Origin of the sequence: Pseudomonas sp. St29 (assembly GCF_001547915.1) — a bacterium.
In the GTDB taxonomy this organism is placed as follows: domain Bacteria; phylum Pseudomonadota; class Gammaproteobacteria; order Pseudomonadales; family Pseudomonadaceae; genus Aquipseudomonas.
The window spans coordinates 756938-812967 of record NZ_AP014628.1 but is presented as its reverse complement, the minus strand read 5'-3'; the positions used below and the strand labels follow the sequence as shown (position 1 = coordinate 812967).

General features: G+C 64.7%; 51 protein-coding genes and 2 pseudogenes (2 of these 53 running past the window's edge). 30 read left to right on the top strand and 23 right to left on the bottom strand.

Features of this window, described 5'->3' with window-relative positions:
* From PST29_RS03605 to PST29_RS03595, 3 genes are all read left to right on the top strand, one after another.
* Nucleotides 1-505 carry the 3' portion of an SDR family oxidoreductase gene (locus tag PST29_RS03605; RefSeq protein ID WP_060842391.1) on the top strand. 179 nt of this gene lie to the left of the window's left edge, so 505 of the gene's 684 nt are visible here — the last part of the coding sequence; the start codon falls outside the window, past its left edge; its stop codon occupies nt 503-505.
* 204 nt (nt 506-709) lie between these two features.
* Entirely contained in the window at nt 710-2068 is a 1359-nt protein-coding gene (locus PST29_RS03600; RefSeq protein WP_060837389.1) for an 8-oxoguanine deaminase, read from the top strand.
* 111 nt (nt 2069-2179) lie between these two features.
* Nucleotides 2180-3187, top strand: a complete 1008-nt coding sequence (locus tag PST29_RS03595; protein ID WP_060842390.1) for a formylglycine-generating enzyme family protein — start codon at nt 2180-2182, stop codon at nt 3185-3187.
* Here the strand turns inward: PST29_RS03595 and PST29_RS03590 are convergent.
* On the bottom strand, nt 3184-4272 hold the full coding sequence (locus tag PST29_RS03590) for a calcium:proton antiporter (protein ID WP_060837387.1): 1089 nt from the start codon (nt 4270-4272) through the stop codon (nt 3184-3186). The two genes, PST29_RS03595 and PST29_RS03590, sit on opposite strands and share 4 nt — an antisense overlap.
* A 322-nt stretch (nt 4273-4594) precedes the next feature.
* Between PST29_RS03590 and PST29_RS03585 the strand changes: the two genes are divergently transcribed.
* The 3 genes from PST29_RS03585 (at nt 4595) to PST29_RS03575 (ending at nt 7840) form a co-directional block, all read left to right on the top strand.
* Nucleotides 4595-5677, top strand: coding sequence for a BMP family ABC transporter substrate-binding protein (locus PST29_RS03585; RefSeq protein WP_060837386.1), 1083 nt, complete (start codon nt 4595-4597; stop codon nt 5675-5677).
* A gap of 65 nt (nt 5678-5742) precedes the next feature.
* A complete protein-coding gene (locus PST29_RS03580) occupies nt 5743-6708 on the top strand; it encodes a 2-oxoglutarate and iron-dependent oxygenase domain-containing protein (RefSeq protein WP_060842389.1) in 966 nt (321 codons plus the stop codon).
* Nucleotides 6709-6886: 178 nt separating this feature from the next.
* Nucleotides 6887-7840, top strand: coding sequence for an adenosine deaminase (locus PST29_RS03575; RefSeq protein WP_016966700.1), 954 nt, complete (start codon nt 6887-6889; stop codon nt 7838-7840).
* A gap of 75 nt (nt 7841-7915) precedes the next feature.
* Here the strand turns inward: PST29_RS03575 and PST29_RS03570 are convergent, their stop codons facing one another.
* Together PST29_RS03570 and PST29_RS03565 are read right to left on the bottom strand one after the other, a co-directional pair.
* Entirely contained in the window at nt 7916-9292 is a 1377-nt protein-coding gene (locus PST29_RS03570) for an MFS transporter (protein WP_060842388.1), read from the bottom strand.
* Between the two features lie 125 nt (nt 9293-9417).
* Nucleotides 9418-10326: a LysR family transcriptional regulator gene (locus tag PST29_RS03565; RefSeq protein WP_060837383.1), complete on the bottom strand. Its 909-nt coding sequence runs from the start codon at nt 10324-10326 to the stop codon at nt 9418-9420.
* 118 nt (nt 10327-10444) lie between these two features.
* On the opposite strand from PST29_RS03565, the gene PST29_RS03560 reads away from it, so the two are divergent.
* The 3 genes and pseudogenes from PST29_RS03560 to PST29_RS32210 all read left to right on the top strand — a co-directional run bounded on the left by PST29_RS03560 (nt 10445) and on the right by PST29_RS32210 (nt 12103).
* Nucleotides 10445-10738 carry a putative quinol monooxygenase gene (locus PST29_RS03560; RefSeq protein ID WP_060837382.1) on the top strand — a complete coding sequence of 98 codons (294 nt, stop codon included), beginning with the start codon at nt 10445-10447 and terminating at the stop codon, nt 10736-10738.
* Nucleotides 10739-10769: 31 nt separating this feature from the next.
* Nucleotides 10770-11782: pseudogene (locus tag PST29_RS03555) on the top strand (zinc-binding alcohol dehydrogenase family protein).
* Nucleotides 11783-11926: 144 nt separating this feature from the next.
* Nucleotides 11927-12103 (top strand): hypothetical protein, encoded by a 177-nt coding sequence (locus PST29_RS32210; protein WP_164990742.1) that lies wholly within the window; start codon nt 11927-11929, stop codon nt 12101-12103.
* Nucleotide 12104: 1 nt separating this feature from the next.
* On the opposite strand, the gene PST29_RS03550 is transcribed toward PST29_RS32210, so the two are convergent.
* Together PST29_RS03550 and PST29_RS03545 are read right to left on the bottom strand one after the other, a co-directional pair.
* A complete protein-coding gene (locus PST29_RS03550) occupies nt 12105-13301 on the bottom strand; it encodes a multidrug effflux MFS transporter (RefSeq protein ID WP_060837381.1) in 1197 nt (398 codons plus the stop codon).
* A gap of 93 nt (nt 13302-13394) precedes the next feature.
* Nucleotides 13395-13592, bottom strand: coding sequence for a heavy-metal-associated domain-containing protein (locus PST29_RS03545; RefSeq protein ID WP_060842387.1), 198 nt, complete (start codon nt 13590-13592; stop codon nt 13395-13397).
* A gap of 145 nt (nt 13593-13737) precedes the next feature.
* Here PST29_RS03545 and PST29_RS03540 point away from each other — a divergent pair, with 145 nt between their 5' ends.
* From PST29_RS03540 to cueR, 3 genes are all read left to right on the top strand, one after another.
* Nucleotides 13738-14121, top strand: a complete 384-nt coding sequence (locus PST29_RS03540) for a hypothetical protein (RefSeq protein ID WP_016966707.1) — start codon at nt 13738-13740, stop codon at nt 14119-14121.
* Between the two features lie 152 nt (nt 14122-14273).
* Nucleotides 14274-16670 carry a heavy metal translocating P-type ATPase gene (locus PST29_RS03535; protein ID WP_060842386.1) on the top strand — a complete coding sequence of 799 codons (2397 nt, stop codon included), beginning with the start codon at nt 14274-14276 and terminating at the stop codon, nt 16668-16670.
* Nucleotides 16667-17071 (top strand): Cu(I)-responsive transcriptional regulator, encoded by a 405-nt coding sequence (cueR, locus tag PST29_RS03530; RefSeq protein WP_060837378.1) that lies wholly within the window; start codon nt 16667-16669, stop codon nt 17069-17071. The genes PST29_RS03535 and cueR overlap by 4 nt, the downstream gene beginning before the upstream one ends.
* 215 nt (nt 17072-17286) lie before the next feature.
* Here the strand turns inward: cueR and PST29_RS03525 are convergent, their stop codons facing one another.
* Entirely contained in the window at nt 17287-18183 is an 897-nt protein-coding gene (locus PST29_RS03525) for a PA4780 family RIO1-like protein kinase (RefSeq protein WP_060837377.1), read from the bottom strand.
* Between the two features lie 433 nt (nt 18184-18616).
* Between PST29_RS03525 and PST29_RS32665 the strand changes: the two are divergent.
* Both PST29_RS32665 and PST29_RS32660 read left to right on the top strand, forming a co-directional pair.
* A pseudogene (locus PST29_RS32665) lies at nt 18617-19705 on the top strand (cache domain-containing protein); the annotation flags it as partial.
* A gap of 90 nt (nt 19706-19795) precedes the next feature.
* Complete coding sequence (locus tag PST29_RS32660) at nt 19796-20563, top strand: methyl-accepting chemotaxis protein (protein ID WP_370059466.1); 768 nt, start codon at nt 19796-19798, stop codon at nt 20561-20563.
* A 74-nt stretch (nt 20564-20637) separates the two neighbouring features.
* Here PST29_RS32660 and PST29_RS03515 read toward each other — a convergent pair whose 3' ends face one another.
* Nucleotides 20638-21915: an acetyl-CoA C-acetyltransferase gene (locus tag PST29_RS03515; RefSeq protein ID WP_060842384.1), complete on the bottom strand. Its 1278-nt coding sequence runs from the start codon at nt 21913-21915 to the stop codon at nt 20638-20640.
* Nucleotides 21916-22048: 133 nt separating this feature from the next.
* Between PST29_RS03515 and PST29_RS03510 the strand changes: the two genes are divergently transcribed.
* Both PST29_RS03510 and PST29_RS03505 read left to right on the top strand, forming a co-directional pair.
* Nucleotides 22049-23401, top strand: coding sequence for a 3-oxoacyl-ACP reductase (locus PST29_RS03510; RefSeq protein ID WP_060842383.1), 1353 nt, complete (start codon nt 22049-22051; stop codon nt 23399-23401).
* 2 nt (nt 23402-23403) lie between these two features.
* Complete coding sequence (locus tag PST29_RS03505; protein WP_060837373.1) at nt 23404-24258, top strand: MaoC family dehydratase; 855 nt, start codon at nt 23404-23406, stop codon at nt 24256-24258.
* A gap of 7 nt (nt 24259-24265) precedes the next feature.
* Here PST29_RS03505 and PST29_RS03500 read toward each other — a convergent pair whose 3' ends face one another.
* Entirely contained in the window at nt 24266-24715 is a 450-nt protein-coding gene (locus PST29_RS03500; RefSeq protein WP_060837372.1) for a DMT family transporter, read from the bottom strand.
* 413 nt (nt 24716-25128) lie between these two features.
* Between PST29_RS03500 and PST29_RS03495 the strand changes: the two genes are divergently transcribed.
* Together PST29_RS03495 and PST29_RS03490 are read left to right on the top strand one after the other, a co-directional pair.
* Nucleotides 25129-26649 (top strand): collagen-like triple helix repeat-containing protein, encoded by a 1521-nt coding sequence (locus PST29_RS03495; RefSeq protein WP_060842382.1) that lies wholly within the window; start codon nt 25129-25131, stop codon nt 26647-26649.
* A gap of 189 nt (nt 26650-26838) precedes the next feature.
* Nucleotides 26839-28515 carry a ShlB/FhaC/HecB family hemolysin secretion/activation protein gene (locus PST29_RS03490; RefSeq protein WP_060837370.1) on the top strand — a complete coding sequence of 559 codons (1677 nt, stop codon included), beginning with the start codon at nt 26839-26841 and terminating at the stop codon, nt 28513-28515.
* A gap of 135 nt (nt 28516-28650) precedes the next feature.
* Here the strand turns inward: PST29_RS03490 and PST29_RS03485 are convergent, their stop codons facing one another.
* From PST29_RS03485 to PST29_RS03475, 3 genes are read right to left on the bottom strand one after another with little or no spacing between them, the layout of a single operon-like run.
* Nucleotides 28651-29064, bottom strand: coding sequence for a response regulator (locus PST29_RS03485; RefSeq protein ID WP_060837369.1), 414 nt, complete (start codon nt 29062-29064; stop codon nt 28651-28653).
* 54 nt (nt 29065-29118) lie between these two features.
* A complete protein-coding gene (locus tag PST29_RS03480) occupies nt 29119-29325 on the bottom strand; it encodes a Flp family type IVb pilin (protein WP_060837368.1) in 207 nt (68 codons plus the stop codon).
* A gap of 57 nt (nt 29326-29382) precedes the next feature.
* Nucleotides 29383-29589, bottom strand: coding sequence for a Flp family type IVb pilin (locus tag PST29_RS03475; protein ID WP_060837367.1), 207 nt, complete (start codon nt 29587-29589; stop codon nt 29383-29385).
* A 330-nt stretch (nt 29590-29919) separates the two neighbouring features.
* Here PST29_RS03475 and cpaB point away from each other — a divergent pair, with 330 nt between their 5' ends.
* The 5 genes from cpaB to PST29_RS03450 are packed head-to-tail and all read left to right on the top strand — an operon-like array spanning nt 29920 to nt 35140.
* Nucleotides 29920-30858 carry a Flp pilus assembly protein CpaB gene (gene cpaB, locus PST29_RS03470; protein WP_060837366.1) on the top strand — a complete coding sequence of 313 codons (939 nt, stop codon included), beginning with the start codon at nt 29920-29922 and terminating at the stop codon, nt 30856-30858.
* A gap of 39 nt (nt 30859-30897) precedes the next feature.
* Nucleotides 30898-32085: an AAA family ATPase gene (locus PST29_RS03465; protein ID WP_060837365.1), complete on the top strand. Its 1188-nt coding sequence runs from the start codon at nt 30898-30900 to the stop codon at nt 32083-32085.
* Complete coding sequence (locus PST29_RS03460; RefSeq protein WP_060837364.1) at nt 32082-33356, top strand: CpaF family protein; 1275 nt, start codon at nt 32082-32084, stop codon at nt 33354-33356. Before PST29_RS03465 ends, PST29_RS03460 begins: the two co-directional genes overlap by 4 nt.
* A 16-nt stretch (nt 33357-33372) precedes the next feature.
* Nucleotides 33373-34254, top strand: coding sequence for a type II secretion system F family protein (locus PST29_RS03455; RefSeq protein ID WP_060837363.1), 882 nt, complete (start codon nt 33373-33375; stop codon nt 34252-34254).
* A gap of 1 nt (nt 34255) precedes the next feature.
* Nucleotides 34256-35140, top strand: coding sequence for a type II secretion system F family protein (locus tag PST29_RS03450; protein ID WP_060837362.1), 885 nt, complete (start codon nt 34256-34258; stop codon nt 35138-35140).
* 72 nt (nt 35141-35212) lie between these two features.
* Here the strand turns inward: PST29_RS03450 and PST29_RS03445 are convergent, their stop codons facing one another.
* Together PST29_RS03445 and PST29_RS03440 are read right to left on the bottom strand one after the other, a co-directional pair.
* On the bottom strand, nt 35213-36004 hold the full coding sequence (locus tag PST29_RS03445; protein WP_060842381.1) for a response regulator transcription factor: 792 nt from the start codon (nt 36002-36004) through the stop codon (nt 35213-35215).
* A gap of 125 nt (nt 36005-36129) precedes the next feature.
* Entirely contained in the window at nt 36130-36600 is a 471-nt protein-coding gene (locus tag PST29_RS03440) for a prepilin peptidase (protein WP_060842380.1), read from the bottom strand.
* Between the two features lie 73 nt (nt 36601-36673).
* Here PST29_RS03440 and PST29_RS03435 point away from each other — a divergent pair, with 73 nt between their 5' ends.
* Nucleotides 36674-37111 (top strand): TadE/TadG family type IV pilus assembly protein, encoded by a 438-nt coding sequence (locus PST29_RS03435; RefSeq protein ID WP_060837359.1) that lies wholly within the window; start codon nt 36674-36676, stop codon nt 37109-37111.
* A complete protein-coding gene (locus tag PST29_RS03430; RefSeq protein ID WP_060842379.1) occupies nt 37108-39873 on the top strand; it encodes a PAS domain-containing sensor histidine kinase in 2766 nt (921 codons plus the stop codon). Before PST29_RS03435 ends, PST29_RS03430 begins: the two co-directional genes overlap by 4 nt.
* Here the strand turns inward: PST29_RS03430 and PST29_RS03425 are convergent.
* The 5 genes from PST29_RS03425 to PST29_RS03405 all read right to left on the bottom strand — a co-directional run bounded on the left by PST29_RS03425 (nt 39858) and on the right by PST29_RS03405 (nt 44309).
* The gene (locus tag PST29_RS03425) at nt 39858-41876 is read right to left on the bottom strand and encodes a pilus assembly protein TadG-related protein (RefSeq protein WP_060842378.1); all 2019 of its coding nucleotides are present in this window, start codon (nt 41874-41876) and stop codon (nt 39858-39860) included. The two genes, PST29_RS03430 and PST29_RS03425, sit on opposite strands and share 16 nt — an antisense overlap.
* A gap of 167 nt (nt 41877-42043) precedes the next feature.
* Nucleotides 42044-42601: a DUF4136 domain-containing protein gene (locus PST29_RS03420; RefSeq protein ID WP_060842377.1), complete on the bottom strand. Its 558-nt coding sequence runs from the start codon at nt 42599-42601 to the stop codon at nt 42044-42046.
* A 36-nt stretch (nt 42602-42637) separates the two neighbouring features.
* Entirely contained in the window at nt 42638-43246 is a 609-nt protein-coding gene (locus PST29_RS03415) for a DUF4136 domain-containing protein (protein ID WP_060842376.1), read from the bottom strand.
* An 11-nt stretch (nt 43247-43257) separates the two neighbouring features.
* Nucleotides 43258-44007, bottom strand: coding sequence for a methyltransferase (locus PST29_RS03410; protein WP_060837354.1), 750 nt, complete (start codon nt 44005-44007; stop codon nt 43258-43260).
* A complete protein-coding gene (locus PST29_RS03405; protein ID WP_016967051.1) occupies nt 44004-44309 on the bottom strand; it encodes a MazG-like family protein in 306 nt (101 codons plus the stop codon). Before PST29_RS03405 ends, PST29_RS03410 begins: the two co-directional genes overlap by 4 nt.
* Nucleotides 44310-44496: 187 nt before the next feature.
* Between PST29_RS03405 and PST29_RS03400 the strand changes: the two genes are divergently transcribed.
* A complete protein-coding gene (locus PST29_RS03400; protein ID WP_060837353.1) occupies nt 44497-44790 on the top strand; it encodes a hypothetical protein in 294 nt (97 codons plus the stop codon).
* Between the two features lie 67 nt (nt 44791-44857).
* Nucleotides 44858-46204: an MATE family efflux transporter gene (locus PST29_RS03395; RefSeq protein ID WP_060837352.1), complete on the top strand. Its 1347-nt coding sequence runs from the start codon at nt 44858-44860 to the stop codon at nt 46202-46204.
* Here PST29_RS03395 and PST29_RS03390 read toward each other — a convergent pair.
* From PST29_RS03390 to PST29_RS03370, 5 genes are all read right to left on the bottom strand, one after another.
* Nucleotides 46198-47073: an alpha/beta hydrolase gene (locus PST29_RS03390; RefSeq protein WP_060842375.1), complete on the bottom strand. Its 876-nt coding sequence runs from the start codon at nt 47071-47073 to the stop codon at nt 46198-46200. The two genes, PST29_RS03395 and PST29_RS03390, sit on opposite strands and share 7 nt — an antisense overlap.
* 115 nt (nt 47074-47188) lie before the next feature.
* Complete coding sequence (speA, locus tag PST29_RS03385; protein ID WP_060837350.1) at nt 47189-49102, bottom strand: arginine decarboxylase; 1914 nt, start codon at nt 49100-49102, stop codon at nt 47189-47191.
* 223 nt (nt 49103-49325) lie between these two features.
* Nucleotides 49326-49697 (bottom strand): translation initiation factor Sui1, encoded by a 372-nt coding sequence (locus tag PST29_RS03380; RefSeq protein ID WP_015634001.1) that lies wholly within the window; start codon nt 49695-49697, stop codon nt 49326-49328.
* Between the two features lie 198 nt (nt 49698-49895).
* Nucleotides 49896-50432 (bottom strand): NUDIX hydrolase, encoded by a 537-nt coding sequence (locus PST29_RS03375; RefSeq protein ID WP_060837349.1) that lies wholly within the window; start codon nt 50430-50432, stop codon nt 49896-49898.
* Between the two features lie 3 nt (nt 50433-50435).
* Nucleotides 50436-51503 carry a DUF2333 family protein gene (locus PST29_RS03370; RefSeq protein WP_060842374.1) on the bottom strand — a complete coding sequence of 356 codons (1068 nt, stop codon included), beginning with the start codon at nt 51501-51503 and terminating at the stop codon, nt 50436-50438.
* Between the two features lie 288 nt (nt 51504-51791).
* Here PST29_RS03370 and gcbA point away from each other — a divergent pair, with 288 nt between their 5' ends.
* The 3 genes from gcbA to aroQ form a co-directional block, all read left to right on the top strand.
* Nucleotides 51792-53462 carry a diguanylate cyclase GcbA gene (gene gcbA / locus PST29_RS03365; protein ID WP_060837347.1) on the top strand — a complete coding sequence of 557 codons (1671 nt, stop codon included), beginning with the start codon at nt 51792-51794 and terminating at the stop codon, nt 53460-53462.
* Nucleotides 53463-53515: 53 nt separating this feature from the next.
* Nucleotides 53516-55477 carry a methyl-accepting chemotaxis protein gene (locus tag PST29_RS03360; RefSeq protein WP_060842373.1) on the top strand — a complete coding sequence of 654 codons (1962 nt, stop codon included), beginning with the start codon at nt 53516-53518 and terminating at the stop codon, nt 55475-55477.
* A 313-nt stretch (nt 55478-55790) separates the two neighbouring features.
* Nucleotides 55791-56030: the 5' portion of a type II 3-dehydroquinate dehydratase gene (aroQ, locus tag PST29_RS03355; RefSeq protein ID WP_060842372.1), read on the top strand. 213 nt of this gene lie beyond the right edge of the window; 240 of the gene's 453 nt are visible here — the first part of the coding sequence; it begins with the start codon at nt 55791-55793; the stop codon falls past the right edge of the window.

Below are 56030 nucleotides of genomic sequence, written 5' to 3'. Positions count from 1 at the left end.
GCAAGCCGTGATCGCCCTCAGCCATAAGCTCAAGGATCAGGTGTTCGACCTGCTGTTCGTCAACGCCGGGGTCAAGGGCCCGGACAACCAGTTGCCGGGCCACGCGACCCTGGCCGAAGTCGGCCAACTGTTCTTCACCAACGCCGTGGCGCCGATCAACCTGGCCCAGCGCTTTGTCGGGCAGATCCGCAAGGACAGCGGCGTGCTGGCGTTCATGAGTTCGGTGCTGGGCAGCGTGACCATGCCGGATGCCCCGGAACTGGCGCTGTACAAGGCCAGCAAGGCGGCGCTGAACTCCATGACCAACAGCTTCGTCACCCAGCTGCAACAGAAGCTGACCGTGCTCTCGCTGCACCCGGGCTGGGTGAAGACCGACATGGGCGGCGAAGGCGCCGACATCGACGTGCAAACCAGCACCCGCGGGCTGATCGCCCAGGTCAATGCCTACACCGGCAAGGGCGGGCATCACTTCGTCAACTACAAGGGCGAAACCATCCCCTGGTAAGCCCGCAACCCCTGCAACCAGTGTCCCAGGCAGTGCTTGCACAGCGCTGCCAAGGCTCTGCAACGGGGGGCAAAAGGCAAGTTTTGTCCCCCGGCAAATCTTTCGCTAGACTGCGCACCTCGCCCCTTGCGGCGACCCTGGATCAGCAGACAGGGCAACACTGAGCTGGCTAACCTGAACCCACTTTCAGAGGAGCCGGCCACCATGCCTGCGACCCGTACCTGGTTAAAAAATCCCCTGGCCATCTTCACCGGCAATGCCCTCGACGCCCGCGGCGGCCTGGTGCTGCAAGACGGTCTGATCGTTGAAGTGCTGGGCCAGGGCCAACAGCCTGCAAGCCCCTGCCAGCAGGTCTTCGATGCCCGTGAGCACGTGTTGCTGCCGGGCCTGATCAACACCCATCATCACTTCTACCAAACCCTGACCCGGGCCTGGGCGCCGGTGGTCAACCAGCCGCTGTTCCCCTGGCTCAAGACCCTGTATCCGGTCTGGGCCCGGCTGACCCCGGAAAAACTCGCCCTGGCCACCAAAGTGGCGCTGGCCGAACTGCTGCTCTCCGGTTGCACCACCGCCGCCGACCATCACTACCTGTTTCCCGACGGCCTGGAAAACGCCATCGACGTGCAAGTCGAAAGCGTGCGTGAACTGGGCATGCGCGCCATGCTCACCCGCGGTTCCATGAGCCTGGGCGAAAAGGACGGCGGCCTGCCACCGCAACAGACCGTGCAGGAAGGCCAGGTGATTCTCGACGACAGTCAGCGCCTGATTCGCCAGTACCACGAGCGTGGCGACGGCGCGCAAATCCAGATCGCCCTGGCGCCGTGCTCGCCGTTCTCGGTGACCCCGGAAATCATGTCGGCCAGCGCCGAACTGGCCAACGGACTCGATGTGCGCCTGCACACTCACCTCGCCGAAACCCTCGACGAAGAAGACTTCTGCCTGCAGCGCTTCGGCCTGCGCACCGTGGATTACCTGGACAGCGTCGGCTGGCTCGGTCCGCGTACCTGGCTGGCCCACGGCATCCACTTCAACCCGGATGAAATCGCCCGCCTGGGCGCTGCCGGCACCGGCATCTGCCATTGCCCGAGTTCGAACATGCGCCTGGCCTCCGGCATCTGCCCCAGCATCGAGCTGACCGACGCCGGCGCGCCCCTGGGCTTGGGCGTGGACGGTTCGGCGTCCAACGATGCGTCGAACATGATCCTCGAAGCGCGGCAGGCGCTGTACATCCAGCGCCTGCGCTACGGCGCCGAGAAGATCACCCCGGAGCGGGTATTGGGCTGGGCGACCCGGGGTTCGGCGAGCCTGCTGGGCCGCACCGACATCGGCGAGCTGGCGGTGGGCAAGCAGGCGGACCTGGCGTTGTTCAAGCTCGATGAGCTGCGTTTCTCGGGCAGCCATGATCCGGTTTCGGCGCTGCTGTTGTGCGGCGCGGATCGGGCGGATCGGGTCATGATCGGCGGCCAGTGGCGGGTGATTGATGGCCAGGTCGAAGGGCTGGACCTGAAAAACCTGATCGCCGATCACAGCCAGGCGGCCCGGCAGTTGATCGCCGGTAGCTGATCGTTGAGTCCAACGGCGAGGGACCCGATCCCTCGCCTGCGCCTTAAGCGGAATCGGATTGAGGAAACATGTTAGTTTCCGCCCTCGAACGAACCGCTATAGGGACATTACGTGAAACCAAAGTACGGACTGGCGCTCTGCGTCGCGCTGCTGATTTCAGGCTGCGAGAAACAGGAGGTTGCTGGCCCGCCCAGCAACGTGCTGTCAGCTGAAAAAGTGGCAGAAATTGCGTCGACCATCAGCCGTAAATACCCGAATCTGTCCCCACAAAACCGCGAGGCCGTACTTAACACAGTGGTCCGCTCGCTGGACAACATGGTGCTGATTGAGGGGGGCGAATTCCAGATGGGCGATTTCGGCTGGCCCCGTGGCTTCGACCCACAGGCCTTGTGCCAATGGCCCTGTGGCGTGGCCCCGGAAAAAATGGAGCGGATCAGCCTCGAGGTCGATGACGACTTCGTTCATCCGGTCAAATTGAGCAGCTATTACCTGTCCTCGTTGCAAACCACCCTGGGCGATTTTGATCTGTTCTTCCTGGCCCAAGGCAAGCCGCCGTTCGACGCAAAACTGCGCGAACTCGCCGAGATGAAGCACCTTTACCAGGCAAACCTGCCCGCCCCGGCGTCTAAAGAATGGCAAGAAGCCAAGGATTACTGCGGCTGGCTGGCAGAGCTCAGCGGCTATCCCGTCGATCTACCCACCGAGGCCCAATGGGAATATGCGGCGCGCAACCGCGGCCAACCGGTGATGTTCGCCACCGACAACGGCAATCTGGATTACGGCCGCAACTTCCCGGCCCCTGACGACAACGAAACCTTCGCCGTGGATAGGTTCGTGCCCAATCCGCTGGGCCTCTACAACCTCACCGGCAACGCCAGTGAATGGGTCAACGATTGGTACGATAAACACTACTATCGCGAGTCTCCCGTGGAGAACCCGCAAGGGCCTGAAACAGGCATTTATCGGGCGCAACGGGGCGCAAACAACGTAAATGCCAACGACCCGACCTTTTCGCCCTCGGCCAGCACCGTGCGTCGTTGGAGCTGGGGGGCACTCGCGGCCTGGAATGCCCCCGGAGTCAGCTTTCGCTGTGCCATCCAGTCAGCGCAGCCGCTTTAAAGACCCAGCAGCGACAGCATGATGAAGGTGGCAAACAGCACGAAGTGAGTCATGCCCTCGATGGCGTTGGTTTCACCGTCATTGAGGTTGATCGCGCTGACGATCAGGGTGATGAACACCATCACCGTCTGCACCGGGGTCATGGCCATCTGGAACGGCTGGCCGGTGTACAGGGCCATGGCCTCCATCACCGGCACCGTGAGGATCACCGTCGACAGGGACGCGCCCAGGGCCACGTTGACCACCGACTGCATGCGGTTGGCCAGGGCCGCGCGCAGGGCGGTGAGAATCTCCGGCGCGGCAGAAATCGCCGCCACCAGGATCGCCGTGATCACCGGCGGCGCGCCCGTGCCTTCCAGGCCCAGGTCCAGGGTCTTGGACATCACCTCGGCCAGGGCGCCGATCACCACCACGCCGAACACCAGGATGCCGATGCTCCAGGCCAGGTTGATGGCCTGGGGTTGTTCCTGGGCCTCTTTACTGCGGCGCTTTTCCGGGTAGCTGTAGCTGAAGAAGTAACTGTGGGGCCCGACCTGCATGCGCAGGAACAGGGTGTAGAGCACCACCATCGCACCGATGGTGAAGGCCGAATAGACCTTCCAGTCGGCCTCGGGGATGAACTCCGGCACCACCATCGACACGCCCATGGCGGTGAGAATCATCACGCTGTAGGTGCGCGCCGAATCGTCGTTGTAGGGCTGCTCGCCGTGCTTGATGCCGCCCATCAGCGCGGCCAGGCCGAGGATGCCGTTGATGTCCAGCATCACCGCCGAATAGATGGTGTCGCGCACCAGGGTCGGCGAGGCTTCGTTGCTCATCATGATGGCCAGGATCACCACCTCCACCAACACAGCGGCCAGGGTCAGGATCATGGTGCCGTAGGGGTCGCCGACCTTTTCCGCCAGCAGTTCGGCGTGATGGGCGACGCGCATCGAGGCGATGACGATAAAGCCGATCAGCACCAACCCGGCCATCAGGGCGATGCCTTGGCCGCTATTGAGCAACAGGTGTTCCAGGGGATAGGCGGCCACGGCCGCCAGCAGCGCAAGCAGCAAAAACTGTTCTTGCTTGAGGGAAGTGAACATTGCAGTCCTTTGACGGAAATAAAAACGAGTACAGGAGATGAGTAAAAGACTACTTCGGGTCACTAACGTTTCGTTACATGTTAGTGCACCAGCCTCAGGCACCGCGCACCGGGTTGGATCTTGAAAGCCCTTCGCCGGCAAGCCGGCTCCAACATTCCAGCCCCGTAGGAGCTGGCTTGCCAGCGAAAAGCGCGCCCCAAAGCCCCCGTAGAAACCGCCTCGCCGGCGCACCGCCATCTTTGTTGTCCTGTTGGTCAGCTATTTGCATTGGCCTGCAGCGTTTGCCGCCCGCCCCCCTCACAACAAGATGGAGCTTCCATTCATGCATACACGCCCGTTGCACAAGCTGCTCTGCGCCCTGGCCGCCGCCATCGGCCTGAGTGCCAGCCTCACCGCCAGCGCCGCCGACCCGCTGAAGGTCGGCTTCGTCTACATCGGCCCCATCGGCGACCACGGCTGGACCTATCAGCATGAGCAGGGACGCAAGGCCCTGGCGGAAAAGTTCGGCGAGCAGATCAAGACCAACTACGTCGAGAACGTGGCCGAAGGCGCCGACGCCGAGCGGGTGATCCGCAACATGGCCAAGGACAACTACGACCTGATCTTCACCACCTCCTTCGGCTACATGAACCCCACCCTGAAAGTCGCCAAGCAGTTCCCCAAGGTGACCTTCGAACACGCCACCGGCTACAAGCAGGACAAGAACCTTGGCACCTACCTGGCGCGCACCTACGAGGGGCGTTACGTCGGCGGCTTTCTCGCGGCGAAGATGACCAAGAGCAAGAAGATCGGCTACGTCGCCTCGTTCCCGATCCCGGAGGTGATCCGCGACATCAACGCCATCCAGCTGGCCCTGAACAAGTACAACCCGGGCACCGAGATCAAGGTGGTGTGGGTCAACTCCTGGTTCGACCCGGGCAAGGAAGCCGACGCCGCCAACGCCCTGATCGACCAGGGCGCCGACGTGATCTTCCAGCACACCGACAGCCCGGCGCCGATCCAGGCCGCAGAACGCCGTGGCGTGTATGCGGTGGGCTACGCCTCGGACATGGCCCACTTCGGCCCCAAGGCGGTGCTGACCTCCATCGTCAACAACTGGGCCCCGCACTACATCCAGGCCACCCAGGGGGTGCTCGATCACAGCTGGAAATCCCAGGACTACTGGGGCGGCCTGAAAGAGGGTACGGTTGAGCTGCCCCTCAGCGACCTGCTGCCGGCCCCGGTGAAAACCGAGGCCGAGCAGATCATCGCCAGCATCAAGAGCGGCGAGTTCCACCCGTTCACCGGCCCGATCAAGGACCAGGCCGGGGTCGAGAAAATCGCCGCGGGGGTCAGCGCCAGCAATGCCGAACTGGCCTCGATGAACTACTACGTCGAAGGCCTGAAGGCAGACCTCCCCAAATAAGCTGGTCGTCGCTGCCGGAACATCCGGCAGCGACGGCGGACCGTCAACCGGATGGGAGCCATTTCATGCATCAACTGCCGATCATCGATATCAGCCCGCTGTATCAGGAGGCCCAGCCAGGCTGGGACAGTGTCGCCAAACAGATCGACCGCGCCTGTCGTGAGTGGGGCTTCTTCTACATCAAGGGTCACCCGATCAGCGCACAACGCATCGAGCAATTGCTGGCCATGGCCAAGCATTTCTTCGCCCTGCCCAGCGCCGAAAAACTCAAGATCGACATCACCCAGAGCCGCCACCACCGCGGCTACGGCGCCATCGCCACCGAGCAACTGGACCCGAGCAAGCCCAGCGACCTCAAGGAAACCTTCGACATGGGCCTGCACCTGCCGGATGACCATCCCGAAGTGCTGGCGGACAAGCCCCTGCGCGGCCCCAATCGCCACCCGCACCTGCCCGGCTGGAAAGACCTGATGGAACAGCACTACCAGGACATGCAGGCCCTGGCCCAGACCCTGCTGCGGGCCATGACCCTGGCCCTGGGCATCGAGCGCGACTTCTTCGACCGCCGCTTCCAGGACCCGGTCAGCGTGCTGCGGCTGATCCACTACCCGCCGCGCCACACCGCCAGCAGCGAAGAACAGCAAGGCGCCGGCGCCCACACCGACTATGGCTGCATCACCCTGCTCTACCAGGACACCGCCGGTGGCTTGCAGGTGCGCAACGTCCAGGGGCAGTGGATCGATGCGCCGCCCATCGAAGGCAGCTTCGTGGTCAACCTCGGCGACATGATGGCGCGCTGGAGCAACGACCGTTACCTGTCGACCCCGCACCGGGTCATCAGCCCGCTGGGGGTGGACCGCTACTCGATGCCGTTCTTTGCCGAACCGCACCCGGACACCCGCATCGAATGCCTGCCCGGCTGCCAGGACGCGGAGCACCCGGCCAAGTACCCGGTGACCACCTGCGCCGAATTCCTGCTGTCGCGCTTTGCCGATACCTACGCCTATCGCCGGGAGCTGGAGCAGGCCTGATCGCCCATTCGGTCAGGTTTTACCGAACAATGGCGCCGCCAGATGTAGAATGGCGGCTTTTTCGGGCCCGGTGAAAACCTGGCGATAGCCGCAACCGCCGCCAGTTCCCCAGAGAAGGGCACGGCCCCGGCAGCGCATCACTCTCGCAGCGCCCGCCTGCACCTGATGAGACAACACCATGTATGACTGGCTGAACGCCTTGCCCAAGGCCGAGTTGCACCTGCACCTGGAAGGTTCCCTGGAACCGGAACTGCTGTTCGCCCTGGCCGAACGCAACAAGATCGCCCTGCCCTGGAGCGACGTCGAAACCCTGCGCAAGGCCTACGCCTTCAACAACCTGCAGGAATTCCTCGACCTGTATTACCAGGGCGCCGATGTGCTGCGCACCTCCCAGGATTTCTACGACCTGACCTGGGCCTACCTGCTGCGCTGCAAAGAGCAGAACGTGATCCACACCGAGCCGTTCTTCGATCCGCAGACCCACACCGACCGCGGTATCCCGTTCGAAGTGGTGCTCAACGGCATCGCCGCCGCCCTCAAGGACGGAGAACAGCAACTGGGCATCACCAGCGGCCTGATCCTCAGCTTCCTGCGCCACTTGAGCGAAGAAGAAGCACAGAAAACCCTCGACCAGGCGCTGCCGTTCCGCGATGCCTTCGTTGCCGTGGGCCTGGACAGTTCGGAAATGGGTCACCCGCCGAGCAAGTTCCAGCGGGTCTTCGACCGCGCCCGCAGCGAAGGCTTCCTGACCGTCGCCCACGCCGGCGAGGAAGGCCCGCCGGAGTACATCTGGGAAGCCCTGGACCTGCTGAAGATCCAGCGCATCGACCACGGCGTACGCGCTTTCGAGGATGAGCGGCTGATGCAGCGCATCATCGACGAGCAGATCCCGCTGACCGTGTGCCCGCTGTCCAACACCAAGCTCTGCGTGTTCGACCACATGTCCCAGCACAACATCCTGCAAATGCTCGAGCGCGGGGTGAAGGTCACGGTCAACTCCGATGACCCGGCCTACTTCGGCGGCTACGTCACCGAGAACTTCCACGCCCTGTACACCGACCTGGGCATGACCCAGGACCAGGCCCGGCGCCTGGCGCAGAACAGCCTGGATGCGCGGCTGGTCAAGCCGTAACGGCCTTCGCCGGCCAGCCGGCTCCTACAGGTTCGTGTAGGAGCCGGCTGGCCGGCGAACAGCTCCCCCTCTCTATCAGCCCCCCGCCTCGCTCAACGCCTCCAGCGTCTTGCCCCGGGTCTCCATCCCGAACAGCCAGACCACTCCCGCCGCGATCACGAAGCACGCCGCCCCCAGGGCAAACACCCCGCCCTGCCCGGTGATGGGAAACACCAGCCCGGTCACCAAGGGCCCCAGCAACGAACCGATCCGGCCAACGGCCGAAGCAAAGCCCGAGCCCGTGGCCCGGGCCGACGTCGGGTACAGCTCGGGCGTGTAGGTGTAGAGCACCGCCCACATGCCGAACAGGAAGAACTGCATCAACAGCCCGGTGCCGATCAGCAGCCCGACGTTGCCGCCAAACACCGCGCTCTGTCCGTAGAAGAACGCCATGACCCCGCCACCGAGCAAGGTCACGATGCACACCGGCTTGCGTCCCCAGCGCTCCACCAGCCAGGCGGCCATGAGAAACCCGGGAATCCCGCCCAGGGAAATCAGCACCGTGTAGTACACCGACTGCGTCACGGCAAAACCGGATGTTTGCAACAAGGCGCTGAGCCAGGACGTCAGCCCGTAGAAACCCAGCAGGGCGAAGAACCACAGGCTCCAGATCATCATCGTGCGTTGCCGGTACAGGGGCGACCAGATCTGTTTCAGCGCGGAGAAAAAGTGCCCCGGCGCACTGTCGAGGCGTGGCAGGCGCACCGGCTCCGGCAACTGCGCCGTGCCCAGGGAAGCCCGGACCTTGTTCTCGATGTCGTCCAGCACGCGGTCCGCATCGGCATGCCGCCCGGCCTGCTCCAGCCAGCGCGGCGACTCGGGAATGAAGAAGCGGATCACCAGCACGAACACCGCCGGAATCGCCAGCACCAGGAAGATGTCGCGCCAGCCGATCAGCGGCAGGAGGAAATACGACAGCACCCCGGAGGCAACGAAACCCAAGGGCCAGAAGCCGTCCATCAAGGCGATGTAGCGTCCACGACGCTGCGCCGGGATCATCTCCGAAAGCATCGATTGGGCGATGGGAAACTCCATGCCCATGCCGATCCCCAGCAGCACCCGGAACAGGGTCAGGCTGTCCACGCTCTGGGCGGTGGAACACAGGTAGCTGGCCAGGCCCCAGAGCACGATGCTCCATTGGAACACCGGCTTGCGCCCGAAGCGGTCGGCGAGCATGCCCGACAGCGACGCGCCGAGCACCATGCCGAAGAAACTGGAGCTGGCCAGCACGCCGGCCTGGGCCGAGCTCAGGCCGAACTCGGTTTTGATCGAGCCGAGGAGGAACGTCATCATCGCCAGGTCCATGGAATCGAAGAAAAACGCCAGGGCGATGATGATGAAGATCACGCGGTGATAACCGCTGATGGGCAATCGTTCCAAGCGCTCGGCGGCGCTGTATCCCTGTATGGCCATGCCCGTTCCCCCGGTTGAATGCTGGACCGTCCGAGTGTGCGGGATCGAGGCCGGGACGGATGGCTGAGGGCGACCTGTTCGCGTCAGGCAGCGACGCCGGGCACGGGGCCGGGGTTGGCCGGCTGCTACGGGCGGCGGGCGCTGATCTCGGCGCAACGCTCCTGAAGCAGGTCGCGCAGCAACTTCACCGGTTTGCTCAGGTGCGCCCGATGGGTGCACAGCAGGTTCAACGACGCGCCTTCGCAGCGCAGCTCCGGCAGCAGGATCTGCAGGCGACCGGCGAGCACATCGCCGGCCACGTCCAGCCAGGACTTGTAGGCAATTCCCTCGCCGGCCACGGCCCAGCGCCGCACCACATCGGCATCGTCGCTCAAGCGGTCGCCACTGACGGTCAGGCTCACCTCGCGCTTGCCGTCAAAAAAACTCCAGAGGTCGTGCGCCCGGCTGTCGAGCATGTACAGCAGGCAGTTGTGCTGGGCCAGGTGCTCCAGCTGGCGCGGTTCGCCGTGCCGCGCCAGGTAGCTGGGAGCGGCGCACAGCACCCGGCGGTTGTCCGGGGCCACCGGCAAGGCCACCAGGCTGGAGTCCTCCGGCTCGCCGTAGCGCAGGGCGATATCCACCGGCTGGCGGAACAGGTCGGCAATCCGGTCCCCTAGCAGCAGGCGCACGCTGAGCTTGGGGTAGGCACGCTGAAACTCGTCGAGCCAGGGCAGCAGCAGGTTGCGGCCAAAGTCCGAAGGCGCGGACAGTTGCAACACGCCGCTGACCTGATCCTGGCCGCTGGCCAACAGGCGCCGTCCTTCATCCAGGTTGCTCAAGGCGGCGCGGGCGTATTCCAGAAAGCCCTCGCCCTCGGCGGTCAGGCGCAGGCTGCGGGTCGAGCGGGCCAGCAGGCGCGCGCCCAGGTGTTCTTCAATGCGCTTGAGGGCGGCGCTGGCCACCGCCGGCGACAGGTCCATGACCCGGGCCGCCGCCGACAGGCTGCCCAGATCGGCGGCACGCACGAACAACTGCAGGTCATCGAATCGCAGCATCGGTGAATTTCCGGATTATCAAAAAAATATTGAAAGAGACTGCTCTTTTAGCCGGTTTTATCTTCAGGAGAAATAGCCAATTATCTGCCCATCGCCTGACTCCCCTGAGGAAAACCCCATGTCCCAAGCCTTTACCGCGATTGCGACGCTGATCGCCAAGCCCCAGCAGCAAGCCGTCCTCAAGCGCGAACTCAGCGCCCTGGTCCCGCCCAGCCGCGAGGAAGCCGGCTGCCAGTACTACGAACTGCATGAGGACGCCGCGCAGCCGGGCACCTTCTACGTACTGGAACGCTGGGACGATGAAGCCGCCCTGGAATTTCACAACCACACGGCGCACTTCCAGCACTTCATCGCCCAGACCCGTGAAGCAATCGAGCACTTCGAGCTCAAGCGCCTGCAATTGCTCGTCTGAGCCCAACTCTCACACTCATCAGGAACTCATCATGAAAGCCATCGCCTACTACGCCTCCCTGCCGATCGACGACCCCAAGTCCCTGCAAGACATCGAACTGCCCGAGCCGGTGGCCGGCCCTCGCGACCTGCTGGTGGAGGTCAAGGCCATCTCGGTCAACCCGGTGGACACCAAAGTGCGCCAGAACGTCCAGCCCGAAGGCGGCGCCGCCAAGGTGCTGGGCTGGGACGTGGCCGGCGTGGTCAAGGCCGTGGGCAGCGAGGTCAGCCTGTTCAAGGTCGGCGACCGGGTGTTCTACGCCGGCTCCATTGCCCGGGCCGGCGGCAACAGCCAATTGCATACGGTGGATGAACGCATCGTCGGCCATATGCCCAAGAGCCTGGGCTTTGCCGAAGCCGCGGCCCTGCCGCTGACCGCGATCACCGCCTGGGAGCTGCTGTTCGAACGCCTGCAGATCAGCCAGGACCGCAGCGACCAGGGCCAGAGCCTGCTGATTGTCGGCGCCGCCGGCGGGGTCGGTTCGATTCTCACCCAACTGGCCCGGCAACTGACCGGCCTCAAGGTGATCGGCAGTGCCTCCCGGGAACAGACCCAGGCCTGGGTCCGCGAGCTGGCGCCCAGCATGTGGTGGATCACCGCCAGCCACTGAGCGCCGAGCTCAAGCGCATCGGCATCCATCAGGTGACCCACGTGGCCAGCCTGACCCAGACCGACGCTCACCTCGATGAATTGGTGGAGGCCCTGGCGCCCCAGGGCAAGCTGGCCCTGATCGACGACCCAAAAAGCCTCGATGTGACCAAGCTCAAGCGCAAGAGCCTGTCGCTGCACTGGGAGTTCATGTACACCCGTTCGCTGTTCGAAACCGCCGACATGCAAGAGCAGCATGTGCTGCTCAACAAGGTCGCCGAGCTGATCGACGCCGGCACCCTGAAGACCACGCTGGGCGAGCATTTCGGCCAGATCAACGCGGCCAACCTGCGGCGTGCCCATGCCGTGCTGGAGAGCGGCACGGCCAAGGGCAAGATCGTTCTGGAAGGTTTCTAAGGCCCTGGCGGACGGTGGCCATCGCGCAGAAAAGCTCGTTGGTCGCCGTCAGTCCGAGAGTTGATTTCGGTCATATTTGTGACCGTATTCGGGTCTACACTGGCAGCCCTTGCACCGCACTCTTTTAGCGTTAGGAGGTCAGCAATGAAGATCCTGATAAAAGAACTGGCACACCCTCAAGGCTCCCAATGGCAGGTACGCCTGGATCAGCACGCGGTGACTTTCCGCAGCGAGGCCGAAGCCCGGGCGTTCACCCAGACCCTGCAGGCCCGCTTGCAAGCTCCCCACCAGATTCCCCAGGTTCAGCGCGCCGTCGGCTGACTCAAGGCTCGGCGGCTCTCAAGGCCCGGGCATTCTGCAAACGCCGGGTCACGACCGCCATGCTCACCGCCAGAACCCCGCACAGGCAGATGACCATGGCCATCGGCATGGCGCTGCCATCGTGCAATACCCCCACCAGATAGGCGGCACCCGCCGCCACGCTGAACTGCAGGCAACCGAGCATCGCCGACGCGCTGCCGGCCCGCGCGCCCTGGCCGTTCATGGCACAGGCCGCAGCGTTGGGAATGATGCAGCCCAGGCTGGCGATGCACACGAACAACGGCAGTAGCAGCGGCCAGAGTGCGCTGGTGTGCAAGGCGCTGATTCCCAACAGGGTCAGGCCCGCCGCCAGGTAGATCCACACCGTGCGCGCCAGCAGAAAGGCCGGCCCGCGCTTGGCCAGCAGGCGCGCATTGATCTGCGCCACCAGGATGAAGCCCCCGGCGTTGATCCCGAAGAACCAGCCAAAGTGCTCCGCCGGCACGCCGTAGAGCTTGATAAAGACAAAGGGCGAACCGGCGATGTAGGAAAACATCCCGGCGATGGCGATGCCGCCGGTCAGGGCGTGACCGAGAAAGACCCGGTCCGCCAGCAGCAGGCCGTACTGGCGCAGCGCTCCGGACAAGGGCAGGCGCGGACGCGTGGCCGGCATGCTTTCCGGCAGGCCCAGGGCCACCGCCAATCCGGACAGGGCGCTGAACACCGTGAGCATGATGAAGATCGACTGCCAGCCATACAGGTTGACCAGCAGGCCGCCGAGCATCGGCGCCAGGATCGGCGCCAGGCCCATCACCAGCATCAGTTGGGAGAACACCTTGGCCGAGCCCACCGCGTCGCACTTGTCGCTGACCACCGCGCGGGAAATCACCATGCCGGCACAGCCGCCCAGGGCCTGGACAAAACGTGCACCGATCAGCCACTCCAGGTTGGGGGCATAGGCGCAGGCCACGGAGGCCAGGGTGAACAGCCCCACGCCAGCCAGCAGGGGCAGGCGCCGGCCAAAACGGTCGGCCACCGGGCCATAGGCCAGCTGGCCGATGGACAGGCCGAGGAAATAGGCTGCCAGGGTCAGTTGGACGTGTTTTTCATCGGTGCCGAAAGCCAGGGCCATCGATGGAAAGGCCGGCAGGTAGAAGTCGATGGCCAAAGGGCCGAAGGCACTCAAGGCACCGAGAATCAGGATTGTGCGCAGGTTCATGGCATCCAGGCGAAGCGTAGGTCAGCGGGCGCACAGTCTAGCCGCGCTTGGACGCCTTGAACATTCCGATAGGTCGCTAACGATTAAAAAGACTCAGGCAACCTTGACCGCATAGCCTTCCTCACTGATCAGGCTGATCACTTCTTCATTGGACAGGCGACTCTCGACACCCACTTCCTTGGCCGCCAGATCGACCCGCACCGTGGCCGCCGGATCCCTGCTTTGCAAGGCTTGAGTGATGGCCCGCACGCAGTGGCCGCAGGACATGCCTTGAACATTGAAAACTTGCATCACGCTTCTCCTGTATTGGGATGCACGCAGTCTTGTCCTTGCCACCGTGGCAAGGTCAAGTTGCGGATTGATCTGCCGGGCTGGAAATCGGCGCCGCGCTCCGCCAAGCTGCACGTCTTACGACATCACAGCAGGAGATTCAGCCATGCGCTGGTCCACTTTCAGCCTCGTCGGCCTCCTTGGTCTGTTCGCGGCAGCGCCGCCGGCCCTGGCCGCAGGAGAAGACTACGGCGTCCTGATCATTTCCCGGGAGCGGCTGGAAGTCGCCACCTCCTGCGAGATCGGTCTGTACCTTCAGGACCAGCTCGCCGGCCGGCTGTTCCAGGAGCAGAGCGCCTCCTTCAACCTGCCACCGGGCAAGGTGTCCGTGCGCCTGAAACTGCTGCCGGGCCAGGCGCCGGGCTGCAACCCCGGCATGCTTGCCCCGGGATCACAGGACATCAGCCTGCGGGCCGGCGATGTACTGAAGTTCCGCATCGCCAGCAACGCCTCGGGCATGTACCTCAAGCCCGCCGCCCTGGAATACTGAAGCCCCGCCTCGCCACACGCCTTGCGCCAGCCCGCGCAAGGCGCGCTGCAACGCCCCCCTGGGACAAAATGAAGCACCCTGGCAATGCCCGCTTGACCTTGCCTGCATGGCAAGGTTGATCCTGTGGGCATCATTTACAGGGAGTGTCAGCCATGCCTGAATCAACCACCTTCGACCTGCCGATTGCCGGCATGACCTGCGCCAGCTGCGCCGGTCGTGTCGAGCGAGCCCTGGGCAAGGTCGCCGGTATCCGTGCAGTGAGCGTCAACCTGGCCACGGAACAGGCCCGGGTCGAAGCCCCCGGGGACAGCCTGCCGGCGCTGCTGCAAGCCGTGGAAAATGCCGGTTACAGCGTGCCGGTGCAATCCGTCGAATTGACCATCGGCGGCATGACCTGCGCGACCTGCGCCGGTCGCGTCGAACGGGCCTTGAACAAGGTTGCCGGGGTGCGCAGCGCCAGCGTCAACCTGGCCACCGAACGCGCCCACGTCGAGCTGCTGGGGCAGGTCGACCCGGGGCTTCTGATCAACGCCGTGACCCAGGCCGGCTACTCCGCCAGCCGGTGGCAAGCCGAGCAGAAACAGGGCGACGAGCAACAGCAGCACCTGCGCCGCGAGCGCTGGAGCCTGGCGCTGGCGATCCTCCTGGCCCTGCCCCTGGTGCTGCCGATGCTGGTACAACCCTTCGGCCTGCACTGGATGCTCCCGGCCTGGGCCCAGTTCGCCCTGGCCACCCCGGTGCAGTTCATCTTCGGCGCACGCTTCTATGTCGCCGCCTGGAAAGCCGTGCGCGCCGGCAGCGGCAACATGGACCTGCTGGTGGCCCTGGGCACCAGTGCCGGTTATGGCCTGAGCCTGTATGAATGGGCCACGGCCGCCACCGGCAGCATGCCGCACCTGTACTTCGAAGCCTCGGCGGTGGTGATCGCCCTGGTGCTGCTGGGCAAGTACCTGGAAAGCCGCGCCAAGCGCCAGACCGCCAGCGCCATCCGCGCCCTGGAAGCCCTGCGCCCCGAGCGGGCGATCCAGGTCATCGACGGGCGCGAGCAGGAAGTCGCCATCAGCGCCCTGCGCCTGAACGACCTGGTGCTGGTCAAGCCCGGCGAGCGCTTCCCGGTGGACGGCGAAGTCATCGAAGGCCAGAGCCATGCCGACGAAGCGCTGATCAGCGGAGAAAGCCTGCCGGTGCCCAAGCAGCCCGGGGACAAGGTCACCGGCGGCGCCATCAACGGCGAAGGTCGCCTGCTGGTACGCACCCTGGCCCTCGGCGCGGAAACCGTGCTGGCTCGGATCATTCGCCTGGTGGAAGACGCCCAGGCCGGCAAGGCACCGATCCAGAAACTGGTGGACAAGGTCAGCCAGGTGTTCGTGCCCACCGTGCTGGTGCTGGCGCTGATCACGCTGTTGGGCTGGTGGCTCTATGGCGCGCCCCTGGAAACCGCAGTGATCAATGCGGTAGCCGTGCTGGTGATCGCCTGCCCTTGCGCCCTGGGCCTGGCCACGCCCACCGCGATCATGGCCGGCACCGGCGTGGCCGCCCGCCACGGCATTCTGATCAAGGACGCCGAAGCCCTGGAGCGGGCCCACGAAGTGAGCTCGGTGGTCTTCGACAAGACCGGCACCCTGACGTCCGGCACGCCGCGCATCGCCCACATGCAGGCCCTGGAGGGCGACGACAACAGCGTGCTGCAACTGGCCGGCGCCCTGCAACGCGGCAGTGAACACCCCCTGGCCAAGGCGGTGCTGGACCTGTGCCAGGAACGCCAACTGCCAGTGGCCGATGTCAGCGCCAGCCAGTCCCTGACCGGACGCGGCATCGCCGGCACCCTGGACGGCCGGCAACTGGCCCTGGGCAATCGCCGCCTGCTGGAAGAGTGCGGCCTGAACCCGGGCAGCCTGGCCCAGGCGGCCAAGGACTGGGAGCACGAAGGCCGGACCCTGTCCTGGCTGATCGAGCAGAGCCCGCAATCCCGGGTCCTGGGCCTGTTCGCCTTTGGCGATACGCTCAAGCCCGGCGCCTTGCAGGCGGTGCAGCAACTGCGCGCGCGGCAGATCAGCAGCCACCTGCTGACCGGCGACAACCGTGGCAGCGCCAAGGTGGTGGCCGATGCCCTGGGCATCGACGACGTGCACGCCGAAGTGTTGCCGGCGGACAAGGCCGCCACGGTAACGGCGCTGAAAAAGACCGGGGTGGTGGCCATGGTCGGCGACGGCATCAACGACGCCCCGGCCCTGGCGGCGGCCGACATCGGCATTGCCATGGGCGGCGGGACCGACGTGGCGATGCATGCGGCGGGCATCACCCTGATGCGTGGCGATCCACGCTTGATCCCGGCGGCCCTGGAAATCAGCCGCAAGACCTACGCGAAGATCCGCCAGAACCTGTTCTGGGCCTTCGTCTACAACCTGATCGGCATCCCGCTGGCGGCGTTCGGCCTGCTCAATCCGGTGCTGGCCGGCGCGGCCATGGCCCTGTCCAGCGTCAGCGTGGTGAGCAATGCGCTACTGTTGAAAACCTGGAAACCCAAAGACCTGGAGAACGCCGAATGAACATCGGCCAAGCAGCGCGCAAGAGCGGCCTGAGCGCCAAGATGATCCGTTACTACGAGTCCATCGGCCTGCTCAAGCCGGCCCATCGCAGTGACAGCGGCTATCGCCTGTACGGCGACGAAGACCTGCACAGCCTGGCCTTCATCAAGCGTTCCCGGGACCTGGGCTTTTCCCTGGAGGAAGTGGGCAAGCTGCTGACCCTGTGGCAGGACCGGCAGCGGGCCAGCGCCGATGTGAAGGCCTTGGCGCGCCAGCACATCGACGAGTTGAACCAGAAGATCCGTGAACTGGCCGGGCTGCGCGACACCCTGCAGGACCTGGTGGAGCACTGCCACGGCGACCACCGCCCGGACTGCCCGATCCTCAAGGAACTGGCTTCGGGCAGTTGTTGCGGGTCCTGAGTACTTGCAAGAAGCGATCTCTGTAGCCGCTGCCGAGCCCTGGCGAGGCTGCGAAAAGGCCAGCAGGGCCTTGCTTGGCGATCCCTTGCAAAACCTCGGCGCCCTCAAGATCCTCGCGTCCCTTCGGGCCGTGCGCAGCCTGCGGCAGCGGCTACAAGGCGCCAGGTAGTTTGCAGGAATAAAAAATCCGGCCAAGGCCGGATTTTTTTATTCCATCACTGCATCCAGGGCGGAGGCGGTGGTTCTTCGGATTTGCCTGGCGGCGCATCGTCCGCCGCCCGCACGGCCTGCCGGCGCTCCTCGTCGAGACGTGCCGCTTCGATCTCGCGGATCACGCTGCCGACATCCGCCAGTTCCTCGGGGTCGTCGAACTCGCCGGTCAGCACACTGCCCGGGTGCAAGGTGCCGGCCTCGTACAGGGCCCACATTTCCTTGGCATAACGGGTGCGCTTGAGCTCCGGAGCGAATCGCCCGAAGTAGGACGCCATGTTGCCCACGTCCCGCTCCAGCATGCTGAACGCGTGGTTGTTGCCTGCCGCGTCCACCGCCTGGGGCAGGTCGATGATCACCGGACCGTCCGGTGTCAGCAGCACGTTGAACTCGGACAGGTCACCGTGCACCAGCCCGGTACACAACATCAGCACGATCTGGGAAATCAGGAAGGCGTGATACTCACGGGCCTGGTCCGGTTCCAGCACCACATCGTTGAGCCGTGGCGCCGCATCGCCGTATTCGTCGGCCACCAGTTCCATCAGCAGCACGCCTTCGAGAAAGTCGAACGGCTTGGGCACCCGCACCCCGGCGTTGGCCAGGCGGAACAAGGCCGCCACTTCGGCGTTCTGCCAAGCGTCTTCGGTCTCCTTGCGCCCGAACTTCGAGCCCTTGGCCATGGCTCGCGCCTGACGGCTGTTACGAACCTTGCGCCCTTCCTGATACTCCGCCGCCTGACGGAAACTGCGTTTGTTCGCCTCCTTGTAGACCTTGGCGCAACGTAGCTCGTTGCCGCAGCGCACCACATACACAGCTGCCTCTTTACCACTCATGAGTGGGCGCAGCACCTCGTCTACCAGACCGTCTTCGATCAGGGGTTCAATGCGTTTTGGAGTCTTCATCAGCTTTTATTGTGGGTCCCTTGTTACCAAACACGCGAAAGTCACTCGTTATACGGCAATCCTCCCACCACGGGAAAGGGCCGCCGAGCCGCGAGCGACAGCAATGCACTCAATGTGCCAGATCAATCCATCGACGCCGCCAGGGATCATAGCCAAGACTGCAGCGGCCAGTGTCTTTGCACGCCCTCGCCGCCGACGCGCCGCGACCCGTTTTTTTTGCGCCGCCGGCTCAATATTGCTCGGCGCCAGCCGAAGCCCTCAGAGAGACAGGGAGTTTGTCCGACAATCCAATAAAGACGTCAGCCGCCGGCCAAGGTTCGACCGCCCGCGGTTCGACTTCAGCCACAGGGACGACAATCAGCGCCACCTCACAATCTGCCAATAATCCGCGAGTCGCCTGCACTTCGTGGTCATACAAAAAACTGGAGCGCGGATGAACATCAAACAGAAACTGACCTGGGCCTTCGCCGTCATTGCCTGCCTGCCCGTGGTGCTGGTGGCCACGCTGGTGGTGATCAACCTGCGCAGCGAAGCGCAAAACACCTTTGTCGACGGCAGCAGCCGCGAGATCCGCCAAGTGGCCAACGCCATGCAGCTGTTCTTCGAAGGCATCAGCCAGAACATCGATTACCTGGCGGCGCAACCGTTGCTCACCCAGGCCGGCGGCGACCTCAAGACCTGGATGAGCGCCGATGCCGCCAAGGTGCCGGAAGGCGAGCAGGACAAGCGCATCTTCGACCTGTTCGCCGCCATGGCCGCCAGCCATCCCGCCTATGCCTATGTGTCCTACGGCGTGAGCAACGGCGGCTACGTCTCCTGGCCCGCCGACCTGAAGCTGGCCAACTACGACCCGCGCGTGCGCCCCTGGTACAAAGCCGCGCTGGCCAGCCCGGGCAAGACCCTGCGCACCGATGCGTACTACTGGGCCCCGGACGATGCGGTGCTGGTCAGCACCGTGCGCTCCCTGGCCAACCAGCTAGGGCCCCAGGGCGGCGTGGTCGCGGTCGACGTGTCGCTCAAGCAGCTCACCGAAATCGTCAAGCAGATCAAGCTGGGCGAATCCGGCTACCTGATGCTGATGGAAAACAACGGCACGGTACTGGTCGACCCCAAGCAGCCGGAGCACAACTTCAAGGCCCTGGACAGCCTCGGCGAGGGTTACGCGCAACTGGCCAAGACCGGCAAGGGCCTGGTGCAAGTGGAACTGGGCGGCGAACACTACATGGCCAACGTCTGGCCTTCGCAACAGCTGGGCTGGACCTTCATCGGCCTGATCAAGCAGAGCGAAGTCATGGGTTCGGCCACCCAGCTGACCTGGATCATCGCCGTGATCGCCGGGGTCCTGGCGGTGCTGTTCGCGGTGTTCGGCGCCAGCTTCGCCAGCCTCATCGTGCGGCCGATCCGCGGCGTGGCCAGCGGCCTGGAAGGCATTGCCCAGGGCGAAGGCGACCTGACCCAGAACCTGAACATTCGCGGCAATGACGAAACCGCGCAGTTGGCCAACTGGTTCAACCAGTTCCTCTCGGCGATTCGCAGCCTGATCCAGCACATCGGCCAGGCGGCGCAGAAGATTCTCGCCACCTCCCACTCCTCGACCCAGGTGTCCAGCGACATGGCTGAAGCCGCCGGGCGCCAGCGCGAAGCCGTGGACATGGTGTCCACCGCGTTCCACGAAATGGTCGCCACTGCCAACGAAGTGGCCCGCTCCTGCAGCCAGGCCGCGGAGTCGGCGGACAGTGGCCAGCGCCAGGCCCGGGAAGGCCAGCAGCAGATCGACGACGCGGTGCACAGCGTCGACCGCCTGAGCCAGGAGATCGAACAGTCGGCGCAATCGATGCAACAGCTGGAGCGCGACAGCACCGATATCCAGTCGATCCTCGGCACCATCCGCTCGATCGCCGAACAGACCAACCTGCTGGCCCTCAACGCCGCCATCGAGGCCGCCCGGGCCGGTGAGCAGGGCCGCGGCTTTGCCGTGGTGGCCGATGAAGTGCGGGCCCTGGCCAAGCGCACCGCCGACTCCACCGCCGAGATCGACGGGCTGCTGGGCAACCTGGCCAAGCGCACCAGCGCCGTGACCCAGCAGATGCACGCCAGTCTGGAAGTGTCCCAGCAGTCGGTGAACCGCATCGGCCTGGCGCGCAACAGCTTCGGGCAGATCCGCGAATCGGTGGACGTGATCCGCGACATGAACACCCAGATCGCCACCGCCGCCGAAGAGCAGCATCAGGTGGCGGAAGACATCAACCGGCACATCAGCCAGATCCATGGCGATGCGCAGTTGGTGGCGGAACTGGCGAACTCGGCACGCCTGGATTCCCAGAGCCTGGCGGGGTTGTCCAATGAGCTGGACGCCCTGGTGCGGCGCTTCAAGACTTGAGGGTCTTTTCGCCGGCCAGCCGGCTCCTGCGGATGGGCGACTTGCCTCTGTAGGAGCCGGCTGGCCGGCGAACATCAGCGTTCGATGATCGCCGTCACGCCCTGCCCACCCGCAGCACAAATCGAAATCAGCCCGCGCCCCTGCCCTGCCACACTCAGCAACTTCGCCAGGTTGGCGACGATGCGCCCGCCGGTGGCGGCAAACGGATGCCCCGCCGCCAGGGAGCTGCCTTTGACGTTGAGCCGGGCGCGATCGATGCTGCCCAGGGGCGCCCCCAGGCCCAGGCGGGTCTGGCAGTACTGCGGATCTTCCCAGGCCTTGAGGGTGCACAGCACCTGGGCGGCGAAGGCTTCGTGGATTTCGTAGTAGTCGAAGTCCTGCAGGCTCAGGCCATTGCGCGCCAGCAGGCGCGGTACGGCGTACACCGGCGCCATCAACAGCCCTTCGGCCCCCTTGACGAAGTCCACCGCCGCCGCCTCGCCGTCACGCAGGTAGGCCAGGATCGGCAGGCCGCGTTCCCTGGCCCATTGCTCACTGCCCAGCAGCACCAGGGACGCGCCATCGGTCAGCGGCGTGGAGTTGCCGGCGGTGAGGGTGCCCTGGCCGCTGTAGTCGAAGGCCGGCTTGAGGCTGGCGAGTTTTTCCAGGCTCAGGTCCGGGCGCAGGTTGTTGTCCCGGGTCAGGCCGAGAAAGGGAGTGAGCAGATCGTCATGCCAGCCTTCGGCATAGGCCGCGGCCATTTTCTGGTGGCTTTCCAGGGCCAGTTGGTCCTGTTCGCCGCGGCCGATGCTCCAGGTCTTGGCCATCTGCTCGCAATGCTCGCCCATGGACAAGCCGGTGCGCGGCTCGCCGTTGCGCGGCAGTTCCGGTTTGAGGTGATGGGGTCGCAGTTGCAGGAGGATCTTGAGCTTGTCACCGATGCTCCGGGCCCGATTGGCCTGCAGCAGAATCTGGCGCAGCCCTTCGTTGACCCCGATCGGTGCGTCCGAGGTGGTGTCGACACCGCCGGCGATGCCGCAGTCGATCTGCCCCAGGGCAATCTTGTTGGCCACCAGCAACGCCGCCTCCAGGCCGGTGCCGCAGGCTTGCTGGATGTCGTAGGCCGCCGTGGTGGGCGCCAGCCGCGAGCCCAGCACGCATTCGCGGGTCAGGTTGAAATCCCGGGAGTGCTTGAGCACGGCCCCGGCCACCACCTCGCCGATACGCAGGCCATGCAGGTTGTAGCGCTCGATCAGGCCTTCGAGGGCGGCGGTGAGCATGGCCTGGTTACTGGCCGTGGCATAGGGCCCGTTGGAACGGGCAAAGGGGATGCGGTTACCGCCAATAATCGCCACGCGACGCAGTTGTGTCATGGAGAGCTCCCTGTTCTGTGAGTGCGACTGCGGTGAGTAGGTCCCCCTCTAGCGTAGGAGGCTTCTGGCTGATCGAACGACTCGGAGCCATTCATGGTCCACACTTTGAACCCCAGCCAATGGAGTGCGTTCCATGTCCGACCGTTATATCGACTTCGCCAATTCATCCATCGGCCAACGCCTGGTGGGCGCCCTTGGCCTGCCGTCGCCGGTGCGCCTGGAACGCTGGCAGGCCGGACGCCTGCGGCCCATCGAGGGCGCCTTGCTGGTGGGCGGCGGACCCCTGGCCCAGCAGGTGAGCAGCCTGGCCCCGCGCCTGACCGACTCGATCTACAGCTACGGCTGCGATCCGGCCCTGGCCACACCGTGGATTCCCGGGCACGGTCCCAGGCTCAAGGCGGTGGTGTTCGATGCCAGCGAACTGCGCCACACCGATCAGCTCAAGCAACTGCGGGAATTCTTCCAGCCGCTGCTGAGAAGCCTCGAACCCTGCGCCCACCTGCTGATCCTCGGCCGGGCCCCGGAAACCCTCGATACGCCCTTCGCCGCCAGCGCCCAGCGTGCCCTGGAAGGTTTCAGCCGCTCCCTGGCCAAGGAACTGCGCAACGGCGCCACCCTGCAGTTGCTGTATGTCGGCCACGGAGCCGAGGACCAGTTGGAGGGGGCGCTGCGCTTCTTTCTGTCGCCCAAGAGCGCTTTCGTTTCCGGACAGGTTCTGCGCTTGCAGCCCTGCGCCGTCCAGGTCCAGGACTGGAGCCGCCCGCTAGCCGGGCGCAGGGCCCTGGTCACCGGCGCGGCGCGGGGCATTGGCGCGGCCATCGCCGAAACCCTGGCCCGTGATGGCGCCCAGGTGCTGTTGCTGGATGTGCCCCAAGCCAAGGTCGACCTGGAAACCCTGGCCGCGCGCCTCGGCGGACAGGCCATCACCCTGGATATCTGTGCCGCGGACGCCGCAACCCAGTTACTCGAACAGCTTCCGGACGGACTCGACATCCTGGTGCACAACGCCGGCATCACCCGGGACAAGACCCTGGCCAACATGACCGCGGAGTTCTGGGATGCGGTGCTGGCGGTGAATCTCAACGCTCCCCAGGTGCTGACCCAGGCCCTGCTCGACAGCGGGCGCCTGCATGACCACGGGCGGGTGATCCTGCTGGCCTCCATCAGCGGCATTGCCGGCAACCGCGGGCAGACCAACTACGCCGCCAGCAAGGCCGGACTGATCGGCCTGGCCCAGTCCTGGGCGCCAGCGCTGCAGCCCCGGAACATCAGCATCAATGCCGTGGCCCCGGGCTTCATCGAGACTCAGATGACCGCCAGGGTGCCCTTCGCCCTGCGCGAGGCCGGGCGACGTATGAGCGCCCTGGGCCAGGGCGGCCTGCCCCAGGATGTCGCCGAGGCGGTGGCCTGGCTCGCCCAGCCGGGCAGTGGCGCGATCAGCGGACAAGCCTTGCGGGTCTGCGGCCAAAGCCTCCTGGGAGCCTGACGATGAGCAACCACTGGCACGATCTGCACCTGCCCGCCTCCCTGCCCCCGCTGTTCCTCAAGGCCGCGCTGCGTCGCGGGATCAAGAACACGCCGTTGCCGGAGCAGGGCCTGCGCTGTTGGATCAGCGTCGAGCCGCGCCGGCTGGAGGCCTATCGCCAGGTGTGCGGTTACCTCGACAACGGCCTGCTGCCCGCCACCTATCCCCATGTGCTGGCCTTTGCGTTGCAGATGCAATTGCTCACCGACCCGGCGTTTCCTTTCCCCCTCTTGGGGCTGATTCATCTGGCCAACCGGATCCGCATTCTGCGCCCCATGGGCAATGTCGGCAGCGTGCGAGTCGCCGTTCGGGCGGGCAACCTGCAACCTCACGCCAAGGGCGCGGTGTTCGATCTGCTGACCACGGTCGACGATCTGCTGGGGCCGCTCTGGGAAGCCGAAAGCCGCATGCTCTGTCGGGGTGTGCAAGTGCCGGGCGAGCCCGGCGCCCTGCCGTCGATGTCTGGGCTGGGTTTGAACGAAGTCAGTCGCTGGCAGGCCCAGAGCGATATCGGCCGGCGTTACGCCCGGGTTTCCGGCGACTACAACCCGATTCATCTCAGTGCCTGGAGCGCCCGCCTGTTCGGCTTCCCCCGAGCCATCGCCCATGGTCTGTGGAACAAGGCGCGAGCCCTGGCGGCCCTGAGCGACACCTTGCCGGCCGCCAACATCGAGGTGACGGTGCAATTCCTGAAGCCGCTGCTGCTGCCCGGTGAAGTGCGCTTGCTGGCCAGCGCGGCGGGGTCCAGCGGTGAACTGCAACTACTTGGCAACGGCGATCTGCAGCACATGCAGGGAGGTTGGCGACCGATCGCCTGACGCGCGCTCAGCCTCGACGAATCAGCACCACGCCAATGACGATCAGCAGCAGTCCGGCGATCTTGCCGAGGCTGACCGGCGCCTCGCGAAACCCCACCCAGCCAAAGTGATCCAGGGCCAGAGCCATGCTCAACTGGCCGGCCAGCACCAGTGCCATGAACAGCAAGGCACCGATCCGTGGCCCGGCAAATGCGGCGGTGGTGATGAAAAACACCCCCAGCAAACCACCGCACCAGTGCCACCAGGTCAGGCCCCTGAGGGCGCTCAGCGCAGGCATCTCGCGCTGCGCCAGCACCAGGATCAACAAGGCCAGGGTGCCGACGAAAAATGAAATCAATGCAGCGGCCAGTACCCCGCCGACCTGCTTGGCCAACTGACCGTTGATTCCGGCTTGCAAGGCCAGAAAGGCCCCGGCAAAGAACGGCAGGCACAGCAGCCACCAGACTGGGCTCAGCATCACGGACTCCAAGGGAATTTCGGTCGCGCATTATAAGCCAGGCTCAAACGGAAAGTCTGCGAAGCCAACTAAGCCGCAAATAAACTGCCGTCTCCCGGCCTTTCGCTCAAATAAAACCCATTAATTGTATATATATAACTTTAGTTTCACGCCCTACCCACACACTCACGCGCAAACTACAAGCCATTGATTAATAACACCATTAAAACAAACAACCTCCCCACCCATACTTTCAGACTAGCCACTTATCAGGAGAAAAAACAGCAAGATATAAGTCATTAATACCAAGTTCATAATTGTTCAAATTTCTTCTTGCGCCTCTTATGTACTCAACGGACGAAAGTATCTCCAGCACAAGAACTGGAGAACTGTCGAAGACAACGAACGTTGTAATAGGTGCAGGGATAACGATCATGAACACTCAAATTGGATGGAAAGCATGTACCGCATTGGCCTTGGCCCTGACTCTCGGCCTGACCGGCTGCAGCGGCGGTGGCGGTCACAAGAGCGGAGGCAGCAGTTCATCGACGACCAGCGCCGGCGGCAGCAGTGGCGGTACCGGTGGCACGGGCGGCGGCACAGGTGGCACAGGTGGTACGGGTGGTACCGGCGGCACCACAGGGACACTGACCACCAGCAGCCTGGTGTCCGACCTTGGCACCACCGTCAGTGGCGTCGGTACCGGGGTCAGCGATCTTGGGACCTCCCTGGCAGCGGTTCCAGTCGTCGGCGCTGTCGCACAAAGCGCAGTCAATACTGCGGGCAACGTGGTCGATACCGTGGGCCAAGGCTTGACCGGCGGCCTCGGCAAGCTGGGCACCGATCCCAAGGCGCTGAGTAAAACCACGGCCACCGTCGGCAACGTCGTCGGCGATGTGGGCACCGGGGTCACCGACCTCAGCGGCAAACTGGCCACCACGACCCAGAGTGTTCCACTGGTAGGAGGCGTGGTGACTCGTGTGGCACCGGTGGTCGGTGGCGTCGGCGCCCGAGTGACCATGCTCGGCAATACCTTGAGCACAGTCACCAGCAACGGCCCGGTGGGCACCCTGACCGATGGCGTGGGCGACAAGGTGCTGGTGCCCGTCGTCAGCCTGGCGGAGGGTGTGACTGGTAAAGCCGGCAGCGCGACAGGGCTCGGCGCACCGGTCAAAGGCCTGCTCAACGGCGTGGCCCAGGCGGTGGACAGCTCCGGCAATGCCGTCAGTGACTCCGGCGACGGCAACCCTGTGACCGACCTGCTGGGCAATGCCCTGAGCAATACCAGCAATGCGGTGGGCCGCGCCGGTGGCTATCTGGGCGGCTCGGGAAGCGGTTCCGGTACCGGCTCAACTGTCGGTAGCAACGGTTTGCTGGAAACCGTCGGCGGTGCCGTGGCCAACCTGAGCAACGGTGTGAATACAGGAAACAGCAACGGTACGGTCAGTGCGGGCGGTGTCACCGGCGGCGCGGTTGGCGGCCTGATCGCCTCGGTCGGCGGTGCTCTGGGCGGCAGCGGTACACCCAATCTGGTGGTCACCGCGCCCCTGGCCAGTGTCGGCGTGAGCCTGGGCTCGGCGCTGAACCCGGTCACCAGTTCGGTCACCGGCCTGACTCAGCAAGTAGGCGCCGCCACCGGAATTGGCGCTCAGGCCGGCAGCCTGCTGGGTCAAGTGGGAGGCGCGGTCAGCAACGTGGGCAGCACCATTGCTGGCAACAGCACCGGCAACCAGGTTGGCACTGCCCTGGGCGGCACCCTCGGTGCACTGGGCTCAACCGTGGCCTCGGTCGGTGGCCTGGTCAACGGCGGTACAGCCCCCAGCGGCGGCCTGCTCGGTGGCCTGAATGTCGGCGCCAGCGCAAGCGGCAGCGCCTCGGCCGGAACCACCGTCAACGGCGGCCTGGGTGGAGTGCTGGGTGGCCTGACCGGCGCTCTGGGCGGCACCAGGAAATAAATTGCACCTGGCCGATTCGACGGCCTTACCTACAGCGCCTACGCTTGGTTGAGAGCGAGGGATTCAGATGAATCTCTCGCTTTTTTTATCCAGAGCATGGCATCCCGGCGTGCGATCAAGGCCAAGACCCTGAACAACGCCAGGTATGAGGACTATTGGCGCCACCGCAGTTTGACCATGGAGTGTCCTATGCGCACATTGGCCAGTTTGTTGTTGATTGGATGCTGCACCTCCGCTTACGCCGACACCCTTCCCCGCTTTCTCAACAGCAACGACAGCATCAATAACCTGCCCCAGCCCAACTTGCCAGTGGACGCCTATCGTCCGGCCACTCCGCAGTTGCAGACGCCCGAGCAACCCGCAGCCCCCCAGGGGCAACAGCCCCTGATGATGGGGACCAAGGTCACGGTGCGCCAGGTGCAGATCGAAGGCGGCACCGTCTATCCCCTGGAACAACTGGCGGCCGTCTACCAGCCGCTGATCGGTCACGAAACCAGCTTCAGTCAATTGATCGAGGCCACCCGCGACATCACCCGGCGCTACCAGAACGACGGCTACCTGCTGTCCTACGCCTTCATGCCGCAACAGAGCTTCGATCAGGGCGTGCTGCGGGTGGTACTGGTCGAAGGCTATATCAAGGACTACCAGCTGCAGGGCGATATCGGCCCGGTGTCGGCCTACCTGGACAAACTGGTGAGCAAGCTCAAGGCCGAGCGCCCACTGACCCGCAAGACTTTCGAGCGCTACACCACCCTGATGAGCCGGGTACCCGGGGTGACGCTGCAAGCGGTGGTGCCGCCGCCCGGAACCACTGACGGCGCGACCCGGCTGGTGGCGGTGGCCAGTCGCAAATCCATCACCACCACCCTCAACAGCACCGATGACAACCGCAACGGCCTGCAGGCCCTGGTGGGCATCATCAGCAATTCGCAAACCGCCTGGGGCGAACAACTCAGCCTCAGCGGCCTGTTCCCGCCCGGCAAGGACAAGGAGCACTACTACCGCCTGGACTACAGCCAGTTGCTGGGCTCGGAAGGCACGCAACTGAATCTCTACGGAGCACGCTACCGCAGCGATCCGCGTAGCAACGTGCAATTGAGCAACGGCCTGGAGCTGGAACCCCATCGCGAGAACGACCGTTTTTCCATCGGCGTCAGCCACCCCTTCATCGCCTCGCCCAATGAGATGCTCAGCGTCGGAACACGCCTGTATGCGGTGAACGACAAGACCCGCTACCGGGTCAGTAACAGCCCTCTGACCCTGGAAGAAAAAACCGATATCCGCGCCCTGGCACTGGAAGGCGACTGGAGCAAATCCGATCCACGGCAATTGCGGATTCTCAGCGCCGGCCTGTACCGCGGCCTGGACAGCATGGGGGCCAACACCAACAACGAACTCTATGACCTGGACTTCTTCCGCCTGCGCCTGGCGGGGGTACAGAGCGACCGCTTCTTCGACAACTGGCAAGGAGTGCTTTCCGGCGCCCTGTACTGGAGCGCGGACAACCTGCCCGACAGTGAACGAGCCAGCTTCGGTGGCCAGAACTTCGCTCGCGGCTACCCCGATGACCAGGCCACCGGCGACAAGGGCTGGGGCGTCGCCTACGAGGTGAACTACAGCTTCAACCGCGAAGGCCCCTGGGTGCGGGTGCTGCAGCCCTATGTAGTGCTGGACCGCTCGAAGACCTGGTTCAACCAGTTGCCGGTCAAGGGCAGCAATCTGTCGTCGGCGGCGCTGGGGGTGCGCTTCGGCGATGCCAAGCACTACAACATCGCCCTGGAGGCGGCCAAGCCGATGTCCGATGAAGCCCTGGACACCTACAACCGCCGACCGCGCTACACCCTGAGCTTCAGCTACCAACTGTGAACCCGCGCAGCACCGGGGCCTGCCATTGCAGGCCTTTTCCTGCCCGCACCAAGGCTCAGCCAAAGGCCTTGGCGCGCAGGAGTTTGAGTGGAGTTTGCAACAGGTGCCGCTGGCGCACCGGCAAGCCGCTGGCGCTCAGGGGCCGACGATATGCAGCCGGGGTTGGGGAAACAGATTGTTCAGGGTTTCCAGCAGGCGCACGTGATAGATCGGCTTGCGGAACAGGTCGAGTACCTGCAGGCGCAGCAGATCGCTGACGTCGTCCATATCGGCATGGCCGGACATGACGATGACCGGCAGATGCTGTCGCGAGGTGTGTTCACGCAGGCGCTTGATCAACGACAAGCCGCTTTCTTCCGGCATACGCAGGTCGGTGATGACCAGCGCGATGTCCGGATGGCGGGTGAGGTGCTCCAGCGCCAGCTTCACCGAAGTTGCGGTGAAGCAACAGAAGCCCTCACCTTCCAGCAGCTCGGTGAGTTCCAGCAGCGCGTCTTCTTCATCGTCGACCAGAAGCAGTTGCTGGCGTGGGGGGGAAGCACTATTCATCGACATTACCTTGAACTGACTGTCCGACGGCCTTCACAGGAGCAATCGCCGGTCTCAAGGCACGGGGCGGGTAACCGTGGCACCTCCCATGGCAACGAGGATGTTGTTGAAGATGGCCAGGACCCGGTCACCCATCGGCGTCACGAACACCACCACGACCACGGCAACCATGGCCACCACGATCGCGTACTCGATGGCCGATGCGCCGTGGGTTCTGGCCAGGAACAGACGCAAGCGAAGCAGCAGGTAGTCAAGCAGCATGAAGCACCTCCGATTTATCGATCGCAGCTACAGCCGGCGAAGCACTCATGCGTTGAATCATGGAACTGGACGAGTGACCGTGGCTCCTCCCAGGGCAACCAGAACGTTGTTGAAAATGGCCAGTACCCGATTGCCCAGAGGGGTCACGAACGCCACCACCACAACCGCAACCATGGCCACCACAATCGCGTACTCGATCGCCGAAGCGCCGTCGGTACGGTCAAAAAACAGGCGCGCCCTGAGCCACAAATATTGAAGGATCATCCTAGTTCTCCTGGGCGCCAGAGGGCGCCGATGCAAGCGCACCGGAACACGATTCCCCGGTGCAACTTGAGCATTGTCAACAAAGTGGCGACCAGCAACTGTAAGAACGGATTAATCACTAAGTATTAATTGGAAGGCTGACACCAAAAACTCTCCTCCAATTGAGAGCAGCCTGCTTTTGTGTGCAATTTTTCCGCGAGTTAATGGCATTTCGTCCTAGCTCTACTACCTTCACATAGCGAAATAGTTGCATGTTCATAGCTGCCTAGTTGCGAAGTTAACTCGTTTGGAAGCGCCGACTGGTAATGCAGCAGGATAGGGAGAGCCTTTATGAACAGTCGCGTCACCATAGGCCTGGCTGGGCTTCTACTGCTAGGTGCGGTGTTTTTCGGTTACTGGGGGCTGGTACTCAGCCGCCAGCCTGCGCCCACCACCGCGCCTGCCCCGGCAGCCCCGAGCATGGTTGAAAAAACCACTGCCAGCGCCGAAGACCAGACCCGCCAGCCCGTGGTGGTAGTGGTGCGCGACGTACCTCCTTTCGTTCCCCTTACCGCCGCCGATCTGGCGCTGGAAAAACTGCGCACCGCACCGGCCGGCAGCCTCAGCGCAATCGATCAGGCGGTGGGACGCACGCCCTGGCGGCAACTGAGCGCCGGGACCTGGCTCAACGCCCAGAGTTTCGACAGCGGTGGGGCCCTGGCCCGAATGATTCGCCGTGACGAGCGCGCGCTGGCCGTGGCGGTGGATGAAGTGATAGGCGCCGCCGGGCAACTGAGCCCAGGGGACTATGTCGACGTGCTGCTGTTCCTGCGCCAGGACACCACCAATCTGCAGCAGTCGGCGCAGATCGCGGTCCCGGCGATGCGCGTGCTGGCGGTCGGCGAACAGCTGGGGCTGACCAACGACGGACAGCCCGCCACCCCTGCACTGAGCAACGAAGAAAAGCTCAAGCAGGACCAGCGCCGGGTCGCCGCTCGCACCGTGGTCCTGGCCGTTCCCGAACAACTTTTGAGCCGCCTGATGCTCGCCACCCAGGTCGGCGTACTGCGCCTGGCGGTTCGCAGCAGCGAGGAACAGCGCCTGGCCCAGTACTGGGCTGGCGACAAAAACGCGGTCAGCCACCTCAATGTGGCCAACAGCAATTTGTTTCAGTTCACCCAGTTGGCGCTCGGCAATGCCCCCCGCAGTCAGGTTGCCCAGCAAAACGGCGCACCACGATCAGCGGTGGAGGTGATTCGCGGCAACCAGATCACTCAACAAACGCCCTGATCAGGCGAGGATTCTCGACATGCGCAGCGGGCTATCACCATGAGTCAAAGCCTGAACCAGACCTTTCTTGCCATCACCCGCAACAGCACCGACCTCGAATGGCTGCAAGGCGCCCTCGCGCCCCTGGGCCAGGTGGTGGGCGCCGACGGCAGTCTCGACGAACTGCTGGCGCTGGTGGACGTGACCTTCGCAAACCTGGTGTTCGTCGGCCTCGACCGCGAGCACGTGGTGGCCCAGGCCGCACTGATCGAAGGCGCCCTGGAGGCCAAGCCGATGCTGGCGATCGTCGCCCTCGGCGACGGCATGGACAATCAGCTGGTACTCAACGCGATGCGCGCCGGGGCGCGGGATTTCGTCGCCTACGGCTCACGCTCCAGCGAAGTCGCCGGGCTGGTGCGGCGCTTGAGCAAACGCCTGCCGGCGGTCACCCCCAATACCCAGCTGGGGGGCCTGACCGTGCTCTACGGGGTCCAGGCCGACGGTGACGGCGCCCTGCTGGCCGGGCACATGGCCCAGGTGGTGCAAAAGAGCGGCCAGCAGACCCTGCTGCTGGACCTCGGCCTGCCCCGGGGCGACAGCCTGGCCTTGCTGGGACTGGAGAGTTCCTTCCACTTCGGCGATGCCCTGCGTCACCTGCGGCGTCTGGATGCGACCCTGATCGACAGCGCCTTCACCAGTGCCGAGGCCGGCTTGCGGATCCTCGCCTACGCCCCCCACGACGAGCCTCTGGAACACACCAGCGCCGCAGAGCTGTACATGCTGCTCAGTGCCCTGCGCCAGCACTTCCAGCACATCGTGGTGAACCTGGTGGGACAGCCGGACAGCGAGGCACTGCGCACCTTTGTCAGCCATTGCGACAAGCTGATCTGGTGCACCGACCAGAACGTCCTCGCCTGCCGGCGCAACCTGGCGGTGCTCAACCACTGGCGCGAAAAGGGCCTGAAGCTCGATCACGCACGCTTGCTGGTGGACCGCTACCTGAAAGCCGTCGCGCCGGACTCCGAAACCCTGGGCAAGACCTTCGGCCTGGAAGTGATCGCGGTGCTGGCCTACAGCCCGGAGGTGCGCCTGAATGCCAAGAACCAGGGCGTGACCCTGTTTGAAATGGCCCCTCGCGAGGCCCTGACGCAAAGCCTGAAAACCCTCGGCGAGCGCCTGGCCAAGCGCTCCGAAGGACTGGCCCGACCCAAGGGTGGCTGGCTCAATCGAATCATGGGGGGCAAATGAGCGGAGAAAAACTCTTCGGTGCCTCGACCCGCACGGTGCCGGGCAACAGCGACCACGAAGGCCTGAAACTGGTGCTGCATCGCTACATCATCGATGCCATCGAAGAGTCGGGCAGAAACCTGCTGGAGAGCTCCCGGCAGAACCTCTCGCAGTTCGTCACCGACAAGGTGGCGGAGTACATCGCGCGCATGCACCTGGCGATTTCCCGCTATGAAATGGAGCGTCTAGCCGAGGAGATCGTCGACGAACTCACCGGTTTCGGCCCCCTGGAAGTCTTGCTGCGCGATCAGGCAGTCACCGAGATTCTGGTCAACGGCCCGCACCGGGTGTTCGTCGAACGCGATGGCGTGCTGCACCAGAGCGACTTGCGCTTCATCGACGCGCACCACGTGGAGCGGGTCATGCAACGGATTCTCGCGCCCCTGGGCCGGCGCCTCGACGAATCCTCGCCCATGGTCGACGCGCGCCTGCCCGACGGCAGCCGGGTCAACGCGATCATTCCCCCCATTGCCCTGGACGGCCCCTGCCTGTCGATCCGCAAGTTTCGCAAGGACATGCTCAAGAGCAGCGACCTGATCGCCATGCAGACCATCGATCTGGCGATCTTCGAGTTCCTCCAGGACGCCGTGGGCAAGCGCTGCAACATTCTCATCAGCGGCGGCACCGGCACCGGCAAGACCACCCTGCTGAATATTCTCAGCCAGTTGATCAACCCCCACGAGCGCCTGGTCACCATCGAAGACGTGGCCGAGCTGCAACTGGGGCATCCCCACGTGGTGCGCCTGGAAACCCGTCCGCCCAATGCCGAAGGGCACGGCGAGGTCAAGGCCAGCGACCTGATCCGCAACGCCCTGCGGATGCGCCCGGACCGGATCATCCTCGGCGAGATCCGCGGCGTCGAAGTGCTGGATGTCCTGACGGCCATGAACACCGGCCATGACGGCTCCATGAGTACGGTGCACGCCAACAACGCCCAGGACGCCCTGCTGCGCCTGGAAACCCTGGTGGGCCTGACCGGGCGCCAGGTGGCCGAGCGCACCCTGCGGCAGATGATCTGCGCGGCCCTGGACGTGGTGATCCAACTGACCCGCCTGCCCGACGGCCGCCGCTGCGTCAGTGAAGTGGTGGAGGTGGTGGGCATCCGCGAGGACATCTACGTCACCAATACCCTGTTTCGCCTGAACCGCCGCAACGGCCTGGGTTTTGAGCGCGAGGCGCTGAACCCGGCGGGCGACAAACTGCGCCGCGAGAGCGGACTGGGCATCAACTGAACCGCCGAGGTGGCCCATGATCGGCCTGCTGCTTACCTTGATCTGCCTGCTGCTACTGGGGCTTTCCGGTTGGCTGTTCTACCACGGCGTGCGCAAGACCGAGCGCGAACGCGTGCTCAATCGCCTGGCTCAGGGGCAACCCGAACTCAACCCGCAACGCCGTTCATGGACCGGCCTGGACCAGGCCTTCGCCCGCGCTGGCCTGGGCCAGCCCACGGAGCGCCTGGGCCTGTGGCTGGCGGTCTGGGCGGTACTGACCCTGCTGGGTTACCTGCTGGGAGACTGGCTTGGCCTGCTGGCTTGCGTGCTGCTGCCGCCCCTGTTGCTGCGCCTGTCCATTGCCTGGCTGTATCAGCGCCGGCTCAAGCGCATGATCGAACAACTGCCCGCGCTGCTGGATCACAGCGTGCGCAGCCTGAAGTCCGGACGCACCCTGGCGGATGCCGTGCTGGGCGCCATCGAGGCCAGCAACGACCCACTCAAGCAAGCCATGGGACGCATCCAGCGCAACGTGCAGTTGGGGGTCAACCTGCCGGACGCGGTCAGTGATTTCGCCGAGTTCTACGAACAGGACGAGCTGCGCATGTTCGCCCTGGGGCTGAAGGTCAACCACCGTTACGGCGGCAACGCCAGCGAGTTGCTGGAGAACCTGATCAAGCTGATCCGTGAGCGCGAGCAAGGGGCCCGGCAGTTGCGCGCAATGACCGGGGAAACCCGCATGACGGCCTGGGTCCTGGGCAGCCTGCCGCTGCTGCTGGTGAGCTACTTCATGCTCACCAATCCGGGCTACATGCTGGGCATGTGGCACGACCCTTCCGGCCAGGCGATGCTGATCACCGCGGTGTGCCTGCAGATCTTCGGTTGCCTGGCCCTGTGGCGCATGTTGAGGAGTATCTGAAATGCTTCTGCTGGCTGCTGCGCTGCTGTTTCTCGGGGCCTTGCTGCTGCTCAGCAACGGCCTGCTGACGCAACGCCGGCGCGAGCGCCAGATTGCCCAGCGGCTGCAGGGCCACATGACCCGCGACAACCGCCTGGGCAGTTGGCTGCGGCGGCTGGGCAACAGTCGTTTCGGCCAACGCGCGGTGAACATGGACAGCGAAACCCAGACCCTGCTCAATCGCCTGGGCTGGCGCCGGTCCGCGCAGCGCTCACTGTTCGCGGCCTGCCAGATCGGCACCCCGGTGGTAGCCGTGTGCCTGGTGATCTTCATCCAGGAGGTGGCGTTTCCCGAAGCCCAGAGCCACTGGCTGACGCCGATGCTCGCCGCCGGCGCCGGCTACCTGCTGCCCAAGCGGGTCCTGGCCTACGCCGCCCAACGCCGGCAAAAACACATCGCCCTGGAGATCTCCACCTTCATTCCCTTGCTGCGCATCCTGTTCGAGTCGGGCATGGCGGTGGAGCAGGCGCTGCGGGTCCTGAGCAACGAGGCCGGAAAACTGCTGCCGGAACTGACCCACGAACTGCGCCTGATCCTGGCACGGGTGGACTCAGGCCTGGAGCTGGGCCAGGAACTCAACAAGACCGCGACCCTGCTGGCGGTGGACGAGTTCACCGACACCTGCGTGATTCTCCAGCAACTGATCCTGCAGGGTGGCGGCGCGATGAAATCCCTGCAGGCCCTCAAGCAATTGCTCGACGACCGGCGCCTGACCCGCTTGCAGGAATACATCTCGAAAATGTCGGCCAAGATGTCGGTGGTGATGATGCTGTTTCTGTTTCCCGCCCTGCTGATCGTGCTGGCCGGGCCCGGCTTTACCGCCATTGCCCGGGCCTTTGCCTACTGAGCCTTGGCCGGCTGGACAGGGGCAAGAGTGTCGCAGCCGGCGGCGAATGGCCCGCCGCCGGCTGCGACAGCCTCAGTGGGCGGTGACTCGCTGGCGCAGTCCCGAATTGCTCGGCGACAAGGCCAGGGCCAGTTGCGTGCGGTTGTGCATGTGGGTCAGCCGCAGGACCTGGGAAACATAGAGCTTGACGGTGTTTTCGGTGATCCCCAGTTCACAGGCGATCTGGTAGTTGGTCTGCCCCTTGCCCACCAGTCGCGCCACATCCAGCTGGCGTGGGGAGAGCTGGTTGAAGATCGCAGGCACTTCGAACGGGTCCGCATCGCCACCGCCCTCGTCCAGGGACTCCTCGGCGCGGCTGGCGGCTGGCGTGCGTCGGACCTTGTCCAGGTCCTGGTACAGGTCGTCGATGGATTCGGAGAGGAACTGCAGCTTCTGGTTCAGATGCCCCAGGTGCAGGTTCTTCTGCCGCTCCTGCAAGGCGACTTCCTGACGTTGCAGGCCTTCGAGGAGTTCATCCAGGTCGATGGGTTTCTGGTAGTAATCGGCGATGCCGGCACGCATGGCCTTGATCACGTCCTGCTTGTCGGACTGTCCGGTGAGCATGATGGCTTCGAACACCCGTTGCTTGCCGGCCAGGCGCTGCAGTTCCTGCACCAGTTGGATCCCGTCCATGTCGGGCATGTGCAGGTCGCAGAGCACCAGGGAAATGTCCGGGTCCCTGTTGAAGCACTCCACCGCCTGGCGGGCAGACTCGCAAGGGACACAGCGGTAACCGCTGTTTTCAAGAAACTCGCAAAGCTCTTCGACAATCAGCGGCTGATCATCAACCACGAGCACTTTCATCTGGGAGGTGAGATTGTTCACGTGCGACTCCGTGCGGGCCAATCGCCGATTGACCACTCCTGTCCTGCCCGCAGGATCCGGGCAGCCACGACTTAAAACCTAGACCTACTTTCCGACTATGTACATAGCATTAATCGGCCCGGCGACTAGTGGATCACGCACACAGTTAAGACCATTCCAGCCAGGACAAAGGGGGCGAACGGGTATTTTTTTGACAGCCCCGTGGCGCAGGTCTCGGTTTGTGGCTCAAGCCCCTGTTTCGCTGCGAGTCGGAGCCTGGGGACGAGCAGCAGCCACAGCAGGCTGCAGACCCCGGCGCCGATAAACGTTCCCAGCAGATGTTCGGGATCGCTGGCCAGTCCCAGGGCGGCCATCAACTTGACGTCCCCCGCCCCCATCCGCCCCATGGCGTACCCCGGCAGGGTGAGCAGCAGGGCCAGCAACAATGCCCAGCCGCCCTGGGCAGCCGCAGCGCCCAGCCAGGTGCTGCCGGTCCACAGCAGGTAGCCGCTCGCCAGCAGCGCGGCGCCCAGCGTCAAGGTGTTGGCAATATGCCGTTGACGCAGGTCCTGCACCGCGCAGAGCCCCAGCCAGATCCACAGAACCCAGAAATGCATCAGCTAAAAAGCTCCTTTTACCGGATTGATTCTATGCTCAATGGACATAGTGACTGTCAGGGTAGACGCACTCATGAAACCGGGCCTCCCCAGCAAGCAGAAGGGCGCTGCAGCCATCGAGTTCGCGGCGGTGTTCGTGATCTTCTTCGCGGTGTTTTACGGTCTGGTCAGCTACAGCCTGCCGCTGTTGATGATGCAGTCCTTCAACCAGGCCACCGCCGAGGCCGTGCGCCGCGCCGTGGCGGTGGATCCCAACAGCGCCAACTACGCCACCACGGTGCAGAACCTGGCCAATAGCGTGGTGCAGGCCCAGACCCTGTGGATTCCAACCCTCTTCAACTTCGCCGCCACCGACTACAGCGCGGTGTATGCCAATGGCGTGCTCACCGTGCGCATCGACTACCCCACCGCGAAGCTCACCCAGGTGCTACCGCGCCTGGTGTTGCCGGTGATAGGCCCGGTCCCCAACTTGCCCACTACCCTGTCCGCCCTCTCGAGCGTGCAATTTTGAACGCCAGCGACAAGCTGTTCGGGCGCCTGCTGGGCCGCCAGCCAGCGCCCGCCGACGAACCCCAGGCCCCGTTGCCGGCCCAGGCCGTCGGCCTGCAACTGGTGCTGGATTCGAAGGGGCGGATCCTCACCAGCAGCGGACCGCTGCGCCATGCGCTGGCGCAGTTGCCGCCCTCGCCCGAGCCCCACCACCTGATGGACTACGCCCTGCCCGGCTGCGCCCTGGCCCTGGAGGGGCACCCCACCGACTGGAGCGCACAGGTGCTGGATCTGGACTTGCGCGGACTGGGCGGCCAGACCCTGCACCTGCGCGGCTGGGTCCAGAGCTGTGGCAGCCAGTGGCTGCTGCAACTGCTGGACATCGGCGACCTGATCCAACAGCGCCAGCAGGCCCTGAGCCGGGAGCAATGCCAGATCTTCGCCACGCAGATCAACGAGCAGATCCGCCTGTGCACCCTGAGCCGGCTGCCGGACGTGCTGCTCGACCAACTCGCCGACCTGGCCCGCTACTGCCACATCCCTTGCGTGGGCCTGGCCTTGCTCGACGACGAGGAACAAACCTGGGTACTGCACAGCGGCTACAACGCCCACGACGCCCCCCGGCTGTGGCAAGACGGCCAGGTTCTGGGCAGCGGCCTGGACAGCCTGAGCGGCAATGCCCCGCTGCACCTGAATCACATCCAGGGCCTGAATGAACACCCGCGCCTGCAGGGGATCTTCGGTCACCGCGAAGGCTTCCTGGTGCCCTACCGGGACGCTCACGGTGTCGCCGCCTGGTTGCTGTGTGGCTGTTACGCCGTGCAGCAGCAGGCGCCGCACCTGCTGGAACGCGACTGGCTGATGCTCACTGCGGCCCTGGCCGAGCCCTTGCTCGAGCGCCTGCGCGAACAACGCAACCACCTGCATCTGGAACGCCTGGAGGCACTGCAGGGCCTGCTGGGCGCCGGCTGGTGGGAATTGTGCCCGGAGACCGCCGAGATCGAGCTGGCCAGTCAGCTGGTCGCCAGTCTGCAGCTGCCCGACTCGTGCAACAGGCTACCGGTCCAGGACTGGCTGGAGCTGATTCACCCCGCCGACCGCAGCGAACTGGCCAGCCGCCTGCACGCCCTGACCCTGGGCAAGCCGCTGCTGCTCTGCGTGCGCCTGCCCGGGCCGGACCCGAGCCTGCCGCCACGCTGGTACCGCTTGCAGGGCCAGTCCCTGGGACGGGGGGAACAACAGCGGCTCCTGGGCTTCATGTTGGACATCAGCGATATCAAGAACCAGCAGCAACAGGCGGCGGCGGCCCATGCGCGCCTGGACAATCTGATTGCCAGCTCACCGGCGGTGATCTACGTCCAGCGCTACCTGGAAGGCGCCCTGCAACCGAGCTTTTTCAGCGCCAGCCTGCAACCGCTGCTGGGCTGGAGCCTGGAGGACTGCACCGCGGCCGGCCTGGCGGACTGGGTGCACCCCGAGGACCACGACCTGTATTTCCAGCGCTGCCGCCAGTTGTTGCGCGAAGGCAGCGTCCACGCCCGCTATCGCCTGCGCGACCGCCATGGGGCTTTCCATTGGGTCATGGATGAAGCCAAGCTGTTGCGCGACGACCTGGGGCTGCCGGTGGAGGCCGTCGGCCTGTGGCTGGACGTGACCGAGGCGACCCTGGCCGCCGAGCAGATGCGCCAGAGCGAGGAGCGCTACCGGATCCTGGTGGAAGACTCGCCGGCGATGATCTGCCGCTACCGCCCGGACCTGACCCTGACCTTCGGCAACCGGCCACTGGCGGCCTACCTGGAATGCCCCGCCGAGGAACTGCCGGGGAGCAATCTTGGGCAATGGCTGTCTGCCGAACAGCGCGAAGGTTTCGAGCGAAGGATCCAGCGGCTGAGCCCGGAGTTTCCCCTCAGCACCGCCGAGATCTGCCTGCAGCTGCCGGGGCGTGAACACGCCTGGTGGGTCTGGTCCGATCGCGGGGTCTTCGATGAGCAGGGACAGTTGCTGGAGATCCAGGCCGTGGGCCGCGACAACACCGAAGTCCGACGTGCCCAGCAGCAGCTCATGCAAAGCGCGAAAATGGCCACCCTGGGGGAAATGGCCACCGGCCTGGCCCACGAAATCAACCAGCCGCTGAACGTGATGCGCATGGCCATCGTCAATGTGCTCAAGCGCCTGAACAGCGGCGAGATCCAGATCGACTACCTCACCGACAAACTGCATCGCATCGACACCCAGGTGCAGCGGGCCGCCCGGGTGGTGGATCACATGCGGGTGTTCGGCCGACGTTCGGAGGTGGAACAACAACCCTTCAACCCGGCCCTGGCCATCGAGGGCACCCTGTCCCTGCTGGCCGAAGGCATGCGCGGCAAAGGGATCGAACTGCGCATCAGCGAGCTGGGGTTCGAGGTGCAGGTGCTGGGCTTCGTCGACCAGTTGGAGCAGGTGCTGATCAACCTCATGGTCAATGCCCGGGACGCGCTGCTGGGCCAACAGCAGCGGCAAGCCTTCAAGCCCTGGATTGCCGTGCATGGCCAGCGCGACGAACACTGGGTACGCCTGTGGGTCGAGGACAATGGCGGCGGTATCGACCCGCGCCTGCTGGAGCGGATCTTCGAACCCTTCTTCACCACCAAGCCGGCGGGCATCGGCACCGGGCTCGGGCTTTCGGTGAGCTACGGCATCGTGGAAAACATGGGCGGCCGCCTGAGCGTCAGCAACGGAGTGGACGGCGCGCGCTTTTGCATCGAGCTGCCGATTGCCCCGGCGGATCAGATCACCAGGTAGGCCCGGCCGGTCTGCCCGCAGGTGAGATTGGCCCCGACCTCAACGTCCATCAGCTTGATGCCCAGGGTCGCCAGCAGGCTGTTGAGCAGCGGATCGAGCAAGGGGCTCAAGAGATTGCTGATCAGCGGCATGATCAGGCTGGTCACTCCATTGATCAGACCTCCCGCCCCCGCCACCACCGAGCCCAGCAGATTGCCACTGGTCGGCTGGTACACCTCCAGGCTGATCCCGGCAATAGCGCCCGACAGGCTGTTGACCAGATTGTTGGTCGGCGCCGCGTTCTGGTAGCTCGGCGCCTGATTGACGTTGGGCGGCGTGGGAAACGGCGGCGCGCTGCTGGCGTACACCAGGTCGCGCCCGACGTTGGGTCCGGTCTGGCTGAGCCCCAGCGCACTGTCGACCTTGAGCCCGATGCCGCCGGCGGCGAACGCCGTCCGCGCCGGTCCGCAACTGCCGATGCCGAGGATCTTGTGGCAGGTCCAGATCCCCAGGTCGACGATCGGCACCGGCGTCACCACCGGTTCTGCTGCCGAGGAGAAGGCGGTATTGGGATCGATCTGCCCGACCTTGATATCGACCAGTGACGACTCGCTGTGCACCGTGAGGCTTTTACTGCCGGCGTTGTCCGTCGGACAGCTGTAGTTGGTGACGTAGGCCTTGGCGCCCCCCAGTTCCAGGTTGATGTCGATGCGCGCCGTGGGCAGCACCTCGGGATCGACCTGCTGGCAGCCGGCGCCCAGCAGGCAACCGACGGAGTTGATGGTGGCCGCCAGGTTCAGGCTCAGGACGCTGTTGAGGGTCGGCGTCAGTGAACTCACCAGGCCCAGCAGGGCGTTGGCCAGGCCGGTGATCCCGGACAATCCGGTCAGGTTGACCGACACCAGGGTGCGCACCTGGGCCGTGCGGACATAGATGCCGTTGACGCCCTTCGGATCGAGGATGGCCAGCCGGGGATCGCCGACCGCCGAGAACTGCGGCGGTTCGATGACCTTGACCCTGATGGTGACGTTGGCCAGGCCCAGCAGGTTGGCCGGCACCACCGCCGCCACCGCGCTCTTGCTGTTGGCCAGCTGGATCATCGCCTGCAGCAACTGGAAGAGTTGCAGATTGGCATCCAGGGCGGTGGTCGCCGCACCGGTCTGCAACTTGAGGATATCCCCCAGCTTGAGTTGCGGGATCTGGCTGCTCACCGCCACTTGCAGGGCGCCCAGGGCCGCCAGCACATCGGCCGTCGCGCCATTGGCCTGGACCACGGTGGCGGCGGTCTGGATCAGCCGGGTCAGGCTGGCCTGAGTGTTGAGCAACTGGCTGTAGTTGCCCGCGGCAACCCCCAGGTCGATGGCCAACTGGTCGAGGTAGCGCAGCAGGTTGATGTCGCTGTTGAGCAGGCCATTCCAGCCCACGGCGCTGATGTTGAGGCTGCCGCCCAGCATGCTGCCCACCAAGGTATTGAGCAGCGGTGAGTTGGTGCTGTCGACGGTGGCCAGGGTGCTGCGAATGCTCAGTTGCGCCCGCGGCGGGGTGGGCGCGGCGGCAACCGCCGTGGCGCTGAGCTGGGTGTTGAGGTTGATCGGCCCCGGGGTGAACAGCGCCCCGATGCCCGACGCCACACTGATGGGCACCGTGTGGGTCGCCACTACCCGCACGGCCGCCGATTGCGCCGGGTCGGCATTGAAGGTGCGCAAGCTGTTGGCCCCGGTGGTCAGCGCACCGCACGCGGTCGTCAGGGTACTGCCGGCGTCGACGGTAAAACCATTGCGGGTCGCGCTCTGTCCGGCATAGGTCGCGGCGCTGAGGCCGGCCTGGCAGTTGCCGCCCCGGCTCACGGCCTCCAGGGCTGCGTTGTCGGCGACCCGCTGCAACTTGCGCTGCTCCATGTACAGCCGGCCGCTGTCCACCACCACGACCATCAGCAACAACGCCAGCCCCAGGGTCACGGCAGCCATCAGACCAATGGCTCCACGCTGGCGACGCGGACCGGTAAAACGCTTCAGGGGAGACATCGGGGCACTCCTTTTCCCGGCTCGTGGCCGAGCGCGCACTCCATCGATGCACAGCAGTGTAGTCAAAGGCCGGGCCGTCGCTGGCAAGGTGCCAGCTCGCCTGACTGGCGGCGCCAGGGTGCTCCGCCAGTCAATGTCGAGGCGTGTGCCGCGCGGGACCCAAGGCCCTAGTGCGGCGGGTAGTTCTGCAGGATACGCATCACCGTATTACGCACCGCGGCGCTGCGATCCACCGGGCTCGGCGAGCTGCTGAGCAACTGTTCGTCGCTGCCGCGCCACACCAGCTTGCCGTCCTTGCCATCGAGCAGGTCGATCTGGATGGTCGCCACCTTGTAGGAGATGTTGCGGGTCTCGTTGTACATCGGCCCGCCCCAGTAGCCATTCCAGGGGCCGCCCCAACCGCCACCGTAGTTGGTGGTGACCTGCTGCTGACGGTCCTCGACGATCAGGTATGCCTGGACCTTGAGATCGGCCTGGGCAGGGCCCTGCACCGGACGCAGGCCACGCTGGTCCAACTGCTCGGCGACCGCCTGGCGGATGCGCTGCTCGGTCAGGTCGCTCTTGATCCGCGGATCATCGGGGCGATATTGCAGGGCGGGTTCTTTCCAGCTCCAGCTGCGGTAGGCGCCAAAGTCCCGGCTGGCGTCGAAATCATGATTGACCTGGTTGGCGGCACAGGCACTGAGCAAGGCGGCACATACCAGTAACGCGATTCGATGGAACATGCTGATTCTCCGATTCAAGAACAACCACCGGTGGCCCTAACTGGGAGGATAGGCCGCCATTGCCTTTTGCACCGCCTCACGCAAGGCATCGGCGCGCTCGCCGAGGCTGCCGCGGCTGCTGGTTTCGGCGCTGGCGCTCCATACCGGCTGGCCACTGGCGCCGTCGTACAGATTGACCCGAACCACCACCACTTCGACTTCGTAGGTGCGCACCACCGGCACGCTGCCGTACATGCCGTAGCCCGGGCCATAGCGGTTATAACCGCCGTAGCCGCCATAACCGTAGTCGTCCTGGACCTGGCGCAGGCGCTTCTCCAGGTGCAGATCGGCACTGACCCACAGGTCCGCCGGGCGCCGGTCTAGCACCGGACGCAGGCCCTGCTGATCCAGAGCGTTGCTCACCGCCTCGGCGATCTGTGCCGAATCGGCCCAGGCCGAGCCGTTGGGCAGGCGCCCATTGAGCCAGGCCCAGTTGCGATAACGTCCATAATCGCGCGGCGCCGCCGGGTAGGCGCTGCGGTCGAAGGTGTTGGCCGCTTGCGGCGGCGCCGGCGGCAGGGGATTGCTACTGGCGACGTAGGGGTTGCTGCCCTGACAGGCGGCAAGCCCCGAACACAGGAAGATCAGACCCAGACGGCGTTTCATTGCGCACTCCGTTAGACCGGCCGGCACAGCCAATGCAGATAACGCCCAAGGCCGGCGAAACTTGGGTGTCGGCGGTGAGCCAGTTCCATTTGCAACAGGTCCGTCAGCTCGGCTCGCGCCTGGAACTCCACCGGCATGTAGTCGTGGAAAACCCGCACTCCGCTCTGGGTTTCGACTCGCCACAAGCCATCAAGTTGCGCCGCCAGCTCGCGAGGATCAAGCGGTTGTTGCGGAGTCAGGCTCTGCTTTTCACCGGCCATGTCGTTCTTGCGCATCTTGCGGAAGTGGCCCTTGAGCAGGTTGCGGTAGACCAGCGCATCGCGGTTGTAGAAGGCCAGGGACAACCAGCCATCGACGCGGGTCAACTGGTGCAGCACCGGCAGGATCGCGTGGGGCTCGGCCAGCCATTCCAGCACCGCATGGCAGAGCACCAGGTCGTAGGGCTCGGTCAGTTGGCCCAGCAGTTCCTGCCAGGGCGCCTGGATGAAGGTCGCCTGCTGCCCGGCCTCGGCGAAGCGCTGGCGGGCACCGTCGAGCATCGGCGCGGCGGGCTCGGCCAGCGTCACCTGGTGCCCCTGCTCGGCCAGCCACAAGGACATGTGCCCCAGGCCCGCGCCGATATCCAGCACCCGCAGCGGCCGCTGGGGCAGGCTTTCCTTGAGGTCAGCCTGGAGCACCGCGAGGCGGATCGCGCCCTTGGCACCGCCATAGATCTTCTCGGCGAAACGGGTCGCCAGCTGGTCGAAATGCCGGTCGCTCATGAGCAGAACCGCCGTTCGCTGTCCGCCAGCTTGCTGCGCACCACCTGGTCCATGTCCAGCCCCAATTCGCTGCACAGCAACAGCAGGTAGAGGACGATGTCGCCCACTTCCTGGCCGGCATGGGCCAGCTTGTCCGCCGGCAGTTGCCGCGACTGGTCCTCGGTCAGCCACTGGAAGATTTCCACCAGTTCGGCCATTTCGACGCTGGCGGCCATGGCCAGGTTCTTCGGGCTGTGAAATTGCCGCCAGTCGTTGCGGTCACGGATGGCATGCAGGCGTTGGGTCAGTTGCTCTAGGTTCATCGGGGTCTCCTGAAGGCGTATAGCTTCCGGGGGATGGCCGTGGGACGCAAGAGCGCTTTCGCCGGCCGGCCGGCTCCTACAGAATGTGCGACCCCGGCAGCTTCTATGCTGAACCGGGAACTCGCTACGGGCAGTCATGGCCCAAGGTTGAGCGGGCACCCGGCCCCTCGTCGATCAGGACACACACATGCAGGTAGAAAGCTTCTTCGAATGGCTTGGCCAGGCCATAGGTTCGGTCATCCGCTTCATCGTCGACCTGCTCAGCGGGTTGTTCGGCAGCCTGACCCACGCCGGCGGCAACTTCGTCGATGGGCTGGCCCGGGCCCTGGGCATGGACACGTCGATCGTCAGCATCATCGGCCTGATCGTCGGCCTGATGTTTCTCTACTGGGCGATCCGCGCCTTCATGCGCGCCTCGATCATCCTCGGCATCATCTGGCTGGTGCTGGGCCTCTGGCTGCTGAGCTGGATCATCCACTGACGCGGCGGTAAAACCTCGGCGCATCACGGCGCCGGGGCTACAATGCCGGCTCTCGCAAGGAGCCCGCATGTCCCCCCTGATCACCGATTGGCGTCATCGCCCCACCCATCGTCGCGTCTGGGCCCTGGCCGCGCCGATGATCCTGTCGAACATTTCCGTGCCCCTGGTGGCCCTGGTGGACAGCACGGTCATCGGCCACCTGCCCCACGCCCATCAACTGGGTGCGGTGGCGGTGGGCGCCAGCCTCTATACCTTTCTCGCCTGGGCCATGGGTTTCCTGCGCATGGGCGCCACCGGTTTCGCCGCCCAGGCCGCCGGACGCGGCGACGGTGCGGCGCTGCGCCAGATCCTGCTCCAGGGCCTGCTGCTGGCCCTGGGCCTGGCGCTGCTGCTGGGAGCCATTGGCGTGCCGCTGAGCGGCGCGGCCTTGCACCTGATGCAGCCCTCGGCGGACCTGGACCAGATGACCCGGGCATTTTTCCACACCCGCCTGCTCGGCCTGCCCGCGGCCCTGGCCAGCTTCGCCCTGGTGGGCTGGTTCCTCGGCACCCAGAATGCCCGGGCGCCGCTGACCATCCTGCTGAGCACCAACCTGGTGAACATCGCCCTCAACCTGTGGTTCGTCCTCGGACTGGACTGGGGCGTGGTGGGTTCGGCCCGGGCCTCGGTGGTCGCCGAATGGACCGGCGCGCTGATCGGCCTGGCCATGACCCGGCCGGCCCTGCGCGCCTACCCGGGACAGATTGCCTGGGCCGCCCTGCGCCGCTGGCAGAGCTGGCGCCCGCTGCTGGCGGTGAACCGCGACATCTTCATCCGCAGCCTGGCCCTGCAATCGGTGTTTTTCCTGATCACTGTCCAGGGCGCGCGCCTCGGCGATGCCACGGTGGCGGCCAATGCCCTGCTGCTCAATGGCCTGTTGCTCACCGCCCATGCCCTGGACGGCCTGGCCCACGCGGTGGAAGCCCTGTGCGGCCACGCCATTGGCGCCCATGATCGCCCGGCGCTGCGTCGCTCACTGGTGGTGGCCGGGGGCTGGTCGCTGCTGGCCAGCCTGGGATTTGCCGCGCTGTTCCTGCTCGGTGGCCACCTGTTCATCGAGATGCAGACCGACATTGCCGAAGTCCGCCAGACCGCTTTCACCTACCTGCCCTACCTCGCCGTGCTGCCCTTGATCGCAGTCTGGAGCTACCTGCTCGATGGCTTGTTCATCGGCGCTACCCGGGCCCGGGAAATGCGCAACGGCATGCTCCTCACCGTGCTCCTGCTGCTGCCTTTTGCCTGGGCCCTGCAAGGCCTGGGCAACCACGGCCTGTGGCTGAGCTTCTTGCTGTTCATGCTCCTGCGCAGCCTGACCCTGGGTGCCTTCGCCTGGCAGCTGGAGCGACGTGACGGCTGGTTCGCCGGGGCTCACTGAGCCGGCGGCGTTTGGACAAAGCCGCTGACCCGTTCCAGCACCGGGGCCAGCCCGCGCAAGGGGCGGGACAGGGCGGCCACCAGGGTGGCGTGATTGGTGCGGGCGAAATAAAACTCCTGCACCGGCACGCCTGCCGCGCGCAGCTTGTTGGCCAGACCACCGGTATTGCGCTGCGGGTTGACCAGGGAATCCTGGTTGGAGGCGATCAACAGCGCCGGCGGCGCGCCCTGGCTGACGTGGTTGATCGGCTGCGAGTCCGGCGGCGAGTCGGGGTAGAAAAACACTGGGCGCACCTCGGGGTTGCGAATGGGCAGGAAGTCATAGGGCCCGGCCAGACCGATCCAGCCCTTGATGATCTGCGGGCTCAGCCCGACCTCTTCCAGCAACCGTCGGTCCAGCGCCAGCATCGCGGCGTTGTACGCCCCGGAGCTGTGCCCCATCAGGAACAGGCGCTGGGGATCGGCGCCATAGCCGCCGATGTGTTCATGAGTCCAGGCTACGGCGCGGGCCGCGTCCTCGAGAAAGGCCGGGTAACGCACCTGTGGATAAAGCCGGTAGTCGGCCAGCACCACCACCATGCCCCGGGAGGCCAGGGCCTCGCCGACAAAGTCGTAGTCGCTGCGCGAACCGCTGTTCCAACTGCCACCGTAGAAGAACACCACCACCGGCGCCCCGGGAGCCGCCCCGCGCGGCTGATAGACATCGAGCTTCTGCCGTGGATCGCTGCCGTAGGCGATGTCCGGGGTCTTGATGAAGGTGCTGCCGGGAGTCAGGGCGTTGAGCAGCTTGAGCGGCGAACAGGCCACCAGCAGGCTGAGCACCAGGGTGCTGCACAGCAAGCGCCAGGTCCTGCGGGTCGTATCGCTCATCGCTTGCCCCCTATCGCCCACCATGGACGGCTGTGTTCAGGCTAGCTGCAATGGCTGCACCGGGGACAAAAAAAACCCACCGCATGCGGTGGGTTTTCAAGGCTTGCGCCGAGCGTCAGGACGACAGGTAGGACGAACGGGTCAGGCCCAGGCGCAGTGCGTCGAGGAACTGGGTGCGCTCGGCGGTGCTGATCTTGGCGCTGGCCACTTTGTCGCGGTAGTGAGTCATCAACTCCTCCGGCGACAAGTGCACGTAGCGCAGCATGTCTTCGATGGTGTCGTGGGTCTCGATCCCGGCGTGGTACACGCTGCCATTGGGCCGCTGGTAGATGTTCACCGAGTCGGTGTCGCCGAACAGGTTGTGCATGTCGCCGAGGATTTCCTGGTAGGCGCCCACCAGGAAGATCCCCAGCAGGTAGTCCTCGCCCTCGTTGAGGCCGTGCACCGGCAGGCTGGTCTCGATGCTCTGCTCGTCGACGTACTGCTTGATCTTGCCGTCGGAGTCGCAGGTCAGGTCTTGCAGCACCGCGCGACGCAGCGGCTCTTCGTCCAGACGGTGCAGCGGCAGGATCGGCAGCACCTGGCCGATGGCCCAGGTGTCCGGCAGGCTCTGGAACACCGAGAAGTTGCAGATGTACTTGTCCGCCAGCTTGTCGTTGAGTTCGTCCAGCACCTGGCGGTGGGAACGCTGACGGGCCTTCAGCGAGTTGTGCAGGCGCCGGCAGACCGCGAAGTAGCATTGCTCGGCCAGGGCTTTCTCGGCCAGGGTCAGCTTGCCATCGGCGTACTGGGCGGCGACGTCGCTCATGTAGTGCGTGGCGCGCCAGTAGGTTTCGGTGACCATCTCGATGTCGGTCGGACCCAGCAGGTCCACCAGCCATTGCACGGTTTCCGGCAGCTCTTCCTTGTTGTCGATCTTCGGCACGTCGTCGTTGTGCTTCTCGACGTCGGTCACCTGCACCACCAGCATGGCGTGGTGGGCGGTCAGGGAACGGCCGCTCTCGGAGAAGATGTGCGGGTGCGGCAGGCTCTGCGCGTCGCAGAACTCCTTGAGCATGCCCACCACCACGCCGGCGTAGTCGTCCATGTCGTAGTTGATCGAGCTGGCGTTGCGCGAGTGGGTGCCGTCGTAGTCCACGCCCAGGCCGCCGCCGACGTCGATGTGATCCACCGGCAAGCCGAGGTTGCGCAGCTCGCCGTAGTAGCGGATGGCTTCCTTGAAACCGTGCTGGTAGTCCGCCAGGTTGGCGATCTGCGAACCCATGTGGAAGTGCAGCAGGCGGATGCCCTGATCCAGGCCGGCGGCGCGGAAGCGCTCCACCACCGACAGCAGCTGCGCCGCCGACAGGCCGAACTTGGACTTTTCACCGCCGGTGTCGGCCCACTTGCTCGACGCCAGGGACGACAGGCGCACCCGCAGGCCGACCTGTGGCTTGACCTTGAGCGAGGCGGCTTCCTCGATCACCAGGCCCACTTCGGACTCTTTCTCGATGACGATGAACACGTTGTGGCCGAGCTTCTGGCCCATCAGCGCCAGGCGGATGAACTCGCGGTCCTTGTAGCCGTTGCAGACGATGGTGCCGCCTTTGGGCGCCAGGGCCAGAACCGCCAGCAGCTCGGGCTTGGAACCGGCTTCCAGACCGATGGAGACGTTCTGGGTGGCGATGATGTTCTCGATCACCGCTTCCTGCTGGTTGACCTTGATCGGGTACAGCGCGGTGTACTTGCTCTGGTATTCCAGGCGCGCGATGTTGGCGTCGAACGCGCCGGTCAGCTGACGCACGCGGTCCTGGAGAATGTCCGGAAAACGCACCAGCAACGGCAGGGACAGACCGCTCTTGCGCAGCTCCTCGACCTGCTCGAACAGATCGATGGGCAAACTGCTCGGGCCGTTCGGGCGAACTTCGACGCGACCGGCGTCATTGATCGCGAAATACCCGGCCCCCCAATGGCGAATCCCGTAAACACTGCGGCTGTCCGCAACTGTCCATTGGCTGCCATCGTCTTTACGTGTGCGTCGTACGGACATCGAAGTCCCCTATAAAGAAGTCATAGAGCGCCGCCCCAATCCGGGGTCGGCGCAGTCTAAAGAATGAAAATGACGATTAGCCTGCAAGCGCAATAGACCGCGCCTGCCGTGCTGAGTTTAGAAACCGTTCATGAACAGGCTCTGTGAAAACCATGGGAGACGACGCCAGCGTCCTGAGCGAATCAAGACAGGGTCCAGTCAGAGGTGGTTTTCACAGAGGCTGCTAGCCGCCGGACTTCTTCGCCTTGAAACCGTGCTTGACCAGTTCGGCCAAGAGTAGCTCGACATGGTCGCCCTGGATTTCAATGACGCCGTCTTTCAGCGCGCCACCGGTGCCACAGCGCTTCTTCAAGGTGGTCGCCAGTTCCTTGAGGGCGTCTTCGGCCAGGGGCACGCCGGTGATGGTGGTCACCGTCTTGCCGCCACGGCCCTTGCTTTCGCGACGCACGCGAGCAATGCCGTCGCCGGCCGGAATCACGGTTTGTTTGCAGATACAGGCGGCCACCGGCTGGCTACAGTCCGGGCAATGTCGACCTGCGTCGGTGGAAAACACCAGGCCACCAAGGGCGGCGAAGGATGCGGCTTTTTTGGCCACCGGCAATCCTCTTGGGAGGACAAAGACTGGTCGAAGCACATGGCGGTGCCATCGACCGCGAAGCCCCACTCAGGCAGGGGCAGCGCTACTGAGCCGGCGCGTTTGCAACAAGCGCCGCCGGTTCAGCTTGAAAAGTCGCGCAGTGTAACGGCAAAAAGCCCGGTTGCTAAGAGCCAATCAGCGTCAATTTATGCAACTTTAACGACGTCGCGCCAGATAGCGTTGCAAGGCGGCCAGGGAGTCCGGGCAATAGGGCTTTTCATGGATTTCCCGCAGCACCTGGTCCAGGGGAATGAAGCGCGCTTCGAGGACTTCTTCCGGCTGCAGGCGCAGCGGACCGTCCCAGACCGCGGAGAAGGCCGAACACCAGAGACGGTTGCCGGTGTCTTCGAAGAAAAAGTGATCGTGGGCGGTCAACTCGACCCCGCTGACTCCCAGCTCCTCTTCCAGCTCCCGAGCGGCGGACTCGGCATAGCTTTCCGTCGCCAGGACCATGCCGCCGGCGGCGACATCCCAGTAGCCCGGGTAGATGGCCTTGCTCAGGGTGCGCCGGTGCACGCACAGCTCACCGGCGGAATTGAACAGCATGATGTAGGTGCCACGACCGATCAGGCCACGCTCGCGCAGCTCGGAGCGGACCATGGCACCCAGCAGCTGGTCTTCGCCATCGACCCAGGCAATCTCTTCAGCATCGGAGGCGGCGCGATGGGCCGCCTCATTGGTGGTCGCAACCATGGATCAGCCTTGATTGAGCAATTGACGCAAGTCGATGACCGCCGCGTTGGCCCGGGAAATATAGTTGGCCATGACCAGGGAGTGGTTGGCCAGAACGCCAAAGCCGCTGCCATTGAGGATCATCGGGCTCCAGACCGGCTCCTGGGAGGCCTCCAGTTCACGGATGATCTGGCGCACGCTGACGGTGGCGTTCTTCTTCGCCAGCACGTCGGCAAAGTCCACTTCGATGGCGCGCAGCAGGTGGGACAGCGCCCAGGCCTGGCCACGGGCTTCGTAGAACACGTTGTCGATCTGCATCCATGGGGTTTCCTCAAGCTCTTCATCGACCTGAGGAACCTGGCCGGGCGCGACCACTTCGGTTTTCAGGGCGGTGTTGAGCTTGACTCGGCCAACACTGGCCGACAGCCGCTGGGACAGCGAGCCCAGGCGCGTGCCCACGTCACCCAGCCAGTTGTTGAGGTTGTCGGCACGGGCATAGAACTGCGCGGTCTTCTGGTTCGGATCGGACAGGCGCGCCTGATAGCGGCTCAGGGAGTTGATGCCGTCCTGATATTCCGACTCGCTGGACGGCAGCACCCAGCTCTTGTTGTCGAAGTTGAAGCGCGGCTCGGCCTTGGCCAGGTCGGCATCCTCGGCGGACTGGGACTGGGAGCGGGCGAAGTCCTTGCGCAGGGCACGGGTCAGGTCGCGAACCTGGACCAGCACGCCGTATTCCCAGCTCGGCATGTTGTCCATCCACAGGCCCGGTGGAAAACGGTCGTTGGAGATATAGCCACCCGGTTTGTCGAGCAAGGTGCCGGCGACGGTCTTGAGGGTTTCCACGGTGGTGTAACCCACCACCATCTGCCGGCCGGCCTTCTCGGCGGCAATCTGGGCATTCTGCTGGACCGGAAACAGCGCCGGCTCCTGGCTCCAGTACCAACCCAGGCCACCGGTCACCAACAGGTAAAGGCCCAGCAAGGTGGCCAGGGCGCGACTGAACAGCAGGCCACCAAAATAGCTGCGTGTCGCCGACTTGGGTTCGGCAGCACGATCCGGCGCGCTGCCTGCGCGATTCTTCCAATCCAGCATGGCTATGTCCTTTCAATCACTTGGGTTCATCGGTTCGACCACAACCCTACTCCATCGTGCCTTGCCTTGACGGGATAAATCTTCCGGCAAATGCGCGCCGCGCAATGATTGCGAATCAGGCGATCACTATAAATGAAGCACAGTCCCGAGCCTATGCGACCAGTCGGTCAGGAACTGAATAACGTCGCTTCACACATTATTGACGCACGACACTCATGGGACGCAAAAGTGGTGCTAGCATAGAGCCACCAGTCGATCTCAGCATGCACCCTAACTAGTAGTCAGGATATGACCGAGCCAGAAGACCCCAGCCGTGAGCGCCTCAAGCACCACTTTGCCCAGCGGGTAATTCATCAGGCACGTCAGATTCTTGAGATATGGCAGCGTCTGCAACGCAGCGAATGGTCCACCAACGACATGTCCGAACTGTGCGAGGCCAACCTGCGCCTGCTGCGCTTCGCCGAACGCTTCGAACAACCCGAACACACTCAGCTGGCCCGCAGCATCAGTCAGTCCCTTGAGGCGGTGGATGCCAATCGCGGCCGCCTGAGCAGCACCCTGATCACCGATCTCAACCGGCTGATGCAACGCCTGTCGCGCACCGGCCTGCGTCACGGCGACCAGCTGGAACAGACCTTCCTGCCGCCTTTGCGCAAGCCGATCTACGTGATGCTGCAGGACCACGACCGCGCCGAACGCCTGGCCAAGCAGCTGGAGTTCTTCGGCCTCAGCGCCCAGTCCCTGGACAGCATTGCGGCCTTTCGCTCATCCATGGTCGAACGCCTGCCGGCCGCCATCGTCATCGATGTCGACTTTTGCGGCCCCGGCATGGGCCTGACCCTGGCCGCCGAGGCCCAGGTCGGCCTGGAGCAGAAACTACCGCTGCTGTTCTTCAGCCTGCATGAAACCGATACCCCAACCCGCCTCGCCGCCGTGCGCGCCGGAGGCCAGGAGTTCCTCACCGGCACCCTGGAAGCCTCCAGCCTGCTGGAAAAGATCGAGGTCCTGACCTGCGTCGCCCAGTACGAACCCTATAAAGTGCTGATCATCGATGACTCCCGGGCCCAGGCGCTGCACACCGAGCGCCTGCTCAACAGCGCCGGGATCGTCACCCGCACCCTGATCGAGCCGATCCAGGCCATGGCCGAGCTGGCGGATTTCCAGCCGGACCTGATCATCCTCGACATGTACATGCCGGCCTGCACCGGCACCGAGCTGGCCAAGGTGATCCGCCACAACGACCGCTACGTCAGCGTGCCGATCATCTACCTGTCCGCCGAGGACGACCTGGACAAGCAGCTGGACGCCATGAGCGAAGGCGGCGACGACTTCCTGACCAAGCCGATCAAACCGCGGCACCTGATCACCACCGTGCGCAACCGCGCGGCCCGGGCGCGCAACCTCAAGGCGCGGATGGTCCGCGACAGCCTCACCGGCCTGTACAACCACACCCATATCCTGCAATTGCTGGAAGACTGCAGCTTCCGCGCCCGCCGCGAGAACAAGCCGCTGAGCTTCGCCATGCTCGATATCGACCACTTCAAGCGGGTCAACGACAGCCACGGCCACCCCATGGGCGACCGGGTGATCAAGAGCCTGGCGCTGTTTCTCAAGCAACGCCTGCGCAAGACCGACTTCATCGGCCGCTACGGCGGCGAGGAGTTCGCCATTGTCATGCCCGACACCGATCAGGAAGCCGCCTGCAAGGTGCTCGACGAAATCCGCCAGCGCTTCGCCGAGATCCACTACCCGGCCCAGCCCCAGGACCTGTGGTGCACCTTCAGCGCCGGGGTGGTGGAGATGCAGGAAGACTCCGACAGCCTGATGATGGCCAGCCAGGCCGACGAAGCGCTGTACCGCGCCAAGCACGGCGGCCGCAACCGGGTACAGGCCGCGCGGCAATCAAGTCAAAGTGCCACCTTTTCATCCGAATCCACTGATTCGGTCATAACCTTGTAATACAAACGCAATAAATTCAGGCGCTTACCATTTTCGCCGTTGGTAGAGCCCCGATGCGCCTGAAGCTGCTGACCAATCTCAATACCCTGTTGCTCGTTGCCGTTTGCCTCGCCCTGGGGGCAACGCTGTGGTGGTCGCAACGGGCCCTGGAACGCCCCTATCTATTGATGGAGCGTTACCTGGGTCTGTCCCAGCAGTTTCAGAATCAAGTGGCGCGCAATATCGAAGACTATCTGGCCAGCGGCGATGCCCTGCGCCTGAGCGGCGCGACCCAGGCCCTGGAAGCCCTGCAGGGCGAGCTGGGCGAACTGCCAGCGCCGCTGGCGCAGAGCCTGCGCCCAAGCCTGGCCAGCCTCGACACCTTCAGCAAGAGCGACCTGCTGGCCGCGGGCAAGCTGGCCGGCGATCCCCAGGCGCTGCTGTTGCAGGCCGAGCGCGAACTGGGGGCCAACCTGGAGCAGCTCAGCCAGTACGCCAGCGGGACCAAGAACCCGGACGCGGCCCAGTACCTGCCGTTGTTGCTCACCGCCTCACAGCACCTGGGCAAACTGTCCCTGGCCCGCGACAAGCTGGTGAGCAGCGGTCGCAGCGAACTGGCCGCCGATGTCGAACGCGAACTCAACAGCATTCGTGCCCAGGCCGATCGGCTTGAAGCCCTGCCTTTATTAGGCGTGGCGGCCAGCAGTGAATCCGGCACCGATGATTTCGCCGCCATGATGGGCCTGGAAAACACCCAGAAAGCCGCCGCCGAAGACGCCGGGATCAGCCTCAAGCGCGAGCTCAACAGCCTGCTCAACCGCTACCCGGCGGAACTTGAGCGCACCCGCGAGCAGATCCAGAAGCGCGCCGACCTGAGCGCCGCCACCCTGCTGAAAATCACCGCCGTGCGCCAGGCCATTGCCGAGCTGGAACCGGCGGTGCGGGCCCAGCACGGGCAGATCCAGGGCGAAGTACGGCTGATGCAGGGGCTGATGATCGGCCTGATCCTGCTGATCGCCCTGGTCATCGACACCTTGCAGCGCAAGCTGGCCCGGGTCCTGACCAACCTGGCCCCGGCCCTGTCGACCTGGGCCGAAGGCGACTTCAGCCGACCGATCCAACTGGGCAAGACCAACCGCGAACTGCACGCCATCGAAGAGTCCCTGAACCGTCTGCGCGCCTACCTGGTGGACCTGGTGGGCACCATCCGCCAGAACGCCGAGCAAGTGGCCGGCAGCAGCCGCGCCCTGGCCGACCTCAGCAGCGGTCTGCACAGCGGGGCCGAGCGCCAGGCCGGTGATACCGCGCAGATCCGCGATGCCCTGGGCGAGCTGGAAGCCACCATCCAACAGGTCGCCGGCGACGCCAGCCAGGCCGCCGATGCCAGCCGCAGCGCCGGCCTCGCGGTGCAACAGGGACAGAAAGTCATTGGCCTGAGCCTCACCGGCCTGCATGCCCTTGTAGGGGAAGTCCAGGGCAACGCGCAGATGATCGAGCATCTGGCCCAGGAATCGGCGACCATCGGCGGCGTGCTGACGGTGATCCGCTCCATCGCCGAACAGACCAACCTGCTGGCCCTCAACGCCGCCATCGAAGCCGCCCGCGCCGGAGAAATGGGCCGCGGTTTCGCCGTGGTCGCCGAAGAGGTGCGCTCCCTGGCCCAGCGCACTGCCGGGGCCACGGCTGAGATCCAGACCCTGATCGCCGGCCTGCAAAGCGCCGCGCAGCAATCGGTGCAAGGCATGCGTGCCCAGGTGGAGCATGCCGAAGCCACCGCCAGTCAGGCCCAGGCCGCCGACGGCGCGCTGGATGAAATCGTCGGGGCGATCCAGACCATCGCCGACACGGCCGTGCGCATCGCCGATGTCACGGCCCAGCAAAGCGGCGCGGTCAGCGAGATCCGCGACCACAGCGAACGCATCCATCAACTGGGCGGCGACAACCTGCTGCGCATCGGCGAAGGCCGGGCCCAGGGCGAGAACCTGCTGGACCTGGGCGGTCAACTGCACACCGCGGTGCAGGCCTTCCGCGTCTGAGCCGGTTTCCCCGCTCGGCGTCGCTGCCAACCGGCCCGGTTCCTGCCGGCCGTCTGTGCTGGGGGGCACTGCGGCTCATGGCGCAAGCTCGCAGCGGCCAGCGCCCCTTATCAGCCCAACATCGGCGAAATCGACGCCAGGCACTGTAGTGCTCCCTTCTTGCGGGCAAATGACCGGATTTAATCACTCGGTCACATATTTTGCGCAAACATCGGTCATCGTGCTGGCTATTGCCGAGAACTGGACAGTCATAAAGTCTTTCCGGCATAGTCGCCGGGTTCTGACAACAGCCCCCGACAACAAGGAACGACCGATGGCCACCCTACTGGTGCTTCACGGCCCCAACCTGAACCTGCTCGGCACCCGTGAACCGGGGGTCTACGGAGCAACCACACTGGCCCAGATCAACCAGGATCTGGAGCAGCGGGCCCGTGATGCCGGGCACCATCTGCAGTATTTGCAGAGCAATGCCGAGTACGAATTGATCGAGCGCATCCATGCCGCCCGCGATGAAGGCGTGGACTTCATTTTGATCAATCCAGCAGCTTTTACG

What these genes read in the sequence shown, in the direction of transcription:
- PST29_RS03480 (WP_060837368.1), bottom strand. Translation starts at nt 29,325, where the DNA reads ATGCTGCTTGACTACCTGCTGCTTCGCTTGCGTCTGTTCCTGGCCAGA.
- PST29_RS03465 (WP_060837365.1), top strand. Translation starts at nt 30,898, where the DNA reads ATGAGTCAAAGCCTGAACCAGACCTTTCTTGCCATCACCCGCAACAGC.
- PST29_RS03590 (WP_060837387.1), bottom strand. Translation starts at nt 4,272, where the DNA reads ATGTTCACTTCCCTCAAGCAAGAACAGTTTTTGCTGCTTGCGCTGCTG.
- PST29_RS03435 (WP_060837359.1), top strand. Translation starts at nt 36,674, where the DNA reads ATGAAACCGGGCCTCCCCAGCAAGCAGAAGGGCGCTGCAGCCATCGAG.
- PST29_RS03450 (WP_060837362.1), top strand. Translation starts at nt 34,256, where the DNA reads ATGCTTCTGCTGGCTGCTGCGCTGCTGTTTCTCGGGGCCTTGCTGCTG.
- PST29_RS03540 (WP_016966707.1), top strand. Translation starts at nt 13,738, where the DNA reads ATGCGCTGGTCCACTTTCAGCCTCGTCGGCCTCCTTGGTCTGTTCGCG.
- PST29_RS03580 (WP_060842389.1), top strand. Translation starts at nt 5,743, where the DNA reads ATGCATCAACTGCCGATCATCGATATCAGCCCGCTGTATCAGGAGGCC.
- PST29_RS03510 (WP_060842383.1), top strand. Translation starts at nt 22,049, where the DNA reads ATGTCCGACCGTTATATCGACTTCGCCAATTCATCCATCGGCCAACGC.
- PST29_RS03400 (WP_060837353.1), top strand. Translation starts at nt 44,497, where the DNA reads ATGCAGGTAGAAAGCTTCTTCGAATGGCTTGGCCAGGCCATAGGTTCG.
- PST29_RS03585 (WP_060837386.1), top strand. Translation starts at nt 4,595, where the DNA reads ATGCATACACGCCCGTTGCACAAGCTGCTCTGCGCCCTGGCCGCCGCC.
- PST29_RS03505 (WP_060837373.1), top strand. Translation starts at nt 23,404, where the DNA reads ATGAGCAACCACTGGCACGATCTGCACCTGCCCGCCTCCCTGCCCCCG.
- PST29_RS03490 (WP_060837370.1), top strand. Translation starts at nt 26,839, where the DNA reads ATGCGCACATTGGCCAGTTTGTTGTTGATTGGATGCTGCACCTCCGCT.
- PST29_RS03455 (WP_060837363.1), top strand. Translation starts at nt 33,373, where the DNA reads ATGATCGGCCTGCTGCTTACCTTGATCTGCCTGCTGCTACTGGGGCTT.
- PST29_RS03475 (WP_060837367.1), bottom strand. Translation starts at nt 29,589, where the DNA reads ATGATCCTTCAATATTTGTGGCTCAGGGCGCGCCTGTTTTTTGACCGT.
- PST29_RS03410 (WP_060837354.1), bottom strand. Translation starts at nt 44,007, where the DNA reads ATGAGCGACCGGCATTTCGACCAGCTGGCGACCCGTTTCGCCGAGAAG.
- PST29_RS03500 (WP_060837372.1), bottom strand. Translation starts at nt 24,715, where the DNA reads ATGCTGAGCCCAGTCTGGTGGCTGCTGTGCCTGCCGTTCTTTGCCGGG.
- PST29_RS03390 (WP_060842375.1), bottom strand. Translation starts at nt 47,073, where the DNA reads ATGAGCGATACGACCCGCAGGACCTGGCGCTTGCTGTGCAGCACCCTG.
- PST29_RS03415 (WP_060842376.1), bottom strand. Translation starts at nt 43,246, where the DNA reads ATGAAACGCCGTCTGGGTCTGATCTTCCTGTGTTCGGGGCTTGCCGCC.
- PST29_RS03420 (WP_060842377.1), bottom strand. Translation starts at nt 42,601, where the DNA reads ATGTTCCATCGAATCGCGTTACTGGTATGTGCCGCCTTGCTCAGTGCC.
- speA (WP_060837350.1), bottom strand. Translation starts at nt 49,102, where the DNA reads ATGTCCGTACGACGCACACGTAAAGACGATGGCAGCCAATGGACAGTT.
- cpaB (WP_060837366.1), top strand. Translation starts at nt 29,920, where the DNA reads ATGAACAGTCGCGTCACCATAGGCCTGGCTGGGCTTCTACTGCTAGGT.
- PST29_RS03560 (WP_060837382.1), top strand. Translation starts at nt 10,445, where the DNA reads ATGTCCCAAGCCTTTACCGCGATTGCGACGCTGATCGCCAAGCCCCAG.
- PST29_RS03495 (WP_060842382.1), top strand. Translation starts at nt 25,129, where the DNA reads ATGAACACTCAAATTGGATGGAAAGCATGTACCGCATTGGCCTTGGCC.
- PST29_RS03370 (WP_060842374.1), bottom strand. Translation starts at nt 51,503, where the DNA reads ATGCTGGATTGGAAGAATCGCGCAGGCAGCGCGCCGGATCGTGCTGCC.
- PST29_RS03535 (WP_060842386.1), top strand. Translation starts at nt 14,274, where the DNA reads ATGCCTGAATCAACCACCTTCGACCTGCCGATTGCCGGCATGACCTGC.
- cueR (WP_060837378.1), top strand. Translation starts at nt 16,667, where the DNA reads ATGAACATCGGCCAAGCAGCGCGCAAGAGCGGCCTGAGCGCCAAGATG.
- gcbA (WP_060837347.1), top strand. Translation starts at nt 51,792, where the DNA reads ATGACCGAGCCAGAAGACCCCAGCCGTGAGCGCCTCAAGCACCACTTT.
- PST29_RS03405 (WP_016967051.1), bottom strand. Translation starts at nt 44,309, where the DNA reads ATGAACCTAGAGCAACTGACCCAACGCCTGCATGCCATCCGTGACCGC.
- PST29_RS32660 (WP_370059466.1), top strand. Translation starts at nt 19,796, where the DNA reads ATGGCTGAAGCCGCCGGGCGCCAGCGCGAAGCCGTGGACATGGTGTCC.
- PST29_RS03570 (WP_060842388.1), bottom strand. Translation starts at nt 9,292, where the DNA reads ATGGCCATACAGGGATACAGCGCCGCCGAGCGCTTGGAACGATTGCCC.
- PST29_RS32210 (WP_164990742.1), top strand. Translation starts at nt 11,927, where the DNA reads ATGAAGATCCTGATAAAAGAACTGGCACACCCTCAAGGCTCCCAATGG.
- PST29_RS03515 (WP_060842384.1), bottom strand. Translation starts at nt 21,915, where the DNA reads ATGACACAACTGCGTCGCGTGGCGATTATTGGCGGTAACCGCATCCCC.
- PST29_RS03460 (WP_060837364.1), top strand. Translation starts at nt 32,082, where the DNA reads ATGAGCGGAGAAAAACTCTTCGGTGCCTCGACCCGCACGGTGCCGGGC.
- PST29_RS03375 (WP_060837349.1), bottom strand. Translation starts at nt 50,432, where the DNA reads ATGGTTGCGACCACCAATGAGGCGGCCCATCGCGCCGCCTCCGATGCT.
- PST29_RS03545 (WP_060842387.1), bottom strand. Translation starts at nt 13,592, where the DNA reads ATGCAAGTTTTCAATGTTCAAGGCATGTCCTGCGGCCACTGCGTGCGG.
- PST29_RS03550 (WP_060837381.1), bottom strand. Translation starts at nt 13,301, where the DNA reads ATGAACCTGCGCACAATCCTGATTCTCGGTGCCTTGAGTGCCTTCGGC.
- PST29_RS03525 (WP_060837377.1), bottom strand. Translation starts at nt 18,183, where the DNA reads ATGAAGACTCCAAAACGCATTGAACCCCTGATCGAAGACGGTCTGGTA.
- PST29_RS03565 (WP_060837383.1), bottom strand. Translation starts at nt 10,326, where the DNA reads ATGCTGCGATTCGATGACCTGCAGTTGTTCGTGCGTGCCGCCGATCTG.
- PST29_RS03360 (WP_060842373.1), top strand. Translation starts at nt 53,516, where the DNA reads ATGCGCCTGAAGCTGCTGACCAATCTCAATACCCTGTTGCTCGTTGCC.
- PST29_RS03425 (WP_060842378.1), bottom strand. Translation starts at nt 41,876, where the DNA reads ATGTCTCCCCTGAAGCGTTTTACCGGTCCGCGTCGCCAGCGTGGAGCC.
- PST29_RS03600 (WP_060837389.1), top strand. Translation starts at nt 710, where the DNA reads ATGCCTGCGACCCGTACCTGGTTAAAAAATCCCCTGGCCATCTTCACC.
- PST29_RS03440 (WP_060842380.1), bottom strand. Translation starts at nt 36,600, where the DNA reads ATGCATTTCTGGGTTCTGTGGATCTGGCTGGGGCTCTGCGCGGTGCAG.
- PST29_RS03575 (WP_016966700.1), top strand. Translation starts at nt 6,887, where the DNA reads ATGTATGACTGGCTGAACGCCTTGCCCAAGGCCGAGTTGCACCTGCAC.
- PST29_RS03485 (WP_060837369.1), bottom strand. Translation starts at nt 29,064, where the DNA reads ATGAATAGTGCTTCCCCCCCACGCCAGCAACTGCTTCTGGTCGACGAT.
- PST29_RS03395 (WP_060837352.1), top strand. Translation starts at nt 44,858, where the DNA reads ATGTCCCCCCTGATCACCGATTGGCGTCATCGCCCCACCCATCGTCGC.